The organism is Streptomyces sp. NPDC032126, assembly GCF_055580085.1.
Genome location: NZ_JBVIMA010000010.1, coordinates 113,758 through 168,828, shown reverse-complemented (window position 1 = coordinate 168,828; position 55,071 = coordinate 113,758). Strand labels below are relative to the sequence as shown.

The 55,071-nt window shown below is 73.0% G+C and carries 53 protein-coding genes (1 of these 53 only partly in view); 23 read left to right on the top strand and 30 right to left on the bottom strand.

Features of this window, described 5'->3' with window-relative positions; all coding sequences use genetic code 11:
* Positions 1-246: 246 nt before the first annotated feature.
* Positions 247-552, bottom strand: coding sequence for a hypothetical protein (locus ACZ5NW_RS32000; RefSeq protein WP_468747488.1), 306 nt, complete (start codon positions 550-552; stop codon positions 247-249).
* 8 nt (positions 553-560) lie between these two features.
* Positions 561-1,196, bottom strand: coding sequence for an ATP-dependent Clp protease proteolytic subunit (locus tag ACZ5NW_RS31995; protein ID WP_468747487.1), 636 nt, complete (start codon positions 1,194-1,196; stop codon positions 561-563).
* Between the two features lie 61 nt (positions 1,197-1,257).
* Between ACZ5NW_RS31995 and ACZ5NW_RS31990 the strand changes: the two genes are divergently transcribed.
* The gene (locus tag ACZ5NW_RS31990; RefSeq protein WP_468747486.1) at positions 1,258-1,536 is read left to right on the top strand and encodes a type II toxin-antitoxin system Phd/YefM family antitoxin; all 279 of its coding nucleotides are present in this window, start codon (positions 1,258-1,260) and stop codon (positions 1,534-1,536) included.
* Between the two features lie 70 nt (positions 1,537-1,606).
* Here the strand turns inward: ACZ5NW_RS31990 and ACZ5NW_RS31985 are convergent, their stop codons facing one another.
* Entirely contained in the window at positions 1,607-2,530 is a 924-nt protein-coding gene (locus ACZ5NW_RS31985; RefSeq protein WP_468747604.1) for an ABC transporter permease, read from the bottom strand.
* A gap of 266 nt (positions 2,531-2,796) precedes the next feature.
* Here ACZ5NW_RS31985 and ACZ5NW_RS31980 point away from each other — a divergent pair, with 266 nt between their 5' ends.
* The 8 genes from ACZ5NW_RS31980 to ACZ5NW_RS31945 all read left to right on the top strand — a co-directional run bounded on the left by ACZ5NW_RS31980 (position 2,797) and on the right by ACZ5NW_RS31945 (position 9,817).
* Entirely contained in the window at positions 2,797-3,426 is a 630-nt protein-coding gene (locus ACZ5NW_RS31980; protein ID WP_468747485.1) for a TetR/AcrR family transcriptional regulator, read from the top strand.
* A gap of 129 nt (positions 3,427-3,555) precedes the next feature.
* Positions 3,556-3,858 carry an urease subunit gamma gene (locus tag ACZ5NW_RS31975; protein WP_468747484.1) on the top strand — a complete coding sequence of 101 codons (303 nt, stop codon included), beginning with the start codon at positions 3,556-3,558 and terminating at the stop codon, positions 3,856-3,858.
* Between the two features lie 11 nt (positions 3,859-3,869).
* Positions 3,870-4,181 (top strand): urease subunit beta, encoded by a 312-nt coding sequence (locus ACZ5NW_RS31970; RefSeq protein ID WP_468747483.1) that lies wholly within the window; start codon positions 3,870-3,872, stop codon positions 4,179-4,181.
* Positions 4,174-5,895, top strand: a complete 1,722-nt coding sequence (locus tag ACZ5NW_RS31965; protein WP_468747482.1) for an urease subunit alpha — start codon at positions 4,174-4,176, stop codon at positions 5,893-5,895. Before ACZ5NW_RS31970 ends, ACZ5NW_RS31965 begins: the two co-directional genes overlap by 8 nt.
* Entirely contained in the window at positions 5,895-6,569 is a 675-nt protein-coding gene (locus ACZ5NW_RS31960; protein WP_468747481.1) for an urease accessory protein UreF, read from the top strand. Before ACZ5NW_RS31965 ends, ACZ5NW_RS31960 begins: the two co-directional genes overlap by 1 nt.
* A 66-nt stretch (positions 6,570-6,635) precedes the next feature.
* Entirely contained in the window at positions 6,636-7,313 is a 678-nt protein-coding gene (gene ureG / locus ACZ5NW_RS31955) for an urease accessory protein UreG (protein ID WP_468747480.1), read from the top strand.
* Positions 7,301-8,092, top strand: a complete 792-nt coding sequence (locus ACZ5NW_RS31950; protein ID WP_468747479.1) for an urease accessory protein UreD — start codon at positions 7,301-7,303, stop codon at positions 8,090-8,092. The genes ureG and ACZ5NW_RS31950 overlap by 13 nt, the downstream gene beginning before the upstream one ends.
* Before the next feature lie 198 nt (positions 8,093-8,290).
* Positions 8,291-9,817: an alpha/beta hydrolase gene (locus ACZ5NW_RS31945; RefSeq protein ID WP_468747603.1), complete on the top strand. Its 1,527-nt coding sequence runs from the start codon at positions 8,291-8,293 to the stop codon at positions 9,815-9,817.
* 68 nt (positions 9,818-9,885) lie between these two features.
* Here the strand turns inward: ACZ5NW_RS31945 and ACZ5NW_RS31940 are convergent, their stop codons facing one another.
* From ACZ5NW_RS31940 to ACZ5NW_RS31915, 6 genes are all read right to left on the bottom strand, one after another.
* Complete coding sequence (locus tag ACZ5NW_RS31940; RefSeq protein WP_468747478.1) at positions 9,886-10,608, bottom strand: lysophospholipid acyltransferase family protein; 723 nt, start codon at positions 10,606-10,608, stop codon at positions 9,886-9,888.
* A gap of 135 nt (positions 10,609-10,743) precedes the next feature.
* The gene (locus ACZ5NW_RS31935) at positions 10,744-11,985 is read right to left on the bottom strand and encodes a PP2C family protein-serine/threonine phosphatase (RefSeq protein WP_468747477.1); all 1,242 of its coding nucleotides are present in this window, start codon (positions 11,983-11,985) and stop codon (positions 10,744-10,746) included.
* Positions 11,982-14,522, bottom strand: a complete 2,541-nt coding sequence (locus tag ACZ5NW_RS31930) for a SpoIIE family protein phosphatase (RefSeq protein WP_468747476.1) — start codon at positions 14,520-14,522, stop codon at positions 11,982-11,984. Before ACZ5NW_RS31930 ends, ACZ5NW_RS31935 begins: the two co-directional genes overlap by 4 nt.
* Positions 14,523-14,733: 211 nt before the next feature.
* Positions 14,734-15,960: an ornithine--oxo-acid transaminase gene (gene rocD / locus ACZ5NW_RS31925; RefSeq protein ID WP_468747475.1), complete on the bottom strand. Its 1,227-nt coding sequence runs from the start codon at positions 15,958-15,960 to the stop codon at positions 14,734-14,736.
* Positions 15,960-16,769: a dimethylargininase gene (ddaH, locus tag ACZ5NW_RS31920; protein ID WP_468747474.1), complete on the bottom strand. Its 810-nt coding sequence runs from the start codon at positions 16,767-16,769 to the stop codon at positions 15,960-15,962. Before ddaH ends, rocD begins: the two co-directional genes overlap by 1 nt.
* A gap of 125 nt (positions 16,770-16,894) precedes the next feature.
* A complete protein-coding gene (locus ACZ5NW_RS31915; protein WP_468747473.1) occupies positions 16,895-17,386 on the bottom strand; it encodes an Lrp/AsnC family transcriptional regulator in 492 nt (163 codons plus the stop codon).
* A gap of 77 nt (positions 17,387-17,463) precedes the next feature.
* On the opposite strand from ACZ5NW_RS31915, the gene ACZ5NW_RS31910 reads away from it, so the two are divergent.
* Genes ACZ5NW_RS31910 through ACZ5NW_RS31895 form a run of 4 tightly spaced genes read left to right on the top strand, consistent with a single transcriptional unit; the run spans position 17,464 to position 21,489 of the window.
* On the top strand, positions 17,464-18,213 hold the full coding sequence (locus ACZ5NW_RS31910) for a LytR/AlgR family response regulator transcription factor (RefSeq protein ID WP_468747472.1): 750 nt from the start codon (positions 17,464-17,466) through the stop codon (positions 18,211-18,213).
* A 2-nt stretch (positions 18,214-18,215) separates the two neighbouring features.
* Positions 18,216-18,575 (top strand): hypothetical protein, encoded by a 360-nt coding sequence (locus tag ACZ5NW_RS31905; RefSeq protein ID WP_468747471.1) that lies wholly within the window; start codon positions 18,216-18,218, stop codon positions 18,573-18,575.
* Positions 18,572-20,287 carry a sodium/solute symporter gene (locus tag ACZ5NW_RS31900; RefSeq protein ID WP_468747470.1) on the top strand — a complete coding sequence of 572 codons (1,716 nt, stop codon included), beginning with the start codon at positions 18,572-18,574 and terminating at the stop codon, positions 20,285-20,287. The genes ACZ5NW_RS31905 and ACZ5NW_RS31900 overlap by 4 nt, the downstream gene beginning before the upstream one ends.
* On the top strand, positions 20,284-21,489 hold the full coding sequence (locus tag ACZ5NW_RS31895; RefSeq protein ID WP_468747469.1) for a sensor histidine kinase: 1,206 nt from the start codon (positions 20,284-20,286) through the stop codon (positions 21,487-21,489). Before ACZ5NW_RS31900 ends, ACZ5NW_RS31895 begins: the two co-directional genes overlap by 4 nt.
* A gap of 3 nt (positions 21,490-21,492) precedes the next feature.
* Here the strand turns inward: ACZ5NW_RS31895 and ACZ5NW_RS31890 are convergent, their stop codons facing one another.
* The 5 genes from ACZ5NW_RS31890 to ACZ5NW_RS31870 all read right to left on the bottom strand — a co-directional run bounded on the left by ACZ5NW_RS31890 (position 21,493) and on the right by ACZ5NW_RS31870 (position 26,013).
* A complete protein-coding gene (locus ACZ5NW_RS31890) occupies positions 21,493-21,663 on the bottom strand; it encodes a hypothetical protein (protein WP_468747468.1) in 171 nt (56 codons plus the stop codon).
* A gap of 68 nt (positions 21,664-21,731) precedes the next feature.
* Positions 21,732-22,682 carry a cytochrome c oxidase assembly protein gene (locus ACZ5NW_RS31885; RefSeq protein ID WP_468747467.1) on the bottom strand — a complete coding sequence of 317 codons (951 nt, stop codon included), beginning with the start codon at positions 22,680-22,682 and terminating at the stop codon, positions 21,732-21,734.
* Positions 22,683-22,787: 105 nt separating this feature from the next.
* Positions 22,788-23,813 carry a 6-phosphofructokinase gene (locus ACZ5NW_RS31880; protein ID WP_468747466.1) on the bottom strand — a complete coding sequence of 342 codons (1,026 nt, stop codon included), beginning with the start codon at positions 23,811-23,813 and terminating at the stop codon, positions 22,788-22,790.
* 216 nt (positions 23,814-24,029) lie between these two features.
* Entirely contained in the window at positions 24,030-24,758 is a 729-nt protein-coding gene (locus ACZ5NW_RS31875) for a type 1 glutamine amidotransferase (protein ID WP_468747465.1), read from the bottom strand.
* 16 nt (positions 24,759-24,774) lie between these two features.
* Complete coding sequence (locus ACZ5NW_RS31870) at positions 24,775-26,013, bottom strand: DUF1727 domain-containing protein (protein WP_468747464.1); 1,239 nt, start codon at positions 26,011-26,013, stop codon at positions 24,775-24,777.
* 112 nt (positions 26,014-26,125) lie between these two features.
* On the opposite strand from ACZ5NW_RS31870, the gene def reads away from it, so the two are divergent.
* On the top strand, positions 26,126-26,671 hold the full coding sequence (def, locus tag ACZ5NW_RS31865; protein ID WP_468747463.1) for a peptide deformylase: 546 nt from the start codon (positions 26,126-26,128) through the stop codon (positions 26,669-26,671).
* Positions 26,672-26,705: 34 nt separating this feature from the next.
* Here the strand turns inward: def and ACZ5NW_RS31860 are convergent, their stop codons facing one another.
* Positions 26,706-27,350: a TetR/AcrR family transcriptional regulator gene (locus ACZ5NW_RS31860; protein ID WP_468747462.1), complete on the bottom strand. Its 645-nt coding sequence runs from the start codon at positions 27,348-27,350 to the stop codon at positions 26,706-26,708.
* Positions 27,351-27,522: 172 nt separating this feature from the next.
* Here ACZ5NW_RS31860 and ACZ5NW_RS31855 point away from each other — a divergent pair, with 172 nt between their 5' ends.
* Entirely contained in the window at positions 27,523-28,749 is a 1,227-nt protein-coding gene (locus ACZ5NW_RS31855) for an acyl-CoA dehydrogenase family protein (protein ID WP_468747461.1), read from the top strand.
* A 27-nt stretch (positions 28,750-28,776) separates the two neighbouring features.
* Here the strand turns inward: ACZ5NW_RS31855 and ACZ5NW_RS31850 are convergent, their stop codons facing one another.
* The 4 genes from ACZ5NW_RS31850 to ACZ5NW_RS31835 form a co-directional block, all read right to left on the bottom strand.
* Positions 28,777-29,013: a DUF6213 family protein gene (locus tag ACZ5NW_RS31850; protein WP_468747460.1), complete on the bottom strand. Its 237-nt coding sequence runs from the start codon at positions 29,011-29,013 to the stop codon at positions 28,777-28,779.
* 26 nt (positions 29,014-29,039) lie between these two features.
* Positions 29,040-30,434, bottom strand: coding sequence for an NADP-dependent succinic semialdehyde dehydrogenase (locus ACZ5NW_RS31845; protein ID WP_468747459.1), 1,395 nt, complete (start codon positions 30,432-30,434; stop codon positions 29,040-29,042).
* A 76-nt stretch (positions 30,435-30,510) separates the two neighbouring features.
* Positions 30,511-30,978, bottom strand: a complete 468-nt coding sequence (locus tag ACZ5NW_RS31840) for an NUDIX hydrolase (RefSeq protein ID WP_468747458.1) — start codon at positions 30,976-30,978, stop codon at positions 30,511-30,513.
* A complete protein-coding gene (locus ACZ5NW_RS31835; RefSeq protein WP_468747457.1) occupies positions 30,975-32,513 on the bottom strand; it encodes an ATP-dependent DNA ligase in 1,539 nt (512 codons plus the stop codon). Before ACZ5NW_RS31835 ends, ACZ5NW_RS31840 begins: the two co-directional genes overlap by 4 nt.
* A 124-nt stretch (positions 32,514-32,637) precedes the next feature.
* On the opposite strand from ACZ5NW_RS31835, the gene ACZ5NW_RS31830 reads away from it, so the two are divergent.
* From ACZ5NW_RS31830 to ACZ5NW_RS31805, 6 genes are all read left to right on the top strand, one after another.
* The gene (locus ACZ5NW_RS31830; RefSeq protein WP_468747456.1) at positions 32,638-33,210 is read left to right on the top strand and encodes a helix-turn-helix domain-containing protein; all 573 of its coding nucleotides are present in this window, start codon (positions 32,638-32,640) and stop codon (positions 33,208-33,210) included.
* 76 nt (positions 33,211-33,286) lie between these two features.
* Positions 33,287-34,258, top strand: a complete 972-nt coding sequence (locus tag ACZ5NW_RS31825) for an NADPH:quinone oxidoreductase family protein (RefSeq protein WP_468747455.1) — start codon at positions 33,287-33,289, stop codon at positions 34,256-34,258.
* Positions 34,255-35,436 carry an acyl-CoA dehydrogenase family protein gene (locus ACZ5NW_RS31820; protein WP_468747454.1) on the top strand — a complete coding sequence of 394 codons (1,182 nt, stop codon included), beginning with the start codon at positions 34,255-34,257 and terminating at the stop codon, positions 35,434-35,436. Before ACZ5NW_RS31825 ends, ACZ5NW_RS31820 begins: the two co-directional genes overlap by 4 nt.
* Positions 35,433-36,506, top strand: coding sequence for an acyl-CoA dehydrogenase family protein (locus ACZ5NW_RS31815; RefSeq protein ID WP_468747453.1), 1,074 nt, complete (start codon positions 35,433-35,435; stop codon positions 36,504-36,506). Before ACZ5NW_RS31820 ends, ACZ5NW_RS31815 begins: the two co-directional genes overlap by 4 nt.
* Before the next feature lie 180 nt (positions 36,507-36,686).
* Positions 36,687-37,556: a phosphatidylinositol-specific phospholipase C/glycerophosphodiester phosphodiesterase family protein gene (locus tag ACZ5NW_RS31810; RefSeq protein WP_468747452.1), complete on the top strand. Its 870-nt coding sequence runs from the start codon at positions 36,687-36,689 to the stop codon at positions 37,554-37,556.
* A gap of 115 nt (positions 37,557-37,671) precedes the next feature.
* Positions 37,672-37,866: a hypothetical protein gene (locus ACZ5NW_RS31805; protein WP_468747451.1), complete on the top strand. Its 195-nt coding sequence runs from the start codon at positions 37,672-37,674 to the stop codon at positions 37,864-37,866.
* Positions 37,867-37,898: 32 nt separating this feature from the next.
* On the opposite strand, the gene ACZ5NW_RS31800 is transcribed toward ACZ5NW_RS31805, so the two are convergent.
* The 4 genes from ACZ5NW_RS31800 to ACZ5NW_RS31785 all read right to left on the bottom strand — a co-directional run bounded on the left by ACZ5NW_RS31800 (position 37,899) and on the right by ACZ5NW_RS31785 (position 42,907).
* Positions 37,899-39,134 carry a phosphodiester glycosidase family protein gene (locus ACZ5NW_RS31800; protein ID WP_468747450.1) on the bottom strand — a complete coding sequence of 412 codons (1,236 nt, stop codon included), beginning with the start codon at positions 39,132-39,134 and terminating at the stop codon, positions 37,899-37,901.
* Between the two features lie 126 nt (positions 39,135-39,260).
* The gene (locus ACZ5NW_RS31795; protein ID WP_468747449.1) at positions 39,261-39,710 is read right to left on the bottom strand and encodes a carboxymuconolactone decarboxylase family protein; all 450 of its coding nucleotides are present in this window, start codon (positions 39,708-39,710) and stop codon (positions 39,261-39,263) included.
* Between the two features lie 67 nt (positions 39,711-39,777).
* On the bottom strand, positions 39,778-41,868 hold the full coding sequence (locus ACZ5NW_RS31790) for a sensor histidine kinase (RefSeq protein WP_468747448.1): 2,091 nt from the start codon (positions 41,866-41,868) through the stop codon (positions 39,778-39,780).
* Positions 41,869-42,118: 250 nt separating this feature from the next.
* A complete protein-coding gene (locus tag ACZ5NW_RS31785; RefSeq protein ID WP_468747447.1) occupies positions 42,119-42,907 on the bottom strand; it encodes a peptidoglycan-binding protein in 789 nt (262 codons plus the stop codon).
* 196 nt (positions 42,908-43,103) lie between these two features.
* On the opposite strand from ACZ5NW_RS31785, the gene ACZ5NW_RS31780 reads away from it, so the two are divergent.
* Positions 43,104-43,826 carry a peptidoglycan-binding protein gene (locus tag ACZ5NW_RS31780; protein ID WP_468747446.1) on the top strand — a complete coding sequence of 241 codons (723 nt, stop codon included), beginning with the start codon at positions 43,104-43,106 and terminating at the stop codon, positions 43,824-43,826.
* Between the two features lie 22 nt (positions 43,827-43,848).
* Positions 43,849-44,502 carry a hypothetical protein gene (locus ACZ5NW_RS31775; protein ID WP_468747445.1) on the top strand — a complete coding sequence of 218 codons (654 nt, stop codon included), beginning with the start codon at positions 43,849-43,851 and terminating at the stop codon, positions 44,500-44,502.
* Positions 44,503-44,530: 28 nt separating this feature from the next.
* Here ACZ5NW_RS31775 and ACZ5NW_RS31770 read toward each other — a convergent pair whose 3' ends face one another.
* The 7 genes from ACZ5NW_RS31770 to ACZ5NW_RS31740 form a co-directional block, all read right to left on the bottom strand.
* Positions 44,531-45,904 (bottom strand): DUF6519 domain-containing protein, encoded by a 1,374-nt coding sequence (locus ACZ5NW_RS31770; RefSeq protein ID WP_468747444.1) that lies wholly within the window; start codon positions 45,902-45,904, stop codon positions 44,531-44,533.
* Between the two features lie 66 nt (positions 45,905-45,970).
* Positions 45,971-48,088, bottom strand: coding sequence for a hypothetical protein (locus ACZ5NW_RS31765; protein WP_468747443.1), 2,118 nt, complete (start codon positions 48,086-48,088; stop codon positions 45,971-45,973).
* Entirely contained in the window at positions 48,085-51,243 is a 3,159-nt protein-coding gene (locus ACZ5NW_RS31760; protein WP_468747442.1) for a putative baseplate assembly protein, read from the bottom strand. The genes ACZ5NW_RS31765 and ACZ5NW_RS31760 overlap by 4 nt, the downstream gene beginning before the upstream one ends.
* Positions 51,240-53,984, bottom strand: coding sequence for a putative baseplate assembly protein (locus tag ACZ5NW_RS31755; RefSeq protein ID WP_468747441.1), 2,745 nt, complete (start codon positions 53,982-53,984; stop codon positions 51,240-51,242). Before ACZ5NW_RS31755 ends, ACZ5NW_RS31760 begins: the two co-directional genes overlap by 4 nt.
* A complete protein-coding gene (locus ACZ5NW_RS31750; RefSeq protein ID WP_468747440.1) occupies positions 53,981-54,352 on the bottom strand; it encodes a GPW/gp25 family protein in 372 nt (123 codons plus the stop codon). The genes ACZ5NW_RS31755 and ACZ5NW_RS31750 overlap by 4 nt, the downstream gene beginning before the upstream one ends.
* Positions 54,349-54,702, bottom strand: coding sequence for a hypothetical protein (locus ACZ5NW_RS31745; RefSeq protein ID WP_468747439.1), 354 nt, complete (start codon positions 54,700-54,702; stop codon positions 54,349-54,351). The genes ACZ5NW_RS31750 and ACZ5NW_RS31745 overlap by 4 nt, the downstream gene beginning before the upstream one ends.
* 7 nt (positions 54,703-54,709) lie before the next feature.
* Positions 54,710-55,071 carry the 3' portion of a phage baseplate assembly protein V gene (locus ACZ5NW_RS31740; RefSeq protein WP_468747438.1) on the bottom strand. The gene runs 187 nt beyond the window's last position, so the window shows 362 of its 549 coding nt (coding positions 188-549); the start codon falls outside the window, past its right edge; the stop codon is at positions 54,710-54,712.

The window sequence follows — 55,071 nt, the reverse complement described above, 5'->3', positions numbered from 1 at the left end:
CTCACCACTCACCCGTTCGGGTGGACACCCTGATCGTCGGTCAGGTGTCAAGACACCCAAGCACCCTCGGACCAGGGAAGAAATGCCCCGATCTGCCCTGATACTACGCGCGTTGCGCAACTGCTGGGGGCCGAAAAAACGAGCGGAGAGTACTCCGAACGGGGGTAACCCGTTCGGTCCGTTTGAGTCCCGCTCCGGACGCTCGCGCCGCGCCCGCCGACGGCCCGGAACCGGGCGCGCGGCGGATCAACTGTCGGTGACAGGCGGAACGGTGACACGCGCCGTGCGGCGCTCCCCGTCCAGGACACGCAGCGCGCGCGCCAGCGTGGGGGCGTGCAGCTCGCTCTCGCCGCGCTGATGCATGAGCGTCAGGGCGTCACGCAGCGCCGTTGCCTTGGCGACCAGCGCCTGCGCGGCGCGCAGTCCTCGATATGTGTCCCCGTGGTGCGCCGGGTTGATCCGGCCGAGCAGATCGACCACCTCCAGGTAACGGTCGATCAACTCGGCCTCGGCGCGGGTCAGCGCGGGCAGCGGCGGCAGGTCCGGCAGCATCGGCCGTCTCACCTCCCGCCGGACGCGGGGCGTGCGCCCTTGCGGCTGGGGATGATCCCGTCGGCCAGTCCGTACTCCACGGCCTCCTGGGCGGTGAGGATCTTGTCCCGCTCGATGTCGGCACTCACCTGCTCCCGGTCGCGCCCGGTGTGCCGTACGAGCATCTCCTCCATCCGGTCCCGAACCCTCGTCAACTCCTCGGCCTGGATGGCGAGATCGCTGGCCTGCCCCTCCACCGGCCCGGACAGCTCCGGCTGGTGGATCACCACGCGCGCGCCGGGCAGCATCCAGCGCCTGCCCGGGGTGCCCGCCGCCAGCAGTACGGCCGCGGACGAGCCGGCCTGGCCCAGGCAGATCGTCTCCACGTCACAACCGACGTATTGCATCGTGTCGTAGATCGCCGACATGGCGCTGAACGAGCCGCCCGGCGAATTGATGTACAGCGAGATGGCCCGGTCCGGGTCCTGGTACTCGAGGTGCATGAACTGCGCCATCACGTCGTTCGCCGAGATGTCGTCGACCGGCGTACCGAGGAAGACGATCCGCTCCTCCAGCAGCTTCGCGTAGGGATCCATGGTCTTGTGGCCGAAGCTCGTGCGCTCGGTGAACTCGGGCAGGACATGGCGGGCGGACGGTCGGATCATGATGCCCTCCTTCTCCGTCTGTAAAAAATGTACAGGACGTACATGACGTAATGTGGGGAGCATGGCCTACGAGATTCCGGTGACGCAAGCCAGGGCTGAGCTCGCCGACCTGATCAACCGGGTGGTCTACGGCGGTGAGCGGGTCGTCGTGACCCGCCACGGCAAGCCCCTCGTCGCCCTTGTCTCCGCCGCTGACCTGGAACGACTCGACGAGCTCGACGCCCCGGCCGAGGAGCGGGCGATCCCCTCCCTGACCGCCGTGCGCGAGGTCGCGTCCGCCCCCCGCGAACAGCAGCGCTTCGGCATCACGGCACACCACCACGGCCCGAGCCCCTCGTAGGAAACGCGAAGACCGTGCTCGCCCGTCCGCTACGGCGGGGGAGCACGGTCCGTTGAGGGGGTGGCGTCGGTCAGCCCACGGGAGCCGGCGCCGGTTTCCGGGTGCGGGCCCTCATGCTCTGACCGAGGAGGACGGCCCCCAGGCCCAGCGCGGCCCACCAGGTCAGCGTCAGGGCGGCGTCCGTCGCGCCCGCGCCGTCGAAGAACGCCACCGAACGCAGCAGCGTCGCCCCCGCCCCCGGCGGCAGCCACTGGCCGATCGCGCCGGCCGGCTCGGGCAGCATGTACGGCGCCGAGGACGCCCCCGAGAACGGGTTGCCGATGAGCATCATCAAGGAGGCGGCGACGGCGATGCCGGCCCGGCCGACCAGCGCGGCGGTCCCGGCGACGGCGGCCGCCACGGCCAGGGTCGACAGGCCGAGCACCCCCGCCTCGGCCCACCAGTTGCCGCTCAGCACGCCGAGCCAGGAATCGGCGATCGTGGCGGCGGCCAGGCCGACCAGGGCGGACGCGCCGGTCACCGCCAGCGCGGCCCGGCCGCCGCGCAGCCCGAGCAGTGTCGTCACCGAGCCCGCCGCGAGCCCCGCCATGACCAGCGGCAGCACGCTCGCGGTCAGGGCCGCGCCCCGCGGGTCGGCGGCCGGGGCGGCCACCACGTCCTCCGTCGTCAACCGCGCCCCGTTCGCGGCCGCCTGGGCGCCCACCGCCTGCTGGAGCGACTGCGCGACGAGCGGACTCGCGGCGGAGGCGGTCAGCAGCTTCGGGCCCGCGGGGGTGACGACCACCGCGCCGTACACCGTCCGGTCCTCGATCGCGGCGCGGGCGGCGGCCTCGTCGGCGTAGCGGTGGATCTCGAAGGCGCCCTTGTGTCCCTGGCGCAGGCTCTGCTCCAGCGGCGCCGTGGCGGCGGCCGGACCGGCCACGCCCAGCGGGAGGTCATGGGGCGCGGTGCGGGCGGCGGGCCAGGCGAAGGCCCACAGGGCCAGCAGCGCCATGAGCGGGGCGACGAGGGTGGCCGCCAGCAGGCGGCGGCGGGGGGAGTGCGGGGATGGGGTGCCCGTGGGGCGGGTGCTGCCGGAGGCCGGGGAGGGGTCGGTGGCATGTGTCGCGTTCATGGCCTCCGTGACCTCCGTGGCGGTGGAGGTGGTGGATGACATGGGGAGCCCCCTAAAAAGAATGATCGTTCGTTTTATGACTGCCTCCACGGTGCGCGCCATCGACCGCGCTTGTCAAGAAGGAACGTTCGTTTTATGTTGGGGGCATGGCCCGCGTATCCCAGGCACACCTCGACGCCCGCCGTCGGCAGATCCTCGACGCCGCCGCGCTCTGCTTCGCCCGCAACGGCTTCCACGCCACCTCCATGCAGGACGTGCTGAAGGAGGCCGACCTCTCGGCGGGCGCCGTCTACCGCTACTTCCGGGGCAAGGACGAGCTGATCGGCGCCATCGTCGGCGAGGTTCTCGCGGTGCTGCGCGAGACGTACGAGGGCGCCGCGGTCGAGACACCGCCGCCGTTGCCCGACGTGCTGATCTCCCGTGCGATGCACGCGATGCGGGAGGCCAGGCCCGGCGTCCTGGAGGACGGCTCCTGGGTCTTCCCCCGGCTGCTGATCCAGGTGTGGACCGAGGTCGTACGCAACGACGAGCTGGCGGCCCAGGTGAGCGCGGGGTACGAGGCGGTGCGGTCGGCCTGGGCCCGGGTGGTGGAGAGCTACAAGTCCGCCGGGCTCATCGCCGAGGACGCGGACGCCGACGCCATGGCCAGGGTGATGATCGCGCTGGCCCAGGGATTCGTGGCCCAGCGGGCCGTGATGGGCTCGCTGCCGGACGGATGGCTGGAGAACGGTCTGCGGGCGCTGATGAGCATGCGGGACCCGCGCTCCGGCGCCTGAGGGATCACCGCTCGGTTAACGCGCTTGAAACTCGCCCCAACTAGCCTCCGATCACGCCACCAGGGACTTTTGCCGGGTGGCCCCGGCAGGCGGGCCCCGCACGGCCCGGAGCGAGGAGTGAGGTGGGACGTGCAACTGACCCCGCACGAGCAGGAGAGGCTGCTGATCCACGTGGCGGCCGACGTGGCCGAGAAGCGCCGGGCCCGCGGGCTCAGGCTGAACCACCCCGAGGCGGTCGCCCTCATCACGTCGCACATCCTCGAAGGCGCGCGGGACGGCCGTACGGTCGCCGAGCTCATGTCCTCCGGGCGCAAGCTGCTCACCAGGGACGACGTCATGGACGGCGTGCCCGAGATGATCCACGACGTCCAGGTCGAGGCCACTTTCCCGGACGGCACCAAGCTCGTCACCGTCCACGACCCGATCGTCTGAGGGGGCCCGGCATGATTCCCGGCGAGATCCTGTTCGCGGATGGCCCGATCGTCTACAACGAGGGCCGCGACGTCACCCGGCTGACCGTCCTCAACGCCGCCGACCGGCCCGTCCAGGTCGGCTCCCACTACCACTTCGCCGAGGCCAACCCGGGCCTGGAGTTCGACCGTGCCGCCGCGCGCGGCAAGCGGCTGAACGTCGCCGCCGGCACCGCCGTGCGTTTCGAGCCGGGCATCCTCGTCGACGTCGAACTCGTCCCGCTCGCCGGGCGCCGTGTGGTGCCCGGGCTGCGCGGGGAGACCGGAGGTGCCCTCGATGCCTGAGATCTCGCGTGCCGCGTACGCCGACCTGTTCGGCCCGACCACCGGCGACCGCATCCGGCTCGCCGACACCGATCTGCTGATCGAGATCGAGGAGGACCGTTCCGGCGGGCCCGCGCTCGCCGGTGACGAGGCGGTGTTCGGCGGCGGCAAGGTCATCCGGGAGTCCATGGGCCAGGCGCGGGCCACGCGTGCGGACGGCACCCCGGACACCGTCATCACCGGCGCCGTCATCGTCGACCACTGGGGCGTGATCAAGGCCGACGTCGGCATACGCGACGGGCGGATCACCGGGATCGGCAAGGCGGGCAACCCCGACACCATGGACGGGGTCCACCCCGACCTGGTCATCGGCCCGGAGACCGAGGTCATCGCGGGCAACGGACGGATCCTGACCGCCGGGGCGATCGACGCGCACGTCCACTTCATCTGCCCGCAGATCGCCGACGAGGCGCTGTCGTCGGGCGTGACCACGCTGGTCGGCGGCGGCACCGGGCCGGCCGAGGGCTCCAAGGCGACGACCGTGACGCCCGGCCCCTGGCACCTGGCCCGGATGCTGGAGGCGATGGAGGCGTACCCGCTCAACATCGGCTTCCTCGGCAAGGGCAACACCGTCTCCCACGAGGCGATGCTCTCGCAGATCCGGGGCGGCGCACTGGGCCTGAAGCTGCACGAGGACTGGGGCTCGACGCCGGCCGTCATCGACGCCTCCCTCACCGTCGCCGACCGGACCGGCATCCAGGTCGCCATCCACACGGACACCCTCAACGAGGCCGGGTTCGTGGGGGACACGCTCGCCGCGATCGCCGGCCGGGGCATCCACGCGTACCACACCGAGGGCGCGGGCGGCGGGCACGCGCCCGACATCATGACCGTGGTCTCCGAGCCCCACGTGCTGCCCAGTTCGACGAATCCGACGCGGCCGTTCACGGTGAACACCGCCGAGGAACACCTCGACATGCTGATGGTGTGCCACCACCTGAACCCGGCGGTGCCGGAGGACCTCGCCTTCGCCGAGTCCAGGATCCGGCCCTCGACCATCGGGGCGGAGGACGTCCTGCACGACCTCGGCGCGATCTCGATCATCTCCTCCGACGCGCAGGCCATGGGCCGCGTCGGCGAGGTGATCCTGCGGACCTGGCAGACCGCGCATGTGATGAAGCGACGGCGGGGCGCGCTGCCCGGCGACGGCCGGGCGGACAACCACCGGGTACGGCGGTACGTCGCGAAGTACACGATCAACCCGGCGCTCGCGCAGGGCCTGGCCCGGGAGATCGGCTCGGTCGAGAGCGGCAAGCTCGCCGACCTCGTGCTGTGGGAACCGGCGTTCTTCGGCGTCAAGCCGCACCTCGTCATCAAGGGCGGCCAGATCGCCTGGGCGCAGATGGGCGACGCCAACGCCTCCATCCCGACGCCGCAGCCGATCCTGCCGCGGCCGATGTACGGGGCGATCGGGCGGGCGCCCGCCGCGAACTCGTTCAACTTCGTGGCACCGCTGGCCATCGAGGACGGGCTGCCGGAGCGGCTGGGACTGGGCAAGCGGTTCGTGGCGATCGAGTCGACGCGGGCGGTCACCAAGGCCGACATGCGCGAGAACGACGCCCGGCCGGACGTGCGCGTCGACCCGGACAGCTTCGCCGTGCACATCGACGGTGAGCTGGTCGAGGCGACGCCCGCGGCCGAACTGCCCATGGCCCAGCGCTACTTCCTCTTCTGATGTCCAGGGCGGCACTGCTCGTCCTGGCCGACGGCCGCTTCCCCGCCGGTGGGCACGCGCACTCCGGCGGGGCGGAGGAGGCGGTCAAGGCCGGGCGGATCACCGGGGCGGCGAGTCTGGAGGCGTTCTGCCGGGGGAGGCTGCACACGGCGGGGCTGGTCGCGGCCTCGCTGGCCGCGGCGGCGGCGCTGGGGGCCGACCCCGCGCAGCTGGACGCCGCGGCGGACGCCCGCACGCCCTCGCCCGCGCTGCGGCTCGCGGCACGCAAGCTGGGGCGGCAGTTGATGCGGGCGGCCCGGGCCGCCTGGCCGTCCGCCGAACTGGACGCCGTGGCAGGGGAGTTCCCCAAGGGAGCCCATCAGCCGGTGGTCCTGGGGGTCGCCGCCCGGGCGGCCGGACTGGGGCCGGCCGACGCGGCTCACTGCGCGGCGTACGAGAGCGTCAGCGGTCCGGCGACCGCGGTCGTACGGCTGCTGAGCCTCGACCCCTTCGACGCCACGGCGGTGCTGGCCAGGCTGGCGCCGGAGGTGGACCGGGTGGTGGATCGGGCGACCGACGCCGCACACGGAGTCGTGGAGCAGGGCGTCGATGCCCTGCCCGCGGCTTCCGCTCCGCTGCTGGAGATCGGCGCGGAAGCGCATGCCGCCTGGCCGGTACGCCTCTTCGCGTCGTAGCCCGCCGACCCCGGCGGCCGGGCCTCCAGCCCCAGCCCTCAGGAAGCACCTCACCAGGAGCCGTAGATGCACCTCGACCACACCCACGACGGACCCTTGGCCGTGAGCGCCGACGCCCACCGTCCCGACGGCTGCCGCCGGGCCCTGCGGATCGGGCTCGGGGGGCCCGTCGGGTCCGGCAAGACCGCGACCGTCGCCGCGCTCTGCCGGGCCCTGCGCGACGAGCTGTCCCTCGCCGTCGTCACCAATGACATCTACACCCGCGAGGACGCCGCGTTCCTGCTGCGGGAAGCGGTGTTGCCGCCCGAGCGGATCAGCGCCGTCGAGACGGGGGCCTGCCCGCACACCGCCATCCGGGACGACATCTCCGCCAACCTCGAAGCCGTCGAGGACCTGGAGGACGAGGTCGGCCCGCTCGATCTCATCCTCGTCGAGTCCGGCGGCGACAACCTCACCGCCACCTTCTCCAAGGGGCTCGTCGACGCGCAGATCTTCGTGATCGACGTGGCCGGCGGCGACGACATCCCGCGCAAGGGCGGGCCGGGTGTCACCACCGCCGATCTGCTCGTCGTCAACAAGACCGACCTGGCGCCGTACGTCGGCTCCGACCTGGGCCGGATGGCTGTCGACGCCAAGGCCCAGCGCGCCGAACTGCCCGTCGTCTTCCAGTCGTTGCGCTCCGAGACGGGCGTGGCCGAGGTCGCCGCCTGGGTGCGCGGGCAGCTCGCCGCGTGGACCGCGTGAGCGGCGCCGCGACCGCCTCCGGGGTCCGTGCCACCGCTCGGCTGCGCGCCCGCAGCGACGGGCGGGGCGGCACCTGCCTGCCCGTCCTCGACAGCGACGGTCCCCTCGCCCTGCGCCGCACCCGCGGCGCGTCCGGCGAGGCCCATGTCATGCTCGTCGGGGCCATGAGCGGCCCCCTCGGCGGGGACCGCTTCGCCGTCGAGGCCGACGTGGAGGAGGGGGCCCGGGTGCGGCTGTCCTCCGCCGCCGCGACCATCGCCCTGCCCGGACAACTCAAGGGCCACGCACGCTACGACGTCCGCGTCCGGGTCGGCGAGCGGGGCCGACTGCACTGGCTCCCCGAGCCGTTGATCTCCGCCCGGGGCAGCGACCTGTACGTCACCACCCGCGCCGACCTCGACCCCACCGCCACCCTCGTGCTGCGCGAGGAACAGGTGCTGGGGCGCGTCCGCGAGGAACCCGGGCGGCTCACCAGCCGTCTGGTCCTGCGGGTCGGCGGACGGCTCGTCCTCGACCAGGAGCTGGCCTGCGGGCCGGGCGCCCCGGGCGGATGGGACGGCCCCGCCGTGCTCGCCGGACAGCGGGCCGTCGGCCAAGTGCTGGTCGCCCGGCCGGAGTTCACGACCCGACCGGTCGAACCGCGCGTCCTGGGCCCGGCGGCCGCCCTCATGCCACTGGCCGGGCCCGCCGCCCTGATCACCGCCGTGGCCGGGGACGCGCTGGCGCTGCGCCGGGTGCTCGACGCCGCTCTCGCCGAGGTCGACCAGCACATCCGGTGAGCGGTACACCTCTCTCCGCTTATCGGATTGGCAAAGAAGGCACGCCAGATCTGTTCTCAGGTGCCCCACAGCAGACAGGATCCCCCGTAACTGTCTGTTGACCACTAGGTAGGGGGAGAGCCTCACTTGAGGAAGATACGACCGAACAGACGTACCGCGGCGTTCGGTTCGGCCGGCGCACTCGTCGCCGCCACCCTGATGGCCACCACCATGGCCGCGCCCACGGCCACCGCCAGCACCGGCGGTGCGAGCCAGGACCGTGAGCAGCGCGGCGCCGCGATCGCCGCGGAGCGCGCCGCGAAGGCCGGGATCGCCTGGGCGGACTGCCCGGCCGACTGGGGCCTGGAGAAGCCCATCCAGTGCGGCTGGGTGACCGTGCCGCTCGACTACGCCCACCCCGACGGCAAGCAGATCAAGCTCGCCGTCGACCACATCGGCAACACGGGGACCAAGGAGGAGCGCCAGGGCGCGCTCGTCTACAACCCGGGCGGCCCCGGCGGCTCCGGCATGCGCTTCCCGCGCCGCGTCACGACCAAGGCGCCGGTGTGGGCCAACACGGCCAAGGCCTACGACTTCGTGGGCTTCGACCCGCGCGGTGTCGGCCACTCCGCGCCCATCTCCTGCATCGACCCGCAGGAGTTCGTCAAGGCGCCCAAGGCCGACCCGGTCCCGGACAAGGAGACCGACAAGCTGGCCCAGATCAAGCTCGCGCGTGAGTACGCCGACGGCTGCTACGAGCGCAGCGGCGAGATGCTGCCGTACATGACCACGCCGAACACTGTGCGCGACCTGGACGTCATCCGCGCCGCCCTCGGCGAGAAGAAGCTCAACTACCTGGGCGTCTCGTACGGCACGTACATCGGCGCCGTGTACGGCACCCTCTTCCCGGGCCACCTGCGCCGCATGATCGTGGACAGCGTGGTCAACCCCTCCCGCGAGAAGATCTGGTACGAGGCCAACCTCGACCAGGACGTCGCGTTCGAGGGCCGCTGGAAGGACTGGCAGGACTGGGTCGCCGCCAACGACGCCACGTTCCACCTCGGCACCACCCGGGACGCGGTCCAGGCGCAGTGGCTCAAGCTGCGCGCCACCGCCAAGAAGAGCCCCATCGGCGGGGTCGTCGGCCCGGCCGAGCTGATCTCCTTCTTCCAGAGCGCCCCGTACTACGACTCCTCGTGGATCCCGGTCGCCACCGTCTTCAGCAAGTACGTCGCCGGTGACACCCAGGCCCTGATCGACGCGGCCGCTCCGGACCTGTCCGACACCAAGGGCAACATCACCTCGGAGAACAGCAACGCCGTCTACACGGCCGTCGAGTGCACCGACGCCAAGTGGCCGACGAGCTGGAGCAAGTGGAACCGCGACAACACGCGGCTCAACAAGGACTACCCGTTCATGACCTGGGCGAACGCCTGGCTGAACCTGCCGTGCGCGTTCTGGCCGGTCAAGCAGCAGTCCCCGGTGAACGTCAAGTCCCACAAGGACCTGCCGCCGGTGCTGATCGTGCAGTCCGAGCGGGACGCCGCCACCCCCTACGACGGCGCCGTCGAGCTGCACCAGCGCTTCAAGGGCTCGCGCCTGATCACGGAGAAGGACGCCGGTTCGCACGGCGTCACGAGCCTGGTCAACCCCTGCATCAACACCCGGGTGGACACCTACCTCCTCACCGGCAAGCTGGACTCCGCGGACGTGACCTGCACGCCGCACGCCACGCCGAAGCCGTAGCCGGCACGACGTGACAGCAGGGGCGGCCGGTATTCACCGGCCGCCCCTGTGGCGTTGCTGACGCATCCTCAACTGAGCGGCATGCGCGGGAACTTGCGTTCCTTGGCGGCCGCGGCGGCCTCCTCGGCCTTCACCACGGCCGCGTACCGGTCGACGTACTCCTGCTCGGACAGCGTCAGGATGGCGTACATGATCTCGTCGGTGATCGCGCGCAGCACCGCCTTCTCGTGCTCCATGCCGGCGTAGCGGGAGAAGTCGAGGGGCTCGCCGAAGCGGATGACGACGGGGCTGAAGCGGGGGACGACCTTGCCGGGCGGCTGCGCCTCGAAGGTGCCGATCATCGCGCAGGGCACCACCGGCACCCCGGCTCTGAGCGCCATCACCGCCACGCCCACCTTGCCCTTGTACAGCCGGCCGTCGTGCGAGCGCGTGCCCTCCGGGTAGATGCCGAGCAGCTCACCCCGGCTCAGCACCTTGAGCCCCTCCCGGATGGCCGCCTGGCCCGCCTCCTTGCCGGAGCGGTCGACCGGGATCTGCCCGGCGCTGCGGAAGAAGGCCGCGGTGAGCCGCCCCTTGATCCCGGGGCCGGTGAAGTACTCGGCCTTGGCGAGGAAGGTGATGCGCCGTTTGAGCACCGCGGGCATCAGGAAGTGGTCGGAGAACGACAGATGGTTGCCCGCGACGATGGCGGCACCCGAGTCCGGCACATGCTCCAGGCCTTCGATGCGGGGCCGGAACAGCAGCCGCAGCAGCGGCCCCAACAGCACGTATTTCAGCACGTAATAGAACAAGGGGATCGCGCTCCCTTCGCCAAAGCGGCGGGGCCGCCACGTTCTAGCAGGTCAACCGGTATGTCGTGAGGTGACAGTGTAGGCGCGCCCGTCAGTGGCCGGAACGGGCCCAACGGCCCGCGCCCGTACGGACTTTCACAGCCGCACGATCACCAGGGCCGCGTCGTCCGTGGCGCCGCCCGGCGGCAGCAGCTCCAGCAGGACGGCGTCCGCCAGGGTCTCCGGGTCCGATGTGCGGTGCCGGGTCAGGGAGTCGGCGAGCCGGGACAGGCCGGTGCCGATGTCCTCGCGGCGCCGCTCCACCAGCCCGTCCGTGTACAGGGCGAGCGTGGCGCCGCTCTCGTAGGTGGTGCTCGCCTCGGGTCTGGGCACGGGGTCGGGGCGCGCGTCCAATGGCGGGTCAGTGGCCAGGTCGAGGAACTCCACGCGGCCGTCGGCGTGGACCAGGGCCGGCGGGAGATGGCCGGCGCTGCTGTAGGTGATGGTGTGCTCGTCGAAGTCGATGAAGGTCGTGACCGCCGTCGCCGACTCGGCGCCATCCACGACATGGGCGTACCGGCCGAGCACGTTCAGGGCCTGTGCCGGGCCCGCGGCGACCCGTGAGGCGGCGCTGAGCGCGCTGCGCAGCTGGCCCATCACCCCGGCGGCCGCCAGGCCGTGGCCGACCACGTCGCCCACCGAGACGCCGATGCGATTGCCGCCGACCAGGTCGACGATGTCGTACCAGTCGCCGCACACGTTCAGCGCGCCCACCGCCGGCCGGTAACGCACCGCCGCCCGGCGGTACTTGACCTGCCGGCCCGCCGGCAGCATCGCCTCCTGCAGGGCGAGCGCGACCTCGCGTTCACGGGCGTGCGCCTGGCGCAGCCGCTCGTTGAGGTCCTGCAGTTCCCGGGCGCGGGTGTACAGCTCGGCCTCCAGCACCTGCGTATGGGTCCCGACGTTGCCGCCGGCGCGGTTGCGGCGGGCCCGGATCAGCTCGGTGACCTCCTCCACACGGTGCACCAGCAGCACCACCGTGCCGTCCGGTCCGAGCACCGGCGCGTTGACGGGGCTCCAGTAGCGCTCGCGCCAGTGGCCGGGCTGCTCGGGGTCCTCGACGTCGTAGCGTTGCAGGGCCATGGTGTCGCGCTCGCCCGTGGCCACGACGCGCAGCATCGACGCCTGGACGTCGCGCATGCCGGTCGCGGCCGGGTCGTTGGGGTTGTCGGGGAAGACGTCGAAGATGTAGCGGCCCACCAGCTGGTCGCGGGTGCGTCCGGTCAGGCGCTGGAAGTCCTCGTTGGCGTCGGCGTAGACCAGGTCGGGGGTCAGCAGGGCCACCATGCCGGGCAGGGCCTGGAAGACGGCTGCGTAGTCGATCGCCGTGTCCTTCATGACTCACGCCCTATCTGTCCGGATTGCGCTATTTTAGGCTCCGCCTCCGGATCGTTCAGCGCCTGCTCCGCCCAGATGATCTTTCCCTCGGCCGCGAAGCGGGTGCCCCAGCGCTGGGTGAACTGGGAGACCAGCAGCAGTCCGCGTCCGCCCTCGTCCGTGGTGCGCGGGTGACGCAGATGGGGTGCGGTGGCGCCGCCGTCGTAGACCTCGCAGACCAGCGCGCGGCCCCGGATCAGCCGGACCCGGATGGGGCCGCCGGCGTGCCGGATGGCGTTGGTGACCAGCTCGCTCACGACGAGTTCCGTCGTGAAGGCCAGCTCGTCCAGTCCCCAGTCCGCCAGCCGACGGGTCGCGGCGCGGCGCGCGTCGGCCACCGCCGCCGGATCGGCCGGCACCTCCCACTCCGCGACCCGCCCGGCCCCCAGTCGTCGCGTGCGGGCCATCAGCAGCGCCACGTCGTCGTGCGGACGATCGGGCGCCAGCGCGTCCACGACCGCACGGCAGCGCACGTCGAGGGCGTCCGCAGCGTGCGCCAGGGCCTGCCGCAGCCGGTCCCGCCCCGCGTCCGGCGCCCACCGCCCGCCCCGCGCCAGCAGCCCGTCCGTGTGCAGCGCGAGCGTGCTGCCCTCCGGCAGGACCAGCTCGGCGGACTCGAAGGGCGGGCCGCCGGTGCCCAGGGGCGGGCCCTGCGGCAGGTCGACGAAGGACACCGCGCCGTCGGGCAGCACCACGGCCGGCGCGGGATGTCCCGCCGCCGCCATCGCGCACCGCCCGTCCACGGGGTCGTAGACGACGTACACACACCCCGAGCCCACGGACTGACTGCCCTCGCCCGGCTCCGAGTCCGGCTCCTCGGCGGCAGAACCGTGGATCCCCTCAACACCCTCCGGGGCGTCCTCGCGGGCCGAGCGGGCCACCAGGTCGTCGAGATGGGCGAGGACCTCGTGCGGCGGAAGGTCCAGCGCCGCCAGCGTGCGTACGGCGGTGCGCAGCCGCCCCATCGCCGCCGCGGCCGCGATGCCGTGCCCGGGCACCTCGCCCACCACGAGCGCCACCCGCGCCCCCGACAGCGGGATCAGGTCGTACCAGTCGCCGCCCAGCCCGGTCAGCTCGTCGGCCGGGCGGTAGCAGGCGGCCACCGCGACCGCGTCCTGCTCCGGCAGCCGGCGGGGGAGCAGACTGCGCTGGAGCACCAGGGCCGCCTCCCGCTCACGGGTGTAGCGGCGGGCGTTGTCCAGGCACACCGCGGCCCGCGAGACGAGATCCTCGGCCAGGGCCAGGTCCTCCGCGTCGAAGGGCTCCCGGCCGTGCCGCCGGAGGAACGTGGTCAGGCCCAGCGTCACGCCCCGGGCGCGCAGCGGCACGAGCAGCACGCTGTGCGGCCCCAGCTCCCTGAAGGTGGCCGCCCGGTCGCCGGCGATCCCGGTCGACCACTCCTGCGCCGGCGGATCCAGCCGCTCCGCACGCCAGGCGCGCCCGGCGGAGAGCGCGCGCAGCGGCGGCGAGCCGGGTACATACAGGGTCCGCTCCCCCACCTGGACGACGGCCTCGGGCATGCCCGCGGTCACCGACCGCTGGCCCGCCCGGCGCAGCGGCACGGCGTCCGCGCCCCCTTCCGGCACCCGAGCGGGCTCCGCGCCGCGCAGCACCGATTCCAGCAGGTCCACCGCGACGAAGTCGGCGAAGTCCGGCACGGCCACGTCGGCCAGCTCCTGCGCGGTGCGCACACAGTCCAGGCTGCGCCCGATGCACCGCCCGGCCCGGTCGAGCAGGGCGAGGCGCTGCCGTGCCCGGTGCCGCTCGGTGACGTCGACCACCGTGTAGTACACGCCCATGGGACGGCCGTGCTCGTCGTCCAGACGGGTGAAGGACAACATGTGCGCGGTCTCGCGGTGCGGCGCCGAGCGGACGCGGCCCACGTGCTCGTAGCCGACGATCGGCTCCCCGGTCGCCAGCACCTGCCGCATGCGCGCCTCGACGGCCTCGGCGTCGATGCCGGGCTGGATGTCCGCCAGCCGCCGCCCGAGCCGTTCGGCGGGCGGGCCGCCGCCGAACCGGGCGAGGGCGGCGTTGGACCACGCGAAGCGCAGATCGGTGTCGACGATCGCTATGCCGATCGGGGAGCGGGCGACCATCTGTTCGAGCACCCCGCGGCCCATGTCCCAGCCGGGAGCCTCGGCCATCTCGTTCATGAGCACGAGCCAGCGCGAGGGCCCCTGGACCTCCACGGCCGAGGTGATGCGCACCATGACCCGCACCGGCTCGCCGCCCCGGCGCCGCGCCATGAGCAGCCCCGCCCAGCCGCCGTCGGCCCGGCAGCGCGCGAGCAGCTCCGGGAGCCGGGCGGCGTCCTCGTCGCCCAGCAGCCGGTCCATCCCGGTGCCGATCACCTCGGCGGCCGGATACGCCAGCAGGCGCCGCGCGCTGCCGGTCCAGCTCGTGACCACGCCGTCCGCGTCGAGCAGCAGGGGCGCGGCATCGGCCACGTCGAACCAGCGGCGGCCGGCGTCGTGCTCCTCATGTGCAGCACCCACGGCCGACCTCTCTGTCGCTGAGAGCGGGTCGCTGAGAGGGGTCCACCACCTCTTCCTTCCCCCCTCACCCTGCACGCACGGAAGCGGGTCGGCTACCCGGGGGAGACGACGGAGCGAAGAGCGGGGAAGCGAACGCTCCCCGTGAGCCGCGACCCGTTGCGCCGAACGGGTTCCGGCGCACGGGGAGCGCCCGGGGTGACGAGGGGACCGCTCAGGCCCCCTGGCCCAGCACCTTCTCCAACGACCCCAGCGCGGACGTCAGTTCGTCCGCCGTGATCGTCAGCGGGGGCGCCAGCCGGATCGTCGAGCCATGGGTGTCCTTCACCAGGATCCCCTCCCGCATCAGCCGCTCGCTGATCTCACGGCCCGTGCCGATCGCCGGGTCGACGTCCACGCCCGCCCACAGCCCGCGCGCGCGGAAACCGACGACGCCCTTGCCGACCAGCCCGGCCAGCCCCTCCCGCAGCAGCACGCCCAGCTCGGCCGCCCGCCGCTGGAACTCGCCGGTCTCCAGCAGCTCCACCACCGCCAGCCCGACCGCCGCCGCCAGCGGGTTCCCGCCGAACGTCGACCCGTGCTCGCCCGGGTGCAGGACGCCCAGCACGTCCCGGCGGCCGACCACCGCCGACACCGGCACGATGCCCCCGCCCAGCGCCTTGCCGAGCAGCACCACGTCCGGGACGACCCCCTCGTGCTCGACCGCCAGCGTGCGCCCGGTGCGGCCGAGGCCCGACTGGATCTCGTCGGCGATGAAGAGGCAGTTCTTCCGCCGGGTCACCTCACGAACCCCGGCGAGATACCCGTCGTCCGGGATCATGACCCCGGCCTCGCCCTGGATCGGCTCGATGAGCACCGCCGCCGTGGTCTCGTCGATCGCCGCCTCCAGCGCGGCCAGGTCGTTGTACGGCACGACCCTGAAGCCCGGCGTGAAGGGGCCGAAGCCCGCCCGCGCCGTCTCGTCCGTGGAGAAGCTGACGATGGTCGTCGTACGGCCGTGGAAGTTGTCCGCGGCGACCACGATCGTGGCCCGGTCGGTGGGGACGCCCTTCACGTCGTACGCCCACTTGCGGGCCACCTTGATGCCGCTCTCCACCGCCTCCGCGCCGGTGTTCATCGGCAGCATCATGTCCGTGCCGGTCAGCCCGGTCAGCCGCTCGGCGAACACGGCGAGCCGGTCGTTGTGGAAAGCCCGTGAGGTGAGCGTGAGCCGGTCCAGCTGGTGGTGGGCCGCCTCGATCAGCGCCGGATGGCGGTGGCCGAAGTTCAGGGCCGAGTAGCCGGCCAGCATGTCGAGGTAGCGGCGGCCCTCGACGTCCTCCACCCAGGCGCCCTCCGCGCGGGCGACGACGACCGGCAGCGGGTGGTAGTTGTGCGCGAGGACCGGCTCCTCGGCACGGATCAGCTCGTCGGAGGTGCGCGCGGCGGCGGGAGCGGTCATCAGCGGATCTCCTGGGTGCAGCACTTGATGCCCCCGCCGGCCTTGTGGAACTCCGACAGGTCGACGGGGACGGGGACATAGCCGTGGTCGGCGACACGGGCGGCGAGCGCCTCGGCCTGCGGGGCGATGAAGACATGGCGGCCGTCGGAGACGGAGTTCAGGCCGAAGGCCATCGCGTCCTCGCGGGTGGCCAGGATCGCGTCCGGGTAGAGCCGGGCCAGCACCTCGCGGCTGCCCGGCGAGAACGCCTCCGGGTAGTACACGACATTGTGCTCGTCGAGGACGAACAGGGCCGTGTCGAGGTGGTAGAAGTACGGATCCACCAGCGTCAGGCTGATCACCGGGTGCCCGAAGAACTCCTGGGCCTCCCGGTGCGCCTCGCGGCTGGTGCGGAACCCGGTGCCGGCCAGTACGTACCGCCCCGTCCAGACCAGGTCGCCCTCGCCCTCGCACACCGACTCCGGGCGGTGCACGGCGTATCCGGCGGTCTTGAACCAGGTGTCGTAGTGCGTGGACTCGGGGCGCCGCTCCGGCGCGTGGAAGAGGGAGCCGAGGACCCGGCCGTCGACGACGACCGCCGAGTTCGCGGCGAAGACCATGTCGGGGAGTCCGGGGACCGGCTCCACGGCGTCCACGGTGTGACCGTGGGCGCGATAGGCGCTGATGAGCGCCTGCCACTGCTCCTGGGCCAGGTCGACGTCGACCTGGGTGTCGGGGTGCATCCAGGGATTGATCGCGTACTGCACGGCGAAGTGTCTGGGTTCACAGACGAGAAAGCGCCGGGGGCGCGGCACACGGCTGTCGGACACAGAGGGGTCCCTCCGTATTTCCTACGGTGTCGACGGGGGTTGACACCACGGTAGGAAGTGACCGATCCGGTCGACAAGGAACGAAAGCTGCGTGTTCACGCAGTGATGCTGCGTCTTGATCGTCCTCAACGCACGTCTGGTGCGGGCTGACTGGCGCCGGCCTCCGGGCTCTCCGGCAGCAGATGGGACAGCACCATCACACTGATCGTCTTCCGGATGAACGGCTCGGCGCGGATCCGCTCCAGCACCTCCTCGAAATGCTCCACGTCCCGCGCCCGCACATGCAGCAGAGCGTCCGCGCCGCCGGTCACCGTCATCGCCGCGGTGATCTCCGGATGGTTGCGCACCACCTCCGCCAGCCGCCGCGGCGGGGCCGCGCCCTCGCAGTACACCTCGACATAGGCCTCGGTGCGCCAGCCCAGCGCCGACGGCTTCACCGTCGCCGTGAACCCGGTGATCACACCGCTGTCCCGCAGTCGGTCCACCCGCCGCTTCACGGCCGTCGACGACAGCCCGATCGCCGTGCCGATCTCGGCGAAACTCGTCCTGGCGTTCGCCATCAGCGCGGTGATGATCTTCCGGTCGAGCTCGTCGAACGGACCCGGAGTACTGCTCATGCAGGCACTGTATCCAGCGGCAATGTCCACGCAGGGCACATGTGCACCGGTACGGAATGCTCCTACACTCCAGCTTCATGTTGCGCGCCCTCGCCGTCGACGACGAACGGCCCTCGCTGGAGGAACTCCTCTATCTGCTGAACGCGGACCCGCGGATCGCCGGCGTCGAGGGCGCCGGGGACGCGACCGAGGCGCTGCGCCGCATCAACCGCGCCCTGGCGTCCGGCCCGGACGGCCCCGACGCCCTCGACGTGGTCTTCCTCGACATCCAGATGCCCGGCCTCGACGGGCTGGATCTCGCCCGGCTGCTCACCGGCTTCGCCCGGCCGCCGCTCGTCGTGTTCGTCACCGCCCACGAGGACTTCGCCGTCCAGGCCTTCGACCTCAAGGCCGTCGACTACGTCCTGAAACCGGTCCGCAAGGAGCGCCTCGCCGAGGCCGTACGCCGCGCCGCGGCCCTGCGCGACACCGCCCCGCGCATCCCCGTGCACGAACCCGACCCCGACCACATACCCGTCGAACTCGGCGGCGTGACCCGCTTCGTCCCCGTCGACGACATCACCCACGTCGAGGCCCAGGGCGACTACGCCCGACTCCACACCGACAAGGGCAGCCATCTCGTCCGGATCCCCCTGTCCGCCCTGGAGGAGCGCTGGCGCGCCCGCGGCTTCGTCCGCATCCACCGCCGCCACCTCGTCGCCCTGCGCCACGTGGGCGAACTCCGCCTCGGCGCCGGCACCGTCGGCGTCGTCGTGGGCGGCGAGGAACTCCAGGTCAGCCGGCGCCACGCCCGCGAACTGCGGGACCTGCTGATGAGGAGGACCTGACGGTGCCTCAGGACCCTGCCGAACGCCGTGTCGTCGTCACCGGCCCGCCCCGGCGCGGCCGCCGCGCCCTCGGCTACTACCGCCCCCGCACCGAGATCGACGAACAGACCACCCTCGGCCACACCTACGTCCGCTCCCTCATGCGCTCCCAACTGCGCGCCGGACTCACCGGCTTCGCCGTCCTCGCCCTGCTCATCGGACCCCTGCCGCTCCTGTTCGCCGCGATGCCGGCCGCCCGCCGCCTGGAATGGGCGATCCTCGGCTTCGGCCTCTACGCGCCCCTCGTCCTGCTCGCCCGCTGGTACGTCCGCCGCGCGGAACGCAACGAGAGGGACTTCGTGCGCCTCGTCGAGGACCGATGAACTCCGGTTACGCGGTCTTGGCCGTCGCGCTCGTGGTGGTCGCCACCGTCCTCGTCGGCGCGTTCGGCCTGCGCGTCTCCCGCACCACCTCCGACTTCTACGTCGCCTCCCGCACCGTCGGCCCCCGGCTGAACGCGGCCGCCATCAGCGGCGAGTACCTCTCCGCCGCCTCCTTCCTCGGCATCGCCGGCCTCGTCCTCGTCCAGGGCGCCGACATGCTCTGGTACCCCGTCGGCTACACCGCCGGATACCTCGTCCTGCTCCTCTTCGTCGCCGCGCCCCTGCGCCGCTCCGGCGCCTACACCCTCCCCGACTTCGCCGAGGCCCGGCTCGGCTCCCGGCCCGTACGACGGCTCGCCGGGGCCTTCGTCGTCGGCGTCGGCTGGCTCTACCTGCTGCCCCAGCTCCAGGGCGCGGGACTGACGCTCACCGTCCTCACCGGAGCGCCCGACTCCCTCGGCGGCGTCATCGTGGCCCTCGTCGTCACCGCGACCGTGGCGGCCGGCGGCATGCGCAGCATCACCTTCGTCCAGGCTTTCCAGTACTGGCTGAAGCTCACCGCCCTCCTCGTGCCCGCCCTCTTCCTCGCCCTCGCCTGGCAGGGCGACGGGGCACCCCGGCACGCCTTCGAGGAGCCGGCCGCCTTCCGCGAGCAGCGGATCGTCCGCGTCGACGACACCCTCGACCTCCGGCTCGACCGGCCCCTGACAGCGACCGTCACCGGCACGGTCGACGGCCGCCGGCACGACGACGCCGAACTCGAACTGCCCGCCGGCACCCATCACATCGAGCGCGGCGCCCGCCTCACCTTCGCCCCGGGCACCGCCGTCCCCGTCGCCGAGCGCGGCAGCAACGGCGGCATGTCCACCTCCCTCACGGCCGGCCGCGAGGAGCGCCCGCTGTACGCCACGTACGGGCTGATCCTCGCCACCTTCCTCGGCACCATGGGCCTGCCGCACGTCGTCGTCCGCTTCTACACCAGCCCGCACGGCGTCGCCGCTCGCCGCACGACCGTCGCCGTGCTCGCCCTCATCGGCGCCTTCTACCTCCTGCCGCCCCTCTACGGCGCCCTCGGCCGCCTCTACGCCCCCGAGCTCGCCCTCACCGGCGACGCCGACGCGGCCGTCCTGCTGCTGCCCGACCGGATGATCGGCGGCCTCGGCGGCGACCTGCTCGGCGCGCTCGTGGCGGGCGGCGCCTTCGCGGCCTTCCTGTCCACGGCGTCCGGCCTGACCATGGCCGTCGCGGGCGTCCTCGCCCAGGACGTGCTGCCCACCCGCGGCGTCCGACACTTCCGGCTGGGCACCGGGATCGCCATGGCGGTGCCCCTCGCGGCGAGCGTGCTGGTCGGCGGGCTGCCCGTGGCCGACGCGGTCGGTCTCGCCTTCGCGGTGTCGGCGTCCTCCTTCTGCCCGCTGCTGGTCCTCGGCATCTGGTGGCGCCGGCTCACCCCGCCCGGCGCGGCGGCCGGCATGGTGGTGGGCGGCGGCGCGGCCTTCGTGGCCGTCACCGCGACCATGGCGGGCCTGCCCGGCACCGGCTCCCTGCACGCCCTGCTGGCCTGGCCCGCGCTGTGGTCGGTCCCGCTGGGCTTCCTCACCATGATCCTGGTGTCCCTCGCCACGCCGGGCCGCGTCCCCCCGGGCACGGCGGCGATCCTCGCCCTCTTCCACCTGCCGGAGCAGCTGCGGGCGACGGAGGTGAAGGCGTGAGCGGCTTCCTCGCGGGGCTCCTGGTCGCCGTCCTGCCCCTCCTCGCGGCCGGATTCTGGCTCGGCCGCCGCACCGCGCGCCCCCGGAGCCTCGGCGGACTCGGCACACCGGTCGAGCACGCCACCTTCCAGACCCTGCACACCGCCTCCCTCGCCGCACCCCCGCTCCGCGCGGGACTGACGGAGGAGACCGCCCGCAAGTCGGCCCGCCCGCTGCGCTCCCTGCTCGGCACCGACGCCCTCTGTCTCACCGACGACCAGGGCGTCCTGGCCTGGGACGGGGTGGGCGCCCACCATCGCGCGGAGACCATGGCGAAGCTGGCGGGCGCCCTGGACAGCGGCCGCGGCGAGGCGTTCCCGCTGAGCTGCGCCTCACCCGACTGCCCGGTCCGCTGGGCCGTGGTCGCCCCGCTCACCGTGGACGACCGGGTCCACGGCGCCCTGGTCGCCTGCGCGCCCCGCGAGTCCGCCGTCCTCGTCCGGGCCGCCGGCGAGGTCGCCCGCTGGGTGTCGGTCCAGCTGGAGCTCGCCGACCTCGACGACTCCCGCACCCGGCTCATCGAGGCCGAGATCAAGGCGCTGCGGGCCCAGATCTCCCCGCACTTCATCTTCAACTCGCTCGCGGTGATCGCCTCGTTCGTCCGCACCGACCCCGAGCGCGCCCGAGAACTCCTCCTGGAATTCGCCGACTTCACCCGCTACTCGTTCCGCCGGCACGGCGACTTCACCACCCTGGCCGACGAGCTCCACGCCATCGACCACTACCTGGCGCTGGTGCGGGCCCGCTTCGGCGACCGCCTCGCCGTCACCCTCCAGATAGCCCCGGAGGTCCTGCCGGTGGCCCTGCCGTTCCTGTGTCTGCAGCCCCTCGTCGAGAACGCCGTCAAGCACGGCCTGGAGGGCAAGGCCGACATGTGCCACATCGAGATCACCGCGCGGGACGCCGGCGCCGAGGCGGTCGTCACCATCGAGGACGACGGCGTCGGCATGGATCCCGCCCTGCTGCGCCGCATCCTCGCCGGGGACGTCGGCCCCTCCGGCGGCATCGGGCTGTCCAACGTCGACGACCGGCTCCGCCAGGTGTACGGCGACGACCACGGGCTCGTCATCGAGACCGCCCCCGGGGCGGGCATGAAGATCACCGCCCGGCTGCCGAAGTACCAGCCGGGGGTGCACTCGGCGGGCCGGCTCGCGCCGGGCTGAGGCTCAGGTGCCGCGCAGCACGATCATCGCGAGGGTGATCAGCCCCAGCACGACCCAGCCGAACCACAGCCAGCCGTTGCTGCCGAGCGCCACCGTGTAGGCGGTCACCACGACGAGACCGCCTACGGTGAGCGCCCCCATCGTCCGTGTGGAACTGTCCGTCGAACCGGGCATCGCGGCACCCTCCTCAGGACACCCTCCTCAGGGTGCGTCCCCCTCCATGGTGCCCCGGCGCGAGCCGATCAGCGCCCGCGTGCGTTCAAGGAGGCCAGATATGCGTTGTAGGCCTCCAGCTCCTTGTCGCCGTCGCGGTCGGCGGCCCGGTCCTTGCGGCGGGCCTGCCGCTGCTCGGAGCCGTACCACTGGAACAGCAGGGCGAGCAGCACCAGCACGGACGGAACCTCGCTGAACGCCCAGGCGATACCGCCGGCCGCGCTCTGGTCGGACAGCGCGTCGATGCCCAGTGACGCGGGCGGATGCTCGAAGGTCTCCACCATCGGGGCGGACGCCATCATCAGCGCGATGCCGAAGAACGCGTGGAACGGCATGCCGGCGAACAGCTCCAGCATCCGCATCAGATAGCCGGGCCGGTGCGGTCCGGGGTCCACGCCCATGATCGGCCAGAAGAACACCATGCCGACGGCGAAGAAGTGCACCATCATCACGATGTGGCCGGTCTTCGACCCCATCAGGAAGTCGAACAGCGGCGTGAAGTACAGCGCGTACAGGCTGGCGATGAACAGCGGGATCGTGAAGGCCGGATGCGTGACGATCCGCATGTACCAGCTGTGCAGCAGCATCAGCAGCAGCTCACGCGGCCCCTTGCGGCCCTGGCCGGCGACGGGCAGCGCGCGCAGCGCCAGGGTGACCGGGGCGCCGAGCAGGACGAGGATGGGCGACAGCATGCTGATGATCATGTGCTGCACCATGTGCACGCTGAACATGACCATGCCGTAGTCGTTCAGCCCGGTGCACATCACGAGGCCGACGCTCAGCACCCCGGCGACGAAGGCGAGGGTCCGCCCCACGGGCCAGGAGTCCCCGCGCCGCCGCAGCCGCACGACCCCCCACGCGTACAGCCCGAGCCCCAGCAGGCAGGCGACGAGAAAGAAGGGATCCGCCGACCACTGAAGCCCCCGCCCCAGCGTGAACGGCGGCAGATCCATGGTCATGCCGTGCCCGCTGTGATCCATCGGACGGCTCCTGTTTCGTGCGGTTGGGCAAGGTCTGTCCGCACAAGACTAGAACTGCCCCCGGCGACACTCGTCACTGGGGGCAGTCGCGTTCTCGCCGGACGACTAGAGCACGCACTCCGCCTCGGCGTACCGCTCGGCCGGCACGGTCTTCAGCGTCTCCACGGCCTCGGCCAGCGACACCATCACGATGTCCGTGCCCCGCAGCGCCGTCATCATCCCGAACTCGCCCCGGTGCACGGCCTCCACCGCGTGCCAGCCGAACCGCGTGGCCAGCACCCGGTCGTAGGCGGTCGGAGTACCGCCCCGCTGCACATGCCCGAGGATCACCGGCCGCGCTTCCTTCCCGAGCCGGTTCTCCAGCTCGACGGACAGCTGACGGGCGATCCCGGCGAACCGCTCGTGGCCGTAGATGTCCTTGCCGCCCTCGTCGAACGCCATGGTGCCGGCCTTCGGCTTGGCTCCCTCCGCGGCGACGACGATCGCGAACCGCTTGCCCGCCTCGAACCGCTCGCCGACCCGCCGGGTCAGCTCGTCGATGTCGAAGGGCCGCTCGGGGACCACGACGGCGTGGGCGCCGGCCGCCATCCCGGAGTGCAGCGCTATCCAGCCCGTGTGACGCCCCATGACCTCCACGACCAGCACCCGCTGATGGGACTCGGCGGTGGTCTTCAGCCGGTCGAGCGCCTCGGTGGCGACGCCCACGGCCGTGTCGAAGCCGAAGGTGACGTCGGTGACCGCGATGTCGTTGTCGATGGTCTTCGGCACGCCCACGATGGGTAGACCGGCGTCCGACAGCAGTCGGGCGGCCTTCAGCGTGCCCTCACCGCCGATCGGGATGATCGCGTCGAGGCCGAGCTCCTCGACATGGCCGCGGGCCCGCTCCACCCCGTCGACGAGATGGGAGGGCTGGACCCGGGAGGAGCCGAGGATGGTGCCGCCGCGGGCGAGGATGCCGCCCACCGCGTCGAGGTCGAGTTTGAGGTAGTCGCACTCCAGGAGGCCCTTCCAACCGTCCCGGAAGCCGATGACCTCGTCGCCGTGGTCGACGACGGCACGGTGCACGACGGACCGGATGACGGCGTTCAGGCCGGGGCAGTCGCCGCCGGACGTGAGGACACCAATGCGCATAGCCCGAAACAACCTTCTCAACGTGGGCACGGGGACCGGACCGCGCTGTCCGGCATGAATCCCCGCCACCCTAGCGGCAGGAGTGGCCCGGTGAGCACTGTGCGTCCGCCTGCTGGACGGACCTGCTCACCTGTGCGGACGCACCGTCAGACGGGCTGCTGACGGTGCCCTGAAAATCAGGTGAACGCGCAGGTCGGTCCGGGTCGGGCGCAGCGGTCAGGCGGGCTGCTGGGCGGCCGAGATCCGCTCGGCGCGCAGCGCCTCGTACCAGCGGTCGTCGGTGGGCGGCAGGGCGTTCACGTCGAGCGCCAGCTTCAGCAGCAGGTCGGCGATCTGCGGGTTGCGGGCGAGCACCGGCCCGTGCATGTACGTACCGAAGACCGTGTCGTTGTACGCGCCCTCGGTGCCGTCGCCCGTGCCGTTGCCCTTGCCCATGCGGGTCCGGGCGAGGGGGCGGGCGGTGGGGCCGAGGTGGGTGACGCCCTGGTGGTTCTCGAAGCCGGTCAGCTGGGGCAGGCCCAGGCGCGGGTCGATGTCGGCGAGGACGTCGCCGACGCACCGCTCGCCCTCGCCGCGCACGGTGGTGACGTCGAGCAGACCGAGGCCCGGCTCGCGCTGGCCGAGGTCGTTGACGAACTCATGGCCCAGGATCTGGTAGCCGGCGCACACCGCGAAGACGATCGCGCCGTTGTTGACCGCCTGGTAGAGGTGCCCGTCGCGGCGCAGCCGCTCGGCGGCGAGCCGCTGCGGCCGGTCCTCGCCGCCGCCGATGAGGTAGATGTCGCCGGAGGTCGGGATGGGCTGGTCGCTGCGCACGTCGAGGCGGGCCACGTCGAGGCCGCGCTGCCGCGCCCGGCGTTCCACGACCAGCACGTTGCCCTGGTCGCCGTAGGTGCTGAGCAGGTCCGGGTAGACCCAGACGACCCGCAGGCTGTTGTCGCTCACAAAAGTCCCCTGTGTCTCAGTTGCCGACGCGGCGGCGCAGGTCCTGGAAGGCGGTGTAGTTCGCGATGACCTCGATCCGGCCGGGCGGGGCCAGCTGCACGGCCTGGTCGACGTTCTCGCACACCTGGAAGTGCTGGTTCGCGACCTCCAGACGCACCGCGAGGTCCAGCTTCCGGTCGCCGATGACGAAGATCGGGTGGCCGGTCAGGCGCGTGTAGTCGACGTCCCACAGCCAGGAGGTGTCGGTGCCGTCGGCGCCGCGGGCGTTGACGGAGAGGATCACCGGGGTGGGCGGCGGATCGATCAGGCTGAACGTTTCGAGCCAGCCCGCGGGGTTCTTCGCGAGCAGCAGCCGCAGGTCGCGCTGCTGGAACTGGACGACGTCGTAGCGGCCGGCGACGGCCTGCACCTGGTACATGCGCTCCAGGGCGACCTGCGGGGGCACGCCGAAGACGGCGGCGACGGCGGCCGAGGAGGCCGCGTTGGCCTTGTTGGCGCGGCCGGGCAGCTGCAGATGGATCGGCCAGGCGGAGCCGTGCGGGTCGAGGACGTGGTCGCCGGAGAGCGCCCAGCTCGGCGTGGGACGGCGGAAGCCGCAGTCGCCGCAGAACCAGTCGTCGCCGGGCCGCTGCATCACACCGCCGCAGGACGGGCAGGACCAGGCGTCGTCCTTCCACATCTGGCCGGCGGCGACCCAGATCACGTTCGGCGACGAGGAGGCGGCCCAGACGACCAGCGGGTCGTCGGCGTTGGCGACGACGACGGCCTTGGAGCCGGCCAGTCCCTCGCGCCAGTTCTCGGCGAGCATCCGGGTCTCGGCGGCGCGGTCGAGCTGGTCGCGGGAGAGGTTGAGCAGCGCGATGCACTTCGGGTCGGTGTCCCGGGCCACGCCGGCGAGGTACTTCTCGTCGACCTCGATGACGCCGTACCGGGCCTCCGAGCCGCCCGCGAGGGCCGAGGTGATGCCGGCCGGCATGTTGGCGCCGAGCGCGTTGGAGACGACAGGCCCGGCGGCGCGCAGCGCCTCCGCGATGAGCCGGGTGGTGGTGGTCTTGCCGTTGGTCGCCGAGACCAGGACCACATCCAGGTTCTGGGCGAGCCGGGCGAGAAGGTCGGGGTCGAGCTTGAGCGCCACCCGGCCACCGATCACCGACCCGCTGCCGCGTCCGGCGGCGCGGGATGCCGCAGCGACCGCCTTGCCCGCGGTCACGGCCAGCTTGGCCCGCGGCGTGAGCGGGTCCGAGTTGCCTGCCATCAGTTCTCGATCCTCCTTGCGTACGCGCCGCGCCTCTGCCTGACGGCAACGTGGTTGGTGGTCAGCCTATCGAGATCCATTCACACTCCCGAATCGCCGTACCCTTGCGGCCATGCGACACGGCTCGATCCCGGGCGCCCGCGGGCGCGTCCGGCCCCTCACCCTGCTCGGCAACCCGGTGCTGCACGAGCCCTGCCAGGATGTCACGGACTTCGGCCCGGAACTGGCCGCACTTGTGGAGGATTTGTTCGCGACGATGTACGCGGCCCAGGGGGTCGGCCTCGCCGCGAACCAGGTGGGGGAGTCCCTGCGCGTGTTCGTCTACGACTGCCCCGACGACGAGGACGTCCGCCATGTGGGCCACGTCGTGAACCCGAAACTGGTCGAAACGGACGGCGTGGTGATCCGCGGCCCGGAGGGCTGTCTGTCCCTGCCGGGCCTGGAAGCGGGCACGGAACGCTACGACCATGCCGTGGTCGAGGGCTTCACGGCGACGGGCACCCCGATCACCGTGCACGGCACGGGCTTCTTCGCCAGATGTCTGCAGCACGAGACGGACCACCTGGGGGGAACGGTCTACGCGGACCGGGTGACGGGCTGGCGCCACGGCAGGCTGATGCGTCAGGTGACGCGCGCCTCGTGGCACCGGGCGGACTAGGGCCTGTCCGGCCCTGACCCGGCCGGGACGGGCCTCAGAATCCGGGGCCGCCGATCCTGTCCCCGGCCGCCGCGAGACGCCCCCACAACAGATCCGCCAGGCTCCGCACCAGCTCGGCCCGCGTGCAGGGCCGCTCCCCGAGCCACCAGTCCCCGGCCGCGTGCATCATCCCGACGATCCCGTGCCCCCACACCCGGGCGAGCTGCTGGGACCCCGGCCCGAGATCCAGCCGCTCCTCGATGACTGTGGCCAGCTCCTCACCCATCCGCCGCAGCAGGGGAGCGGAGTGCTTGCCGGTGTCGAAGCCCTGGTCCCCGCTCTGGGACCCCTCCGCCGGATGCATGAGGAACCGGTAGACCTGGGGACGGGCCTCGATGGCGGCGAGGTAGGTGTCGAGGGTGGCCTCGACCCGCTCGCGCCGCTCGGCGGGCGCGTCCAGCGCCGCCCGCAGGGAGTCGAGGAGCGCGTCCGTGTGCCGCTTGGCGAGGGCGGCGTACAGACCGCCCTTGTCGCCGAAGTGGCGGTAGAGGATCGGCTTCGTGATGCCCGCCTCCGCGGCGATGGCGTTCATCGAGGCCTGGGGCCCGTCCCGGAGCACCACTCGGTCCGCGGCCTCCAGCAGCTCGCGCCGTCGGCGGTCGGCGGACCGCTGCTGCTCGGTCCGCTGTGTGGTGTCCATCTGCTCTCCCCACCCGTGCTGATTCGGTGACGCCTGCGCAAACTAACACCTGACAACACCCTGACATCGAACGGGCTGCCGAGCTGTCATCAGGAGTTGACTTTTCCTACCCGCGGGTAACAGACTCGGGTTACCGCTAGTAACACGTATGTGCGCCGCCGCTGGAGGGGACATGGCCGAGTTCACCATGGAGCTCAACGACGAACAGAAGGAGGTCCGGGACTGGCTGCACGGCTTCGCCGCCGATGTCATCCGGCCCGCGGCCGCCGAATGGGACGAGCGTGAGGAGACTCCCTGGCCGGTCATCCAGGAGGCCGCCAAGGTCGGCATCTACTCCCTCGACTTCTACGCCCAGCAGTACTTCGACCCGACCGGCCTCGGCATCCCGATGGCGATGGAGGAGCTGTTCTGGGGCGACGCGGGCATCGCCCTGTCGATCGTCGGCACCGGCCTCGCCGCGGTGGGCGTCCTCGCCAACGGCACCGAGGAGCAGATCGGCACCTGGATCCCCCAGATGTACGGCGACGCGAACGACGTCAAGGTGGCGGCCTTCTGCTCCTCCGAGCCCGACGCCGGCTCCGACGTGGCCTCCATGCGGACGCGCGCGGTGTACGACGAGGCCAAGGACGAGTGGGTGATCAACGGCACCAAGACCTGGGCGACCAACGGCGGCATCGCCAACGTCCATGTGGTGGTGGCCGTCGTCGACCCGGAGCTGGGCTCCAAGGGCCACGCCTCCTTCATCGTCCCGCCGGGCACGCCGGGCCTGGCCCAGGGCCAGAAGTTCAAGAAGCACGGCATCCGCGCCTCGCACACCGCCGAGGTGATCCTCGACAACGTCCGCGTCCCCGGCTCCTGCCTCCTCGGCGGCAAGGAGAAGCTGGACGAGCGGCTGGCCCGGGCGCGGGAGCGGGCGAAGTCGGGCGGGGAGCGCGTGAAGAACGCGGCGATGGCCACCTTCGAGGCGAGCCGTCCGGCGGTCGGCGCGATGGCGGTGGGCACCGCCCGGGCCGCGTACGAGGTCGCCCTCGACTACGCGACGACGCGTGAGCAGTTCGGCCGGCCGATCATCGACAACCAGGGTGTCGCCTTCCAGCTCGCCGACATGCGTACGTCCATCGACGCGGCCCGGCTGCTGGTCTGGCGCGCCTCCTGGATGGCGATCAACGGCAAGCCGTTCACCGCGGCCGAGGGGTCGATGTCGAAGCTGTTCGCCAGCGAGACGGCGAAGAAGGTGACGGCACAGGCGATCCAGATCCTCGGCGGGAACGGGTACACGCGGGAGTACCCCGTCGAGCGGATGCACAGGGACGCGGCGATCTACACGATCTTCGAGGGGACGAGTGAGATCCAGCGACTGGTGATCGCCAGGACGCTCTCTGGGATGCCGATCCGTTAGGACGCGGTCGGGGGGCCGGCCGTGCCGCTACGACGTACCGCCGCTGCTGTGGGCGATGCAGGCCACGTCGATGCGGTCGGCCAGCTTCGCCAGTTCGATGGTCAGCGCGGCCACCGTGTCCTCGTCCAGCCCCTCTTCCCCGGCCTCGACAAGGTGCACCCACCGCGCCCCCACCATGCGGAGCAGTCTGCTCACATCGGCCGCAGCCACCTGCAAGGCCCCCCGGTCATCGACGATCAGAGGCAGAGTCACTTCGCGGTTCACAACGGCAGATCGTAGCCGCGCACGCGTCACACACCGTGCCAAACGGTAGTGATGTTGCAGAACTCGCGGATTCCGTGCCCGGACAGCTCACGCCCGTATCCGGAGGCCTTCACCCCGCCGAAGGGGAACGCCGGATGGGACGCCGTCATCCCGTTGAAGTACACGCCCCCGGCCTCCATGTCCCGGACGAACCGGTCCTTCTCCGCGTCGTCGCGCGTCCACACGTTGGAACTCAGCCCGAACGGCGAGTCGTTGGCGATGAGCACCGCCTCGTCGAGGTCGTGCGCCCGGTAGAGCGTGGCCACGGGGCCGAACGCCTCCTCGCGGTGGATCCGCATCCCGCGCGTGATCCCGCCGAGCACCGTCGGCGGGTAGTACCAGCCGGGCAGCTCGGGCCGGCGCAGCCGGTGGCCGCCGCACAGCAGCGCCGCCCCGCCGCGCGTCGCGTCGTCGACCAGCTCCTCCAGATCGGCCCGCCCCTGCTCGGTGGCGAGCGGCCCGACCTCGGTGTCCTCCTCCAGCGGATCGCCGACCTTCAGCGCCTTCATCCCGTCCACGAACCGCTCGGCGAACGCGTCGTACACGTCCGAGTGAACGATGAACCGCTTCGCGGCGATGCACGACTGCCCGTTGTTCTGCACCCGCGCGTTCACCGCGACCTGCGCGGCCTTGTCGAGGTCGGCGGACGGCATGACGACGAACGGGTCGCTGCCGCCCAGCTCCAGCACCGTCTTCTTGACCATCGCGCCGGCGGTGGAGGCGACGGCCCGGCCGGCGGGCTCGCTGCCCGTCAGCGTCGCCGCCTTCACGCGTTCGTCGCGCAGGATCTCGTCGACCGCGCCCGCGCCGATCAGCAGCGTCTGGAAGCAGCCCTCGGTGTAGCCCGCGCGGTGGAACAGGTCCTCCAGGTAGAGGGCGGTCTGCGGGACGTTCGAGGCGTGCTTGAGCAGGCCCACGTTGCCGGCCATGAGCGCGGGCGCGGCGAAGCGCACCACCTGCCACAGCGGGAAGTTCCACGGCATCACCGCGAGCACCGGGCCCAGCGGCCGGTAGCGCACCAGCACCCGGGAGGCGCCGGAGTCCTTCACGTCGGCCGCGTCCGGCTCCTCGTCGGCGAGCAGGGCCTCGGCGTGCTCGGCGTACCAGCGCATCGCCTTGGCGCACTTGGCGGCCTCGGCCCGGGCCTGCTTGATCGGCTTGCCCATCTCCGTGGTCATCACCCGGGCGATGTCCGCCTGGTCCTCGTCGAGCAGCCCGGCGGCCTGGATCAGCAGCCGGGCGCGGTCCACGAAGGACATCGTCCGGTACGTCCGGAAGGTGGCCTCCGCCAGCTGGAGCCGGCGCTCCAGCTCCTCCCCGCCCATGGGCTCGTACGTCTTGAGCGTCTCGCCGTTCGCCGGGTTCACCGTCGCGATGGGCATGACCGACCTCCTGGAGTGCTCCGTGTGCTTCGACCTTCCCGCGCGGGGCCGGGGACCGCAACGCGTGCGCGTCCGCTCAGCCCGAGTGCTCCGCCAGCCGGTCGAGAAACGCGCTCTGCGCGGTGACGATCACCGCCCGGGCGCGCTCCAGCGAGAACCAGGCCACCCGGTCGACCTCGGGGAACTCCCGCAGGCGGCCCGAGCGGGGCGGCCACTCCAGGGTGAAGGTGCCGGGGACGACGGCCGCCGGGTCGAGGTCCGCCTCCACCGCCCAGGCGGTGACCGTCTTGCCGCCGGTCTGCCGGACCTCCCCGAGCGCGATCGGGTCGCCGTCCGGGGGTTCCAGACCCAGCTCCTCGCGGAACTCGCGGCGGGCCGCGTCCCAGGCGGGCTCGTCGGGCTCGTACTCGCCCTTGGGGAGGGTCCAGGCCCCGGCGTCCTTCTTCGCGAAGAACGGTCCACCCATATGGCCCAGCAACACCTCCAGCCCGTCTTGTGTGTGCCGGAACAACAGCAGGCCGGCGCTGCGCCGACCGGTCGTCACGGCGTCACCTCGGGGTGCGCGGCCAGCAGGGTCTCCACGGTGTCGGCCTCCTCCGGGCGTTTGTCCTCGCGGTAGCGCACGACACGGGCGAAGCGCAGGGTGACGCCGGCCGGGTAGCGCGAGGAACGCTGCAGGCCGTCGTAGGCGATCTCGACGACGAGTTCCGGGCGTACCGTCACCACCCAGCCGTCGTCCTCGACGGCCAGCTCCTGGAGGCGCTCGGTCTGCCAGGTCAGCATCGCGTCCGTCATGCCCTTGAAGGTCTTGCCGAGCATGGCGTACGAGCCGTCCGCCCGCCGGGCGCCTAGGTGCAGGTTGGAGAGCTTGCCGGTGCGCCGGCCGTGGCCCCGCTCGGCGGCCAGGACCACCAGGTCGAGGGTGTGCACGGGTTTCACCTTCAGCCAGGAGGCGCCGCGCCGGCCCGCGCTGTAGGGGGCGTCGAGGGCCTTGACGACGACTCCCTCGTGGCCGCGCCCGAGCGTCTCGGCGAGGAAGTCCTCCGCCGCGTTGAGGTCCCGCGGCCCGGCCACGACGGTCCGGCGCACCCGCATCGGCTCGGGCACCAGCCGGGCGAGCGCCGCGTGCCGCTCGGTGAACGGCAGGTCGAGCAGGTCCTCGCCTTCGACGGACAGCGCGTCGAAGAAGACGGGGGAGACGGGGACCGCCTCGGCGGCCGCCGCCACATCCACCCGGGAGCCGACGCGCCCGGCGGTCTCCTGGAAGGAGCGCGGCCGCCCGGCGGCGTCGAAGGCGATCACCTCGCCGTCCAGGATGAACCGACGGCCCGTCAACTCCAGGGCGGCAGCGGTCAGTTCGGGCAGCCGGTCGGTGATGTCGTCGAGGGTGCGGGTGTACAGGCGGACGTCGTCGCCGTCGCGGTGCACCTGGACGCGGATGCCGTCCAGCTTCTCCTCCACCGCGCAGGCGCCCAGCTTGCCGACCGCCTCGGCCACCGAGGACGCGGTGTGCGCGAGCATCGGCAGGACCGGTCGGCCGACGGTGAGCCGGAACCGCTCCAGGGCTCCGGGCCCGTCCACGAGCAGCGCCCGTGCCACCGTCTGCAGCGACCCCGCCAGCATCACCGCCCGCCGCGCGTCCCCGGCCGGCGCCCCGGTCGCCTGCGCCAGCCCCTCCACCGCGACCGCGTCCAGCGCGCCCTGCCGCACCTCGCCGGTGATCAGCCCGAGCAGGAAGCGCTGCTCGTCGGCGGTGGCGGCGGCCATCAACTCGCCCACGATCCGGGCCCGTTCGGCCTGCGAGCCGGTGCCGGACACCTTGCCCAGCGCGGTGAGCCGGGCGTCCACCTCGCGCACGGTCAGCGTCGGCCCGGCCGCCGGTTCGACCGGCCGGGAGAGGACCTTCCAGCCGACGCCCAGCCGGCCCTGGGGGAGCCGGCCCGCCAGATACGGGATCACGATCGGCACGTCGTCGGCCTCGGCGTCCCGGAACAGTTCGGCGAGCAGCGCGATCTTGCGGGAGCGCGCCGAGGTGGCGGCGACCTCCCGGGACACCTCGGCGAGCCGGGTCAGCAGCATCTAGCCATGGTGCACCGGGCGCGGCGGGACGACACCCGGACGGCGTTCGGTCCCGGTCAGGCCGACACGGTCGTGCCAGCACTACGCGATTGACAAACCGACTTGCCGATCCTGCAATGGCCGCATGACGACCGAAGACGTTCTCGCCGAGGTGGGCGCCCGGCTGCGCCGGATCCGGAAGGAGCGGGAGGTGACGCTCGCCGCGCTGTCCGAGGTGACCGGGATCTCCGTCAGCACCCTGTCCCGGTTGGAGTCCGGCCTGCGCAAGCCCAGCCTGGAACTGCTGCTGCCGATCGCCCAGGCCCACCAGGTGCCGCTGGACGAGCTGGTCGGGACGCCGCCGGTGGGCGATCCGCGGGTGCGCACCAAGCCTCTCGTCAGGCACGGGCGCACGTACTGGCCGCTCACCCGGCAGCCCGGCGGGCTTCAGGCCTTCAAGGTGCTGGTTCCGCAGCGCCAGGAGGAGCCCGAGCCGCGCACCCATGAGGGCTATGAGTGGCTGTATGTGCTGGCCGGGCGGCTGCGGGTGGTGCTGGGCGAGCACGATGTGGTGCTGCGGGCGGGGGAGGCGGCCGAGTTCGACACCCGGGTGCCGCACTGGTTCGGGTCGACGGGGGAGGGACCTGCCGAATTTCTGAGTCTGTTCGGGCCGCAGGGGGAGAAGATGCATGTGCGCGCGAAGCCGTCCCGGGGCTGACCTTCCCTGATCGGCAAGCGACCGCTTAGTATGCGGTCGACCCCGGTCGGACGACGCAGTTTCCTGGAGGCTCCGCATGCAGGCATGGCAGGTGCACGAGAACGGCGAGCCGAGCGAGGTGATGCGGCTCGAGGAGGTGGAGCCGCCCACGCCCGGCGAGGGCCAGGTCCTGCTGAAGGTGCGCGCCGCCAACGTCAACTTCCCCGACGCGATGCTGTGCCGGGGCGAGTACCAGATCACCCCGCCCCTGCCCTTCACCCCGGGCCTGGAGATCTGCGGCGAGACCCCGGACGGCCGCCGGGTCATCGGCAACCCGGCGCTGCCGTACGGCGGCTTCGCCGAATACGCCCTCGCGGACACCGCCGCCCTGCTGCCCGCGCCCGACGCCCTCGACGACGCCGAGGCCGCCGCGCTGCACATCGGCTACCAGACGGGCTGGTTCGGGCTGCACCGCCGGGCCCGGCTGGAGGCCGGCGAGACGCTGCTCGTGCACGCCGCCTCGGGAGGCGTCGGCAGCGCCGCCGTCCAGCTCGGCAAGGCCGCCGGAGCCACCGTGATCGGCGTCGTCGGCGGCGCCGACAAGGCCGCCGTGGCCCGCGACCTCGGCTGCGACATCGTCGTCGACCGGCGCGCGCAGGACGTCGTCGCGACCGTCAAGGAGATCACCGGCGGCCGCGGCGTCGACGTGATCTACGACCCGGTCGGCGGCCAGGCGTACGCGCAGTCCGCCAAGCTCGTCGCCTTCGAGGGCCGGATCCTCGTCGTCGGCTTCGCCAGCGGCACCATCCCCAGCCCGGCGCTCAACCACGCCCTGGTGAAGAACTACTCGATCCTCGGCCTGCACTGGGGCCTGTACAACACCAAGAACCCGAAGCTGATCCAGCACTGCCACGAGCAGCTCACCGAACTCGCCGCGCGCGGCGCCATCAAGCCGCTGGTGAGCGAGCGGGTGCCGCTCGCCGGCGCCGCGGACGCCGTGCGGCGGGTGGCCGATGGCGTCACCACCGGCCGTATCGCCGTCGTCCCGGGACTGGAGGGCGCGGCATGAGCGACGCAGCCGAACTGCAGCGCCGTACGGCCGAGTTGCTGGCCGCCCACCCGCCCGCGCGGACCGACCGCCTGGACTTCCTGCGCGCCCGCTTCGACGCCGGACTCGCCTGGGTGCACTACCCCGAGGGCCTCGGCGGCCTCGGCGCCCCCCGCTCCCTCCAGGCCGTCGTGGACGCCGAACTGGAGGCCGCGGGCGCGCCCGACAACGACCCGCGCCGCATCGGCATCGGCCTCGGCATGGCCGCCCCGACCATCCTGAAGTACGGAACCGAGGAGCAGAAGCGGCGCTATCTGCGGCCGCTGTGGACCGGCGAGGAGGTCTGGTGCCAGCTCTTCAGCGAGCCGGGCGCCGGATCCGACCTGGCCGCCCTCGGCACCCGGGCCGTCCGGGAGGGCGAGGACTGGGTCGTCAACGGGCAGAAGGTGTGGACCTCCAGCGCCCATGTCGCCCGCTGGGCCATCCTCATCGCCCGCACCGACCCGGACGTCCCCAAGCACCAGGGCATCACCTACTTCATCTGCGACATGACCGACCCCGGTGTCGAGGTGCGCCCGCTGCGCCAGATCACCGGCGAGGCCGAGTTCAACGAGGTCTTCCTCACCGGCGTCCGCATCCCCGACACCCGGCGCCTCGGCGACGTCGGCGACGGCTGGCGGGTCGCCCAGACCACGCTGAACAACGAGCGCGTCGCCATCGGCGGCATGCGGCTGCCCCGCGAGGGCGGCATGATCGGCCCGGTCTCGAAGACCTGGCGCGAACGCCCCGAACTGCGCACCCACGACCTCCACCAGCGCCTCCTCAAGCTCTGGGTCGAGGCCGAGGTCGCCCGCCTCACCGGCGAACGCCTGCGCCAGCAGCTCGCCCTGGGCCAGCCGGGCCCCGAGGGCGCCGGCATGAAGCTCGCCTTCGCCCGCCTCAACCAGGAGATCAGCGGCCTGGAGGTCGAACTCCTCGGCGAGGAGGGCCTGCTGTACGACGACTGGACCATGCGCCGCCCCGAACTCGTGGACTTCACCGGCCGCGAGGCCGGCTACCGCTATCTGCGCTCCAAGGGCAACAGCATCGAGGGCGGGACCAGCGAGGTCCTGCTGAACATCGTCGCCGAGCGCGTCCTGGGCCTGCCCGCAGAGCCGCGCACCGACAAGGACGTCGCCTGGAAGGACCTGGCCCGATGACCGATCTTCTCTACTCCGAGGAGGAAGAGGCGCTGCGGGCCGCCGTCCGCGACCTGCTCACCGACCACTGCGACGCGCCCGGCGTGATCGCGCGCACCGAGTCGGACGCGCCCCACGACCTCGCCCTGTGGAAGTCCCTCACCGACGGCATGGGCCTGGCCGGACTGCTGGTGCCCGAGGAGCTGGGCGGCCAGGGCGCCACGCACCGCGAAGCCGCAGTCGTCCTGGAGGAGCTGGGCCGGGCCGTCGCCCCGGTGCCCTATCTGACCAGCGCCGTGGTGGCCACGGAGGCGCTGCTGGCCTGCGGTGACGAAGAGCTGCTCGGCCGGCTGGCCTCCGGCCGCACGATCGGCGTCCTGGCGGTCGGGCTGCACCTCGCCCCGGGCTCCGCCTACCCCGCCGTACGACGCGAAGGCGGGCGTCTGCACGGGGAGCTGACCGGTGTGGCGAACGCCGCGGCGGCCGATGTGCTGCTCGTGCCCGCGGAGGACGGCGGACTGTACGCGGTCGACGCCGACGCGGCGACCGTCACCGCGCAGACCTCCTTCGATCTGACCCGCCCCCTGGCCACCGTCACGCTGACCGGCGCCGAGGGCCGCCGCGTCGGCGACGTCGGCCCCGCCGTGGACCGTGCCCTGCGCGCCGCCGCCGGGCTGCTCGCCTCTGAGCAACTCGGGCTCGCCGACTGGGCGTTGACCGAGACCGTGCGCTACCTCAAGGAGCGCAAGCAGTTCAACCGGCCCGTCGGCGGCTTCCAGGCGCTCAAGCACCGGCTCGCCCAGCTGTGGCTGGAGGTCGTCAACCTCCGCGCCGCCGCCCGCAACGCGGCCGACGCGCTGGCCACCGACACGGACGTCGACGTGGCGGTCGCCGTCGCCCAGGCCTACGCGGCTCCCGTGGCCGTGCGCGCCGCCGAGGAGGCGCTCCAGTTGCACGCCGGCATCGGCATGACCTGGGAGCACCCGATCCACCTGTACCTCAAGCGGGCCAAGGCGGACTCCCTCGCCTACGGCACCGCGGGCGCCCACCGCTCGGCGGTGGCCCGCCTGGTGGACCTCCAGGCCCCCTGACGCCTCCTGACGGCCATCCGGTGAAGCCCGCCCCACCCGGGGCGGGCTTTCTCGTGCTCCCGCGCCGACGGAGTGAACACCCGACGGCGGATCGGCCAACTCCTGGCATGTACAGGTTCGTTGGGGGTCGCGCCGCCCCATACTCCCTGTGGTTCCGAACCGCCCACAGGGAGGCAGACCATGGCCCTCGTCACCCGTCGCAGAGCGCTCACCACCCTCGGCGCCACGGTCGCGGCAGTGCTCGCCCCGCCCGCCGGCAGTGCCTTCGCCGACGGACAGAAGCGCGGCCCCCGCCCGTTGTGGCGCGCCCACGCCCACAACGACTATCTGCACCCCCGCCCGCTCCTCGACGCCCTCGACCACCGCTTCGGCAGCGTCGAGGCCGACATCTTCCTCGTCGACGGACAACTCCTCGTCGCCCACGAGGCATCCGAGCTCGACCCGACCCGCACCCTGGAGTCCCTCTACCTCGCCCCCCTCGCCGCCCGCGTCGAGGCCAACCACGGCTCCGTGTACCGCGGTCACCACAAGCCCCTGCAGCTGCTCATCGACATCAAGACCGAGGGCTCCTCGACCTACCTCGAACTCGACCGCCAACTGCGGCGCCACCAGCACCTGTTCACCACCTACGCCCACGGCCGAGTGCACCCCGGGCCGGTCACCGCCGTCATCTCCGGCGACCGCGCCGCCCGCGTCCCGATGGAGGCCCAGACCGTCCGCCGCGCCTTCTACGACGGCCGCCTCGCCGACCTCGTGGCCGCGACCCCGGCGCCGTCCTCGTTCATCTCGCTCATCAGCGACAACTGGACGCTGAACTTCACCTGGCTCGGCGTCGGCCCCTTCCCCGAGGCGGAACGGCAGAAGCTGCGCACCATCGTCGGCACCGCGCACGCCCGCGGACAGCGGGTGCGGTTCTGGGCCACTCCGGACCTCGCCGGCCCCGCCCGGGACGCCCTGTGGGGCGAACTCCTCGCCGCCGGTGTCGACTACCTCAACACCGACGACCTCGCGGGTCTGGAGGCCTTCCTGGACGCCCACCCGTCGGGGTGACCCGCCGGGGGACACCACCCGTTCGGCGGACGGCTCAGCCGCACGGACCAACCCTCCGCTACGCCACACTTGCGGCCGAACGCCGCGAAAGCGGACGTAGCGGAGGAGGTTGGCGATGGCCATTTCCATCTCAGCGGTGCTGTTGCTGCTGATCCTGGCGGTGATCTTCCTGCGCAACGGCGGACTGAAGGTCTCCCACGCGCTGGTCTGCCTGCTGCTCGGCTTCTTCCTGGCCGGCACCAGCATGGCCCCCACCATCCACAGCGGCCTCACGGCCACCGCCGACCTCGTCGGCAGTCTTCGGCCGTGAGGCCGTAGCGCGGTCGGGGCGTCGGAGCCCCGCTAGCGCGTGAACACCCCGATGCCGTTCGGCACCGGGCGCTCCACCCCGCCGGACGGGTGGTTGCGCACCGTCACCGAGGTCGCCCCGGAGGGCCGCGCGACCAGGGTGGTCGAGCCGCCGCCGTCGAGGCTGAAGCCCTCGGTCGCGCCCAGGCTCTTCAGGGCCTTGGCGACCTCGGCGATCGTCAGACCGGTGCGGAAGGACGGCCCGCCGTCCAGCGCGAACAGCAGCACCCGCGAACCGCCCCCGGTGATGCCCACGGCCGTGCGCACCGCCGACACGGAGCCGTCCAGCCCCGTGAGCGGCTGCCCCCCGGACAGCACCGGGTACCCGCCGAGCGCGAAGCGGTACGCGACCTGCTTCGCCGACGACAGCCCGTACCGCACCGACACCCGCTCACCCTTGGCCAGTTTGCGCAGCCGCTGGGCGCCCGCCTCGCGGCCGACGAGGACCGTGGTGTCGGCGGTGATGGTGCCACTGCCGGGCGGGGCCGAGGCCGACACCACCCGGCCGCGCCGGATCGTCACCTCGTAGGTGTCCGTGCTGCACGGCGCGGCCCGGTCGGTGTCGGTGCCGCACGTCGCCCGCCGACGGGAGACGGCGCCCCACTTCGCGGTGTAGGCGCCGATGGAGTTCTGCGCCAGCGCGTACTGGTTGAGCCCGCCCAGGGGCAGCCGCCGGTGGTGTGTGATGACCGAGCCGCCCAGCGTCAGACGGTCCAGCCGTGCCTTGCCGTCGGTGCCGACGCCCACCACGTCCTTCGTGGTCGTGTCGGGCGGCAGCTTCGGCCCGAAGCGCTGGGCGTCCGGCACCGCGCCCTTGAGGACCAGTCCGTCGGCGATGGCCGGACCGACGCTCGCGCCGGTCGCCGTGACGCCGGGGTGCTGGTCCTCGCTGATGTTGAAGAAGTCGCCGTTGATGCCGCCGACGGCCTTCTGGCTGTTCGCCAGCTGCGAGACGGGTGCCCGGCCGGCCACCACGCCCGGATACAGCAGGCCCAGCCGGACGTGGCTGTTCGTCAGGTCGACGCTGAGGACATGGACGTGCGTCACGCCCGCGGCGCCCTGGAGGTCGTACTGGCGGTAGGCCACGCCCGACGCCACGGTGGTCCAGGTCGCGGCGGCACCGGCGGGCGCCGCCCCGACGAGAGCGGCACCGGCGAGCGTGCCGAGTGCCGTGAGAACGGTAAAGGGCCTTCTGCCCCTGGTGGGCCACCTGTTCTGATGGTGTGTCACTGACCCCCCTCATGAAGTCGGCAAACTCTCTCACGACCTCAGGGGAGGGCTGCCAGGGGGCCCGGCGCGAACATCACGAGAACGGGTGAGGAAAAGGACGTCTTCGGGTGGATCTCCGACGGAAGGTCAGCGCACCGGGTGTCCGCTCAGTACGGAGACCCGGTTGAAGGCGTTGATGGTGACGGCCACCCAGATCACCGCCGAGATCTGCTCCTCGGTGAGGACCTCGCGGGCCTCGGCGTACGCGGTGTCCTGGGCGGCGTGGTCGGCCGGATGCGTGGTCGCCTCGGCCAGGGCCAGCGCCGCCCGCTCCCGCGGGGTGAACAGGTCGGTGTCCCGCCAAGCGGCCAGCACGCCCAGCCGCCGGGGCGTCTCGCCGCCGCGCAGGGCCGCCTTGGTGTGCACGTCGAGGCAGTAGGCGCAGCCGTTGAGCTGCGACACCCGCAGGTTCACCAGCTCCACGAGGATGCGGTCCAGGCCCGCGTCGGCCGCGGTCGCGCGCACCGCCTCCGACGTCTGGACCAAGGCGTGGTACGCCTTCGGGCTCTGCTTGTCGATGAAGATGCGTCGCGTCACGGTGCACCATCCAAGCACCCGGGCCCGGGGCCGGCCGCACCTGGTCCGCGAACCGGCCGGCCCGGCATCACGCCGGCGGGGTCGAGGCCTGGTCCGACCACGCCTCGTAGGCGCTGAACGGATCCTCGTCCACCGCCGGTTCCGGCAGGGCGGCGCCCACGGCCGCCAACGTCAGGGTGTCGACGTCGGCCGACTGCGGCGAGCGGTGCGTGACGGTGTCGGGCAGCATCACCAGCGACGTCGTGCCCGACCGGGCGCCGGCCGGGCGCAGCTGGACCCGGATGCCGTGCCGGTCGGCGAGCCGGCCGACCACGAACAGTCCCATGTGCTGAGAGACATCGGCGTCCGCGGTCGGCGGATTGGCCAGCTTGTGGTTGATCATCGCGAAGTCCTCGGGCAGCAGTCCGATGCCCTCGTCATGGATCTCGATCATGATCCGTCCGTCGGGCAGCCGGGCCGCCGTCACCCGGACCGTGGAGCGCGGCGAGGAGAACACCGTGGCGTTCTCCAGGAGTTCGGCCAGCAGGTGCACCAGGTCGGTCACCGCCCGGCCGTGGATCTCCACCTCGGGGACGCCGGAGTACTCGATGCGCTCGTACTGCTCCACCTCGGAGGAGGCCGCCCGGACGACGTCGATGAGGGGCAGCGGGCGGTTCCACTGGTCGGCGGGCTGCTCGCCGCCGAGCACCAGGAGGTTCTCGCCGTTGCGCCGCACCCGGGTCGCGAGGTGGTCCAGCTTGAACAGGTTCGCCAGCTGGTCGGGGTCGGTCTCGTGGTCCTCCAGGTCGCCGATCAGGGCCAGCTGGCGCTCGATCAGGGACTGGTTGCGGCGCGAGAGGTTGGTGAAGATCGCGTTGATGTTGCCGCGCAGCAGGGCCTGTTCGGCGGCGAGCCGGACGGCCTCGCGGTGGACCTGGTCGAAGGCGCGGGCGACCTCGCCGATCTCGTCGGTCGTGGTGATCGGGATGGGGTCCACCTGGCCTGTCCTCGGGTCGGGCGTCCCGGGTCCCGTCTGCGCGAGCCGGGAGATCGCGACGGGCAGCCGCTGTTCGGCGATCTCGATGGCCGAGGCGCTCAGGCGCCGCATGCCCCGGCTCATCGACCGCGCCACCCAGGAGGCCAGCAGGAACGCGGTGAGCACGGCCGCCAGCACCAGTGCGGCATTGGTGAGGGCCGCTTGGCGCGCGCTGTCGGAGATGTCGCGGGCGTCCGCGAGCGCCGAGTCGGTCAGGTCGACCTGGACGCCGCGGTAGGCGTCGAAGGAGAGCGTGGAGGCGGCGAAGAACGACTCGGGGGTGATGCCGGCCGCGGCGAGTTCGGCGGTCGACCGGCCGGCGGAGATCGCGGTGATCATCTCCGCCAGGCCCGGCGGGGCGACGTACGCCGTCCCGGCCGCTCTGGCCTGTGCGGCGGCCCGCGTCGCCTGTTCACGACCCCGCTGCTGCGCGGCCGTCAGGGCGGTGCGCAGTCGCGTCATGTCCTCGGCGGTGCCGGCGCCCGCGTACTCCTGGAGCCCGACCTGTTCGAGATAGGCGTACGAGCGGAACGACGCGAGCTGGACCTCCAGTTCGCCGGCGGTGAGCCGGTCGCGGTCCTCGACCAGGAGGTGGGTGCCGATGGCGCGGAGCAGGGACTCCGCCGCCTGGGTCAGCGAGATGGCGTAGAGGGAGCGGCCGAAGCTGGCCTGGTTGTCGCTGCCGAAGCCGAGTTCGTTGGAGATCTCCATCAGGGGGTGCTGGACGGAGTGGTAGCTCTCCTCGGTCTGCACGCCCGTCAGCCGGGGCGTGAAGGCGTTCGCGCGGACCGCCGGGAGCTGCTGCTCGCCGGCGCGTACCAGCTGGATCCGCCGGAGCAGACCGGGAGTCGACGGCATGCGCCGCACCGCCGCGTCGAACGCCTTCGCGTCGGCGTCGGTGACCGCGCGGGCCTGGACGATCGCGGCGGCGCTCCGGTCGCCCGCCAGCAGCGGGATGACCGACACGTCGCGCTCGTTGACGGCGTCGCTCGCGTACTTGTTGGCGGCCTGTACGAGTTCGGCGACGCGCACGGCGTCGTCGGCGGCCCGCCAGGTGTCGACGGAGCGTTTCACGCGGATGCCGCCCAGGACGAGGGCGACGATCACGGGGATGAGCAGGACGGCCCGGAGCTTCCTGCCCACACGCCAGTCGTGGGTCAGGGATCTGCGGGGGCGTCTGTCCGACGGTCCGTCGGACGTGGGGGGTGGGGTGGTCGGCAAGGTCGTCCCATCGGCGGCCGGGGGAGGCCGGGAGCTGTGCGGGGAAGTGCGGTCGTGGGCACTTTCTAGCACCGGGAGATCGTCGGGGACGGCCGTACCGACAAAAAAGTACAAGTTTCATCTAAGCCGGTCCGCAGGAGCACCGGCTGTACGCGTCGCCAGGGCGTCCCGGTCAGCCGCTGTCGGTCGCGAATCCCTGGGCCTCCAGGGCCGCCGTCAGCACGTCGAGGGTCTCGCCCGCGCACACGCCGTCCGGGGGCAGTCCCTGGCTCGCCTGGAACGCCATGACGGCGCCCTGGGTGACGGGGCCGTCGATTCCGTCGAGGACGCCGGGGTCGAAGCCGAGGGCGGCCAGCGCCTCCTGGATGCCGAGGATCGACCCGAGCTGGAAGAGCCTCGGTCCCCCGCCACCACCCCCACCGCCGCCCCCACCGCCGGGGACGGGAGGCGAGCCGTCCTGGTTGAAGGTGACCGGCGTGACCGTGCCGGTGTTCGCCGTGGCCACGAACATCCGATGCAGGTCCACGCCCTGATAGGTCCCTCCGGGCAGGCCGCCGATGATCTCGACCAGCGCCATGTGCAGATGGGGGCCGATGCCCGGGAACCGGTAAACCCGGCCCAGCAGATCCCCGCGGGAGACCTTCGTGCCGTCGGTCAGCCCGCCGGGGACGCCGGTGATGTGGGTGTAGAAGCCGCCCATCCGGTCGTTGAGGGCGCGCATGAAGATCTGTGCGCCGTACTCCTTCGCGGTGTCGGCGGCGGGGTTGTGCGGATGGTAGACGGTGACATGGCCCTCGAAGGCGGCGTGCACCTCGGTGCCTTCGCCGGCGCCGAGATCCATGCCGAACCGGATGTACCAGTCGCCCGAAGCGTGCGTCCCCACGCCCGGTCCGCCCAGATCACCCGTGAAATTGCCGGGGAACGGGAACGGGTTCGACATGTCGATGGTGAATGCGGACACCTGTCGCTCCTTTTTCGAGCCACCGGCCCAACCGTCTCCCAGTCTTCCGGTCCACCGGATCGATGGCGCCTGCAATCACACTCCGGTGGCTGGCCGACAACGGCGCCGATATACTGGAACCATTTCGACTTGACGTCCCGTCACCCGTGCTCTTCGTCCACCGGAGGCCGCTATGACCTGGGCCAGCGCAGTCGACATGGAACCAGGCGACGTCGTCAGCATTCTCGGTGTCGATCACGTCTTCTTCGACGACGTGATGCGCAGCGGCGGCAGCATCGCCTGGAACGACCAGAATCCCGGAAACATCATCAGCTCGAACGAGGCCGTGAGTTACGGCGCGTATCCCGGCAAACACAATGACATCTTCGCCGTCTTCCCCGACGAGGAAACGGGATTCCAGGCCGTCCGCAATTATCTCGCGCACCGCAGGGACAGGACCGTCGTCGAGGTGATGCGGGCGTACGCCCCGGCCGGCCACGGCTCCAACGACCCCGAGCGCTACGCCCAGCAGGTCGCCGACGCCATGGGGGTCGGCACCGACACCTCCCTGGCGGCCCTGGACGACATCCAGCTGACCACGTTCGCCGACGCGATCCGGCGCGTGGAGGGCTGGCGGCCGGGCGAGACGCACGGCCCCGACGACCTGCCGGACGACGTCGTGCGATGGCTCGACGACCATCCCGGCCGCCCCGAACGAGCGGCGGCGGACCAGCCCTTCGCCCGCAAGGGCACCATCGCGGAGGGCGTCAAGAACATCCAGCAGCGCCTGAACGACCTCGGCTGGAACCCTCCCCTCGTGGTCGACGGAGCCTTCGGCCCGCGCACCCAGGAAGCCGTGCAGTGGTTCCAGGCCAACAACGCGCTCACGGCGGACGGCATCGTCGGCAACGCCACATGGCGTCGGCTCGTGCGGGTCTGAGGCGGGACAGGAGGCCACGACCATGGACGGTTCCTGGACGTGCGAGCGGTGCGGAGCCGAGGCGCCGGCCGACGCCCAGCGCTGCCGGAACTGCGGTGCCTGGCTCCCGGCGTACCAGGAGGGCGAGGACACGGGGACGCGAGGGTGGCGGCCCTGGCCCAGGAACGTCTTCACCCGGCACAGCCCGCAGCCGCCCCCGCCGTCCCGGCCGTACGTCGCCCCGCCGCCCCCGTGGAACCCGCCGTTCGAGCCGGAGCCCGAGCCCGACCCGCCGCCGCGCCGCGCGCTGCCCGTCGGCGCCATCGAGGGCATCGGCACCGTCGAGGGCGTGGCACGCCATGTGCAGCTGCGCACCGAGGTCCGCGGCAGCGGGGGCAACACCGGCACGACCGTCGTCTGCACCTTCCGCGTCGAGGTGTACGACCACTACGGCCGCCCCGTGCGCCTGGTCCCCGTCGAGATGCGCGGCGACACCTTCCACGGCGCCGTCACCGACGGGGACCAGGTGCGGGCCGAGGGCAGGGCCAGACGCGGCACCCTGCGGGTCAAGCGGCTGTACAACCTGACCACCGGCGCGGAGGTCTCGGCCCGCGGCACCCACTGGGCCGTGATCCTCCTCGTCCTGCTGATCTTCGCCGCGTGGGTGATCTTCGTCTTCGTCATCGCCGTGGGCTGACGCCCGCCCCGCGCCCCCGTCCGCCGTCCTACCGCCGGTGCGGGAACGGCACCCGCAGATCGACCAGTTCGTAGTCGCCGCCGCGCGGGTCGATGTAGGCGAGCGGGGCGTAGTGGTAGTGCCGCCCGTGCGGGCGGCGCCGCAGCGGCTCGCCGTCGCGGCTGCGCGGCCATTCGACGTCTCCGGTGAGCACCCGGGCCGGGATGAGCCAGTAGTCGCCCTTGCGGTAGGAGCGGGACCAGTCCTCGCCGGGCGCGAAGCGGATCTCGATGCCGTCCTCCAGCGGCAGCCACTCGCCCTCCCGCACGGGAATGCCCCGCGCGTCGCCCCAGCGGTCGCCGTCCCACCCGCCCCGGCCGTGGTCCCAGCGGCGCAGGAAGGGATGCAGTGACCGGACCTGTCCGGCGGTCGGCAGGTACGGGTCGTCGGCCGGGTCGGCGTCGAGCTCCACGCTGTACCCCGCGTAGTCGACCGAGACGACGGTGTACAGCTGTCCGCTGCCGGCCTCGGGCCGGTCCGACGCCCCGCGGCACACCACCGCGTCGTCGACGAGCTCCACCACGTCGCCGACGTCCACGCCGAGCTTGTCGTCCCGGCCCAGCGTCTCCAGTTCGACCGTCACACCGTCCACCGCGCGCACGGGCAGCACGACCGAGCCGTTCTCCCGCGACCACTTGAAGGTCGCCGTCCCCTCCCCGCCGCCCTGGTGCACCTCGACCCGGTACAGCTGGTTCTCCGGGCCGCGGTAGCCGGAGGCCGGGGGCAGTTCGCTCGGGGCCTGGTCCTCCTCGGGGGGCCGGGTGCGGGCGGCGAGCAGGCCGCGCGGCTCGAACTCGCCCCGGATGTGCTCCCGCAGGAGACGTGCGGCGCCGCGCGGGTCGAGGTCGTAGGAGTCGTGCTCCAGGGGGAGCCGGCACACCTGCCAGACCACCCGGGTGCGCGCGGTGGTGTCCGGGCCGCCCGGGCCGAGCGCCACCTCGCGGATCCAGGGCGCCTCCACCGCCGTGATCAGCCGCTCCCACACCCGCAGATACACCAGGAACGGCCCCGACGGCAGCCGGTCCTCCTCCCGCTCGGGTTCCAGATGGCCGTCGGGCTGGTCCCAGTAGTCGGTGCCGTCGCACTCGCAGAGGATGCCGTCGACGTACATACGGCCCGGCGCGAGGCTGAAGGTGTCCCCGTCGAACCCGTCGACCCCGAACCCGCCGAGCGCGTCCTCGTCCGGGTCCGGTGGATACGCGGCGGGCCCCAGCAGGTCGGCGGCGAGGGTGCGCATGTAGTGCAGCAGGATCGCCGTCTGCTCGTTGATCTCGGAATCGAGCTGGACCCGGCCCTGCTGGGAGAGGACCGAGGAGAAACGCCGGGCGGGATCGAAGAGGACGCGGGAGAAGTCGCCGTGCATGGGGTGCTTCCTGCCTGGGCCGAGGGGTGGGGGGGAGGGGGAAGAGCCGGGGGCGGTCGCGGGGGCTCAGGTGACGAAGAAGAGCCCCGCGTCGCATCCGGCGGGGGTGTACTCCTCCAGCCGGGTGCGCAGGTTGTCCTCGCGCTGCGGCTGGAAGAGGTGGTGCAGGGCGCCGGGCTCGGACCATTCGGCGCCGCCGCGGCGGATCTCGTCGGGGCAGTCGTCGGCGAGCCGTACGTAGTCGGGCGAGCCGTACCGGGTGGCGGCGAAACGCGGCCGCACCCGGCGCGGATCGCCGGAGTGGTCGGGCTCGCAGTGGTACCGGGGCGGGGTCGCGGAGAGGGCGCTCGGCAGCCAGCAGAAGCGCAGCGAGCCCTCGTCGCGTCGCTCCACGAGGACCGCGCCGTTCAGCAGGCAGTTCTCCACCACGTCGATCGCGCGGACGCGCAGACCTCCGAGGACGGTGGTGCGGCGGGCCGTGAGCACGATGCCGGCGGGGCCGCCCTCCGGCGCGCCGATCGCCGTCGCCTCGGGATCGTTGGCGTCCACGACACTGTCGTGGATCTCGACATGGTTGTCGCGGCCTCCCTCGACGGACAGGGCGCCGATCACGCTGTGGTGGATCTGGACGCGCACCGGACTGTCGACGATCTCCAGGCCGGGCGACCCCGGCGCCAGCGGCGCGCCGTGCTCCTCCAGCACCCAGCCCGGTACGAACGTGCAGTGCCGGACGACCAGACGCGCCACCGCGCCCCGCACCCGCACGACGCCGCCGGTCACCAGCAGCCCGTCCAGGTCGAGCCGCGCGGTCGGCCTGCCGCTGCCCGTGATGGTCAGGGCCCGCCGCCGGTCGCCGCCGCGCCGCCCGCCCAGCCGGACGACGGGCCGCACCCCGTCCGCGGCGCGCAGGACGAGATGGTCGCCGGGGTCGAGGCGGATGTCGGTCAGGTCCTCCTCGATCTCGTTGGCGGTGATCTCCACGATCACCAGCGTCTTGCCGCCGTGCGCCCGCTTCCCCGCGCGCCAGCGGTCGAGCGCGTCGGCGATGCTCGCGTGGTCCTCGCCGGGACCCACCCGGTAGCGCTCGGCGCCCCGCAACGACACGGGTTCGGGGCGCGGGTACTCGCCGCCGCCGAGGTCACCGGAGAACGCGTGATGGTACGTCACCCGCACGCCGTGCGCGGGAGCCGTGCCCGGCGCCAGCGCGAGCCGGCCGAGCACCGGGTCGACGGCGACCTGCCCGTACTCGGGGCGATAGCTCCAGTCCGTCAGGTCGGCGGCGACGATCCGGTCCAGCGGCACCACATCGCCGGCGTCCGGGCCGGTCCACACGCACAGGCTCCTGCCGGGCCCGTAGAAGTCGTAGAGCCGTTCGGCCAGGGCCCTGCGACCGATGGGCTCCGGCACGTTCGTCTCGTCGGCGACATGGGCGCTCGACGGCTCGGGCACCGGGGCCGTGTACAGGGGTGTGTCGATGGCGAGCACGTTGAAGGTGTAGCAGGCCCGGTCCCGGTCCAGACAGTACGCCGGGGCCCGTGTCACGGAGTACGTGCGCAGCCGCCACAGGTGCAGGCCGACGGACCGCACGCCGTAGCGGCCGCGGCGGCGGGTGGACCCGGCGCGCGGCACCTCCACGGTGTGGGCGCACCCGTCGAACGGGCCGTCCAGCCGCTCCAGCGCCCCCGCGCGGCGCACGTCCACCAGCGCGCCCCGCGCCGCCCTGCGGCGCGCGTCGGCGGCGTCGGTGCCGTAGCGGCGCACCGGCTGGGTGACGCTGAGCAGCCGCTGGTACTCGACGACCCGGGCCGGCCACCCGGCGACGCCGGACGCCAGGTCCTCCAGCAGGGCCAGTGTGCCCTTGCGGCGCCGGTGCGTGACCGTGTCGGCAACGTCGCGGCGCGGCACGGCGGCGGCCGGCAGCCCGGTGGCCCGGGAGGCGTCGTCGGACAGGGCGGCGGCGATCCGGGGCAGGATCTCGTAGCCGACGAGATCCCCGAGATACGGCACCACCCAGTCGTCGCAGGTCTCGATGAACCAGTTGTCGTAGAGCCGCTCGATGTCCTCCTGGACCACCGCCACCTGCTCGGCGACGACCGTCAGCAGCGCCCGCAGCGGGCCGCCCCGTTCCTCGTCGCGTCGGCGGTGCACGGCGGGCAGCAGCGCGTACAGCTCGTCCGGGGTCATGGAATCCTCCGCAGGATCAGGGTCCCGGGCACCGCCGGGTCCAGCAGGACGAGTTGGGCGGGCCGCAGTACCAGCCGCGGGGGCCGCCGCTCGGCCGGGTCGGACGGGGCGCGGCGGTCGAGGCGGACCGTGGGGGACTGCGCGGTGTCGACCGCGGCCGCCGGACCGTCCGTGCCGTCCGCCGGGGGCAGATCGCGCACCGGGCGCTGCCCCGCGGCCAGGGCGGGCACGACGGACGCGACCGAGGGATGCTCCGCGAACCGCACCACGTCGGCCGGGTCGGCGCCCTCCGGGATGCCGCCGAAGGCGTCCACCCGCACGAAGTCGACGCCCGGGACCGTGTGCGCGGCGGCGACGACGGCGCTCAGATACACCGGGCGGGTCAGCCGCGCCTCCGCGAACCCGAGCCGGGCGGCCAGCGCCGCACGGACCGCCGCTTCGACCTTCTCCGGCAGATGCCCCGGGGTCGTGCGGACGCCGAGCATCAGCACCAGCCGGACCCGCTCGCACGGCTCCACCCGCACCGGCAGCGTGGGGTCGCCGTACCGCCGCAGGGCCGTGCGCAGACCGGCGAGCAGCGCCGAGGAGGAATCCAGCGGGGCGTCGTCCGCGGCGGCGACGGTGACGTGCAGCACCGGGCGGCCGCCGTCCTGGCAGCGCCGCGCGATCGCCTTGGCGATGCCCGCGAAGGCCCGCGCGAAGGACTCGTAGTCGCGCACCGACACCAGCCGGTCGAAGGCCGCCAGCCGCAACGGGATCGCCTGCCGCAGCTGCGCCGGCCCGTCGGCGTCGGCCCCGCCGGTCGCGGGCAGCGGGTTGGTGACCGCACTGACGCCGAGCGGCCGGCTCACCACCTGGCTGATCCGCCCGGCCGCGACATTGCCGGCGCGCCCGCCGCCGACGCGGTAGCGGGCGGTGACGTTCTCCGTGCCCGAGGGCAGCCGGGCGCCGCGCAGACCGTCCCCGAACTCCACAGCCGCCCTGCCGTCCGGGCCCGCGCGCAGCTGGAACACCCGGTCGACCGGACCCGCCTCGCCGAGATCGGCGGTGCGCTGCCACGCCACGCCGTCGACGCGGACGGTCAGCGCCTCCTCGCCGCCCTCGGCGGTCGCCGACGGCAGCCACACCAGGGGGCCCTGCCGCAGCGGCAGCACCTGGCCGGCCCGGCCCGCGTCGCCGCTGCCGAGGATCTCGGTCACCGTCTCGCCCGCGGTCGCCGGGACGACATTGCCGTGCACGACGACGGTGTCGCGCCGGTAGCGGTGCGCGAGCGGCGCGGTGAGCAGCAGCGTCGTGCACACCCGGTCGGTGAAGGTGTGCCGCACCGAGCCGAGGACGGCGAGCTCGCTGCCCGGCACGCCCGGGCCGGCCCCGGGAACGACGTCCGTGCGCTCCCCGGAGACGATGAGCGGCCGCCCGGGGGTGAGGCCCTCGAAGACGCCGTCCAGCGTCAGCGAGTCGCCCGCCACGTCGTCCGGGTCGGGCCCGGCGGCCAGGACGAGGGGTTCGCCCGCGGCCCACACGGTGGTGGCGCGCCGGGCGGCGATGTCGTCGCAGTCGTCGGTCCACGGCCCGGCCAGCCCGAGCCGCGTCACCCGTACGGCGTCCTGGTCGTTGGCCACCGACAGCTGTCCGACCTCGGTGACCCGCAGCAGACGGGTGCGGGAGCGGCCCGTCACCCGGACCGCGATCCAGCTGCCCGCCTCGATCTCCTCGTGCACCGCGTCCAGCAGCAGCACATCGGGCGAGAGCGGGGCGCTGCCGTCCGGTCGCGGCCGGGCGGCGGCGCGCAGCAGCGCTCTGACCCGGTCGTCGCCCGGCATAGAGGCGCCCAGCGGGGTCGTCGTGATCCGGAAGCGCCGCACCCGCGGCCGGTCGGCGGCCGGCACCGAGACGGCGGACAGCGCCTCGTACAGGGACGCCGTGAGACCGGGCCGGTTGCCCGCCAGCACCCGGGGCAGACCGTCGGAGCCGGCGCCCAGCGCGTCGGCGACGGCGGGCGGCGTGCGCGGCGGCGGCTCGCCCGGGCCGAGCGCCCGCAGCAGCGGATCCACGGCGTGCAGCACGGGGCGGCCGGGGGCGTCGAGGTCGCGCCGCAGCGGATCCACGGCCGGCGGCACCGGGCGGCCGGAACCGCCGGGGGCGGGCGCCGCCTCGGGTTCCTCGACCAGGCGCCGCACGGCGTGCCGCACGGTCGCGAGCCGGACGGCGGCCCGCGCGGCCAGCGCCTCCGCGTCGACGTCCCCGCCGACGTCGGCGAGCCGCTCCCGCAGCTTGCGCAGCCTGCGGTCGAGCCGGGCCGCGAACGTGTCCGGGTCGCGCAGCTCCCCGGCCCGGTCCCGCACGTCCCGCAGCAGCGCCAGCAGCTCCTCGAAGGGGCCGCGCGAGGGCGCCCGGCGGGCGGCGTCCTCCATGTCCTCCCGCAGCGCCTCCACGGCGCCGTCCAGCTGCCGGGTCGGGTCCGGCACCCGCAGCCGTACCGCGGTCCGCCCCAGCGTGGGGTCCGGTGCCACCTCCCCCACCACCCGGGTCATGTTCAACCGGGCGTCGGGATACAGGAACAGCAGGCGGTCACCGGGGCGCAGGGCCTGCTGGATCCCCTCCACGTCGACGGACGCCGTGGACACGGCGAGCGCGGCCGGGAGGGCGGCCGGGCGGGTGGTGCGCACGGGCAGCCGGTTCCACTCGGCGCGCGCGGAGAGGTCCTTGGCGGTCTCGAAGACCAACGGCAGCCCGCCGGGCTCCGGCTCGGCGCGCACCTGCGAACCGGCCGGCACGACGCAGGCCGTGCCGGGGTCCAGCGTGTAGGCGAGGTGGGCGGCGGCGGCCAGCGCGGGGCGCGGCCGGTGACCGACCAGCCGCCCCAGCCGCACCAGGGACTCGTGTTCGGTCGCGGTGCGCAGGAACCCCTCGTTGGCGATCCGCTCCTGATAGAAGGTCAGCACGTCGGCGACCACCGCCCAGGCGTCCAGCAGGGCGATCGACGGATCGTCGGGCTCCCTGGTGGTGAGCGCGGCCAGCGGCCCCCGGTCCGTCCGGGACAGCCGCGCCGACATCGCGTCCACGAACTCCCGGTGCGTGCCCACGCGATACGACAGCGCGGGCAGGCCGGGGCGGTTCCACACCGGCGTCGGGGGCGGCTCCGGCTCGGTCATCGTCCTCCTCTCAGCCGCAGCACCAGCTGTCCGTTCTCCGGGCGGGTGACATCGCCGTCGAGCCGCGGGATCTCCAGCGGCCGCAGACGCAGTTCACCGGAGGGCGGCACGTCCGGGCCCGCCTTGTCCGCCCCGGACAGGTGGAGCCTGCGCAGCCGGGTGACCTCGGCGTGCCGCACACCGGGCACGGCCATGCAGACGGCCACCAGGACGCTGGCCCGCACCGGGGTGCCGAAGGTGAGCGCCGAAGGGGCGAAGAAGCCGCCGTACTCCGGCAGGAAGCGGCGTTGGAGCGCCTCCCGCACATCGGCGGTGACGTGGTGCGGGTCGACCAGGACGTACATTTCCACGTCGAGCGGCACCAGATGGGCGGGGCGGGTGACGACCTCGTGGCCGATGCGCCGGTAGCGGTGCAGTGCGGCGCGTACGTCGTTCAGCAGCGCCGGCGACGGCACGGCGGCGCCCTGGGGATCCACGGCCACGTCGGCCTCGTACCAACTGCCGGTCCAGCGCAGTGTGGCGGCGGCGCGCTGCACGCCGGGGTGGTCCGCGGCGAGCGTGGCGTAGTCCTCGGCGGTGACGGCGCGCAGCAGCGTGCGGAAGGGGGCGCGCGGGGCGGCCACCCGGACGTCCGCGACGGGTTCGGGTTCGGTGCCGCCGGTCGCCGGCACGGGGTTGCGCACCCGGGTGACCAGGCCCGCGAGGCCTCCGTCGCGGTGGGCGATCCGGTTGACCGCCTCGCTGCCCGCGTTGCCCGAACGGCCGTTGCCGACGCGGTAGACGGCGCGCAGCCGGGTGCCGGGGGCCGGTGCCCGTCCGCAGCGGTCGTCGCCGAAGCGCAGGGTGAGCACGCCCTCGTCGTCGGCCTCCCCGACCACGTGCCGGTCCCGGGGGCCGCTGTCCAGCAGGTCCCGGCGTGGAACCCAGCGGGCGTCGGCACCCTCCGCCTCGACCAGCTGGAGCGCGGGGAGCGCCTCGCGGGGGTCGGGGCGCAGGGCGGTGCTCGCCGGGCCGTGCAGGGCGGGGTTGGCGGGGTGCAGCCCGCCGGCGGCCCGGGCACCCCAGGTCTGCCGGATCTCCCAGCCCTCGGCGGGGTCGAGCACGTATCCGGACCGGGCACGGCGGGCGAGCGTCTCCAGGCGGCGCAGGCGCGGGGCGAGGACGTCGTCGAAGCGGGACAGGAGCCGGGCGGCCCGGCGCCGGTCGTCGAGGCCGGAGCTGCCGAAGAGCGCTTCCAGGAGTTCCACGTCACTCGGTTCGAGCCGGTCGATCCCGTGGTGCAGGTCGCGCAGCAGGTCCTGGGCCCGGGTGGCCAGGCCGGCGAGATGCCGGGCCTGGGCGGCGGCCAGATCGGCGGGGCGGGGGTGCGGCGGGGAGAAGGTGACGGGGGCGCCGCGCACCGCCGCCCTGAAGCGGCGGGTGCGGTCCACCGTGTCCGGCACCTCGACGATCTCGTCCGTGTCGCCGTCCGGCAGCCAGGTGTTCTCCAGGCCGTGCTCGACGAGGAGGGCGTTGCCGCGCGCCACCACGGTCGCGCCGTACCGGCCGTCGGGCCCGGGCGGGTTGCGCACCCACAGCGGGAAGGTGAGCGCGTCCTCCTCGGCCCAGGCGATCTTCACCACCGCCGTTCCGGTGGTGGCGTCCTCGTCCGCAACGACACGGGTGAGCCGGACGGCCTGACGGTGGCCGGGGTCGGGCGCGCCGCCGTCGGGGGCGCGCAGCTCCTCCAGGACGAGCAGGTCACCGGGATGGAGATCCAGCTCGCGGTCCTCGTCGAGGAGGGCGGCCCGGGTCGTGCCGGCGGGCAGCGCGAACCCGTCCCGCCCCCAGCCCCACAGCGGGATGGCGTTGTGCTGGGGCCGCAGCTGCGTCTCGCGGCGCTCCAGCGGCCGGTAGACCGGATACGCCCCCGAGGCGAGTTCCGCCACGGACATCTCCGGTCCGCCCGCCGGACCCGGCGGGTCCTCCGGCAGGGCGGCGAACGCCAGCTGGTCCGTGCGCACCCGCAGCGGTCCGGCCGTCTCCACGCACACCACGGTGCGGGCCGCGCAGCCGTCGTGCATCGGGTAGCCGACGAGGCGCGCGTGCCGCCGCACCGAGGTGCGCAGCCGCGCGGTGTCCAGATACGCCTCGGTGGCGACGGCGTCCTGCTGATAGCTCAGCCGGTCCCCGACGTGGGCGAGCAGCTCCACCAGGGTGACCCAGAGGTCGGGGACGTGGCGTTCCGTCCAGCGCGGCACCGTCAGCGACAGCCGCTCCAGCAGGAGCCGGCGGAAACTGGCGTAGTCCTTGGCCAGGTAGTCGATGGCCGGCCCGGGCGGGCCCGGCGGCGGGGTCGCGCCGGGGGCGTCCTCGGGGCGGCGGGCGGTGGGGCGCAAGGAGAAGTCGGCCCGGTCGTGGGCGCCGTGGAAGCCGTGTCCGAGCACGCGCAGCCGATAGGTGGAGTCGTCCACGGGCCGGTCCAGGACCAGCCGGAACCGGTGCGGTGCCCCGGCCCCCTCGGACGCCGGGAACTCCTCCGAGTCCTCCCCGGGGCCCTCCGGTTCCTCCGCGCTCTCGCGTACGACCCGCAGCACACGGATGCCGACGACCCGCTGTCCGCCCTCGATGACGAACCGGGTGCGGTCCACGAACCCCGGGAGCACCCCGGTGAAGGTCACGGTCAGCGTGCGCCGGTCCGGATGCGCCCGTACCTCCTCGATACGGGCCGGGCCGCTCCGGCGCGGATCCGCCACGGTCATGGGCCGCTGCCCCCGCTCACGGTCAGGGTGCGGTTCTCCCCGGTGGCCGTCAGGACGTAGGCGACCCGCACGTGCAGGGTCGCCTCGTCCGCGGTCACGGTGAGGTGATCCACGGTGAGGAGGTCGCCGAGCCAGCGCTGGAGGGCGGCGCGGGCGGTCATCTCCAGGGTGGCGGCGAGTTCGGGGCTGTTCCCGGCGAAGACCAGGTCGAGCAGGCCGCAGCCGAAGTCGGGCCGGTTGACTCGCTCGCCCGGGCTGGTGAACAGGACGAGCTCGACCATGTCCCGGACGTGGTCGGCGTGGGCTGCCGCCGCGGTGCGGCCCCGGGCGTCCACGTGATAGGGGAAGGCGATGTCCACGGCGCTCACATCCCCTGGACCCGTGGCTGGACCGCCAGCACCAGCGGGGGATTGGGCGGCGGCGTGCCCACCCCCATCGCCGGGCCGGGGCTGACGGGAGGAGTCGGCTGGAGCAGGACCGGCAGCCCGTTGACGAACACCCGTGTGGAGATGTTCAGCCACACGATGCTCGTGCACGGCGGCGCCCCGAGCGTCATGGCCGGGAAGCCGCAGCCCGCCACCAGGAAGGTGTCGGCGCTGGTGGCCACCGGGTTGGGGCCGACCAGAACGCGTTGCTGCGCCGGCGCGGGAATGGTCACCATGCCGGGCGGATGGGCGCACATCATCAACGCGCCGAAGTGGAGCAGCAGTCCGGGCATGACGTCCTCACAACACCGTCAGGGCACCGCCGTTGACGGTGACCTGGGGGCCGACGAGCTGGAGTGTGGCGAGCCCGGGCCCGCAGGAGATCTCGATCGACACCTCGTTGATCTTGATGAACGGACCGTTCTCGCCGTGCAGTTGAAGCTTGATCCCGCCCGAGGGGCCGGGCATGTCGCTGATCACCAGGGCGTTTCCGGTGGGCGTGGCCAGCACGATCTGCGGGACACCCGGCGGCGTCGACTTCGCCGCCGACGGCACGTCCCCCGACCCGCCCCGCCGGAACCCCACCCACACGGCCCGCTCCGGGTCCCCGTCGAGGAAGCGCACCCACACCCCGGAGTCCGGCGGCGGCACCACGTACATGC

Bases quoted from the DNA above. Each gene is read 5' to 3' on its own strand.
- ureG (WP_468747480.1), top strand. From the start codon at position 6,636: ATGCACCTCGACCACACCCACGACGGACCCTTGGCCGTGAGCGCCGAC.
- ACZ5NW_RS31830 (WP_468747456.1), top strand. From the start codon at position 32,638: ATGACGACCGAAGACGTTCTCGCCGAGGTGGGCGCCCGGCTGCGCCGG.
- ACZ5NW_RS31965 (WP_468747482.1), top strand. From the start codon at position 4,174: ATGCCTGAGATCTCGCGTGCCGCGTACGCCGACCTGTTCGGCCCGACC.
- ACZ5NW_RS31980 (WP_468747485.1), top strand. From the start codon at position 2,797: ATGGCCCGCGTATCCCAGGCACACCTCGACGCCCGCCGTCGGCAGATC.
- ACZ5NW_RS31860 (WP_468747462.1), bottom strand. From the start codon at position 27,350: ATGGACACCACACAGCGGACCGAGCAGCAGCGGTCCGCCGACCGCCGA.
- ACZ5NW_RS31745 (WP_468747439.1), bottom strand. From the start codon at position 54,702: ATGCCCGGACTGCTGCTCCACTTCGGCGCGTTGATGATGTGCGCCCAT.
- ACZ5NW_RS31765 (WP_468747443.1), bottom strand. From the start codon at position 48,088: ATGACCCCGGACGAGCTGTACGCGCTGCTGCCCGCCGTGCACCGCCGA.
- ACZ5NW_RS31900 (WP_468747470.1), top strand. From the start codon at position 18,572: ATGAACTCCGGTTACGCGGTCTTGGCCGTCGCGCTCGTGGTGGTCGCC.
- ACZ5NW_RS31815 (WP_468747453.1), top strand. From the start codon at position 35,433: ATGACCGATCTTCTCTACTCCGAGGAGGAAGAGGCGCTGCGGGCCGCC.
- ACZ5NW_RS31990 (WP_468747486.1), top strand. From the start codon at position 1,258: ATGGCCTACGAGATTCCGGTGACGCAAGCCAGGGCTGAGCTCGCCGAC.
- ACZ5NW_RS31760 (WP_468747442.1), bottom strand. From the start codon at position 51,243: ATGACCGAGCCGGAGCCGCCCCCGACGCCGGTGTGGAACCGCCCCGGC.
- ACZ5NW_RS31970 (WP_468747483.1), top strand. From the start codon at position 3,870: ATGATTCCCGGCGAGATCCTGTTCGCGGATGGCCCGATCGTCTACAAC.
- def (WP_468747463.1), top strand. From the start codon at position 26,126: ATGCGACACGGCTCGATCCCGGGCGCCCGCGGGCGCGTCCGGCCCCTC.
- ACZ5NW_RS31855 (WP_468747461.1), top strand. From the start codon at position 27,523: ATGGCCGAGTTCACCATGGAGCTCAACGACGAACAGAAGGAGGTCCGG.
- ACZ5NW_RS31985 (WP_468747604.1), bottom strand. From the start codon at position 2,530: ATGGCGCTGCTGGCCCTGTGGGCCTTCGCCTGGCCCGCCGCCCGCACC.
- ACZ5NW_RS31870 (WP_468747464.1), bottom strand. From the start codon at position 26,013: ATGGCAGGCAACTCGGACCCGCTCACGCCGCGGGCCAAGCTGGCCGTG.
- ACZ5NW_RS31775 (WP_468747445.1), top strand. From the start codon at position 43,849: ATGGACGGTTCCTGGACGTGCGAGCGGTGCGGAGCCGAGGCGCCGGCC.
- ACZ5NW_RS31810 (WP_468747452.1), top strand. From the start codon at position 36,687: ATGGCCCTCGTCACCCGTCGCAGAGCGCTCACCACCCTCGGCGCCACG.
- ACZ5NW_RS31755 (WP_468747441.1), bottom strand. From the start codon at position 53,984: ATGACCGTGGCGGATCCGCGCCGGAGCGGCCCGGCCCGTATCGAGGAG.
- ACZ5NW_RS31770 (WP_468747444.1), bottom strand. From the start codon at position 45,904: ATGCACGGCGACTTCTCCCGCGTCCTCTTCGATCCCGCCCGGCGTTTC.
- ACZ5NW_RS31915 (WP_468747473.1), bottom strand. From the start codon at position 17,386: ATGAGCAGTACTCCGGGTCCGTTCGACGAGCTCGACCGGAAGATCATC.
- ACZ5NW_RS31835 (WP_468747457.1), bottom strand. From the start codon at position 32,513: ATGCTGCTGACCCGGCTCGCCGAGGTGTCCCGGGAGGTCGCCGCCACC.
- ACZ5NW_RS31780 (WP_468747446.1), top strand. From the start codon at position 43,104: ATGGAACCAGGCGACGTCGTCAGCATTCTCGGTGTCGATCACGTCTTC.
- ACZ5NW_RS31880 (WP_468747466.1), bottom strand. From the start codon at position 23,813: ATGCGCATTGGTGTCCTCACGTCCGGCGGCGACTGCCCCGGCCTGAAC.
- ACZ5NW_RS31885 (WP_468747467.1), bottom strand. From the start codon at position 22,682: ATGGATCACAGCGGGCACGGCATGACCATGGATCTGCCGCCGTTCACG.
- ACZ5NW_RS32000 (WP_468747488.1), bottom strand. From the start codon at position 552: ATGCTGCCGGACCTGCCGCCGCTGCCCGCGCTGACCCGCGCCGAGGCC.
- ACZ5NW_RS31825 (WP_468747455.1), top strand. From the start codon at position 33,287: ATGCAGGCATGGCAGGTGCACGAGAACGGCGAGCCGAGCGAGGTGATG.
- ACZ5NW_RS31935 (WP_468747477.1), bottom strand. From the start codon at position 11,985: ATGAAGGACACGGCGATCGACTACGCAGCCGTCTTCCAGGCCCTGCCC.
- ACZ5NW_RS31845 (WP_468747459.1), bottom strand. From the start codon at position 30,434: ATGCCCATCGCGACGGTGAACCCGGCGAACGGCGAGACGCTCAAGACG.
- ACZ5NW_RS31995 (WP_468747487.1), bottom strand. From the start codon at position 1,196: ATGATCCGACCGTCCGCCCGCCATGTCCTGCCCGAGTTCACCGAGCGC.
- ACZ5NW_RS31805 (WP_468747451.1), top strand. From the start codon at position 37,672: ATGGCCATTTCCATCTCAGCGGTGCTGTTGCTGCTGATCCTGGCGGTG.
- ACZ5NW_RS31820 (WP_468747454.1), top strand. From the start codon at position 34,255: ATGAGCGACGCAGCCGAACTGCAGCGCCGTACGGCCGAGTTGCTGGCC.
- ACZ5NW_RS31960 (WP_468747481.1), top strand. From the start codon at position 5,895: ATGTCCAGGGCGGCACTGCTCGTCCTGGCCGACGGCCGCTTCCCCGCC.
- ACZ5NW_RS31910 (WP_468747472.1), top strand. From the start codon at position 17,464: ATGTTGCGCGCCCTCGCCGTCGACGACGAACGGCCCTCGCTGGAGGAA.
- ACZ5NW_RS31945 (WP_468747603.1), top strand. From the start codon at position 8,291: ATGGCCACCACCATGGCCGCGCCCACGGCCACCGCCAGCACCGGCGGT.
- rocD (WP_468747475.1), bottom strand. From the start codon at position 15,960: ATGACCGCTCCCGCCGCCGCGCGCACCTCCGACGAGCTGATCCGTGCC.
- ACZ5NW_RS31890 (WP_468747468.1), bottom strand. From the start codon at position 21,663: ATGCCCGGTTCGACGGACAGTTCCACACGGACGATGGGGGCGCTCACC.